The 48,517-nt window shown below is 58.8% G+C and carries 39 protein-coding genes and 1 tRNA gene; 14 read left to right on the top strand and 26 right to left on the bottom strand.

What is annotated here, in order from left to right; translation table 11 throughout:
- Nucleotides 1-136: 136 nt before the first annotated feature.
- The 7 genes from E1K68_RS10810 to E1K68_RS10780 all read right to left on the bottom strand — a co-directional run bounded on the left by E1K68_RS10810 (nt 137) and on the right by E1K68_RS10780 (nt 9,802).
- The gene (locus E1K68_RS10810) at nt 137-2,479 is read right to left on the bottom strand and encodes a transporter substrate-binding domain-containing protein (protein WP_212614067.1); all 2,343 of its coding nucleotides are present in this window, start codon (nt 2,477-2,479) and stop codon (nt 137-139) included.
- Nucleotides 2,476-4,836, bottom strand: coding sequence for an ATP-binding protein (locus E1K68_RS10805; RefSeq protein ID WP_212614066.1), 2,361 nt, complete (start codon nt 4,834-4,836; stop codon nt 2,476-2,478). The genes E1K68_RS10810 and E1K68_RS10805 overlap by 4 nt, the downstream gene beginning before the upstream one ends.
- A 29-nt stretch (nt 4,837-4,865) precedes the next feature.
- The gene (locus E1K68_RS10800) at nt 4,866-5,531 is read right to left on the bottom strand and encodes a response regulator transcription factor (protein WP_003190442.1); all 666 of its coding nucleotides are present in this window, start codon (nt 5,529-5,531) and stop codon (nt 4,866-4,868) included.
- 151 nt (nt 5,532-5,682) lie between these two features.
- A complete protein-coding gene (locus tag E1K68_RS10795) occupies nt 5,683-6,348 on the bottom strand; it encodes a response regulator transcription factor (RefSeq protein ID WP_003190440.1) in 666 nt (221 codons plus the stop codon).
- Between the two features lie 324 nt (nt 6,349-6,672).
- Nucleotides 6,673-8,007, bottom strand: a complete 1,335-nt coding sequence (locus E1K68_RS10790; RefSeq protein WP_212614065.1) for an EAL domain-containing protein — start codon at nt 8,005-8,007, stop codon at nt 6,673-6,675.
- Between the two features lie 137 nt (nt 8,008-8,144).
- Nucleotides 8,145-8,567: a hypothetical protein gene (locus E1K68_RS10785; RefSeq protein ID WP_032892354.1), complete on the bottom strand. Its 423-nt coding sequence runs from the start codon at nt 8,565-8,567 to the stop codon at nt 8,145-8,147.
- A 20-nt stretch (nt 8,568-8,587) separates the two neighbouring features.
- Nucleotides 8,588-9,802, bottom strand: coding sequence for an EAL domain-containing response regulator (locus E1K68_RS10780; protein ID WP_078467742.1), 1,215 nt, complete (start codon nt 9,800-9,802; stop codon nt 8,588-8,590).
- A gap of 236 nt (nt 9,803-10,038) precedes the next feature.
- Here E1K68_RS10780 and E1K68_RS10775 point away from each other — a divergent pair, with 236 nt between their 5' ends.
- Complete coding sequence (locus tag E1K68_RS10775; protein WP_003190434.1) at nt 10,039-10,293, top strand: hypothetical protein; 255 nt, start codon at nt 10,039-10,041, stop codon at nt 10,291-10,293.
- A 5-nt stretch (nt 10,294-10,298) separates the two neighbouring features.
- Nucleotides 10,299-10,577, top strand: coding sequence for a hypothetical protein (locus E1K68_RS10770; RefSeq protein ID WP_003190432.1), 279 nt, complete (start codon nt 10,299-10,301; stop codon nt 10,575-10,577).
- A gap of 19 nt (nt 10,578-10,596) precedes the next feature.
- Here the strand turns inward: E1K68_RS10770 and E1K68_RS10765 are convergent, their stop codons facing one another.
- The gene (locus E1K68_RS10765; RefSeq protein WP_212614886.1) at nt 10,597-11,097 is read right to left on the bottom strand and encodes a CinA family protein; all 501 of its coding nucleotides are present in this window, start codon (nt 11,095-11,097) and stop codon (nt 10,597-10,599) included.
- 123 nt (nt 11,098-11,220) lie between these two features.
- On the opposite strand from E1K68_RS10765, the gene E1K68_RS10760 reads away from it, so the two are divergent.
- From E1K68_RS10760 to E1K68_RS10735, 6 genes are all read left to right on the top strand, one after another.
- Entirely contained in the window at nt 11,221-11,628 is a 408-nt protein-coding gene (locus E1K68_RS10760; RefSeq protein ID WP_003190428.1) for a low affinity iron permease family protein, read from the top strand.
- A 613-nt stretch (nt 11,629-12,241) separates the two neighbouring features.
- Nucleotides 12,242-12,994 carry an OBAP family protein gene (locus tag E1K68_RS10755; protein ID WP_034135307.1) on the top strand — a complete coding sequence of 251 codons (753 nt, stop codon included), beginning with the start codon at nt 12,242-12,244 and terminating at the stop codon, nt 12,992-12,994.
- An 80-nt stretch (nt 12,995-13,074) separates the two neighbouring features.
- Entirely contained in the window at nt 13,075-14,364 is a 1,290-nt protein-coding gene (locus E1K68_RS10750) for an SDR family oxidoreductase (protein ID WP_057710185.1), read from the top strand.
- A 169-nt stretch (nt 14,365-14,533) separates the two neighbouring features.
- Nucleotides 14,534-14,815, top strand: coding sequence for a hypothetical protein (locus tag E1K68_RS10745; RefSeq protein WP_032900539.1), 282 nt, complete (start codon nt 14,534-14,536; stop codon nt 14,813-14,815).
- Between the two features lie 102 nt (nt 14,816-14,917).
- On the top strand, nt 14,918-15,175 hold the full coding sequence (locus tag E1K68_RS10740) for a DUF6555 family protein (protein ID WP_003190423.1): 258 nt from the start codon (nt 14,918-14,920) through the stop codon (nt 15,173-15,175).
- Nucleotides 15,172-15,411 carry a hypothetical protein gene (locus E1K68_RS10735; RefSeq protein ID WP_032892362.1) on the top strand — a complete coding sequence of 80 codons (240 nt, stop codon included), beginning with the start codon at nt 15,172-15,174 and terminating at the stop codon, nt 15,409-15,411. Before E1K68_RS10740 ends, E1K68_RS10735 begins: the two co-directional genes overlap by 4 nt.
- Before the next feature lie 276 nt (nt 15,412-15,687).
- On the opposite strand, the gene E1K68_RS10730 is transcribed toward E1K68_RS10735, so the two are convergent.
- Entirely contained in the window at nt 15,688-16,545 is an 858-nt protein-coding gene (locus tag E1K68_RS10730; protein ID WP_034135306.1) for an SDR family oxidoreductase, read from the bottom strand.
- A 309-nt stretch (nt 16,546-16,854) separates the two neighbouring features.
- Between E1K68_RS10730 and E1K68_RS10725 the strand changes: the two genes are divergently transcribed.
- Nucleotides 16,855-21,000, top strand: coding sequence for a CheR family methyltransferase (locus tag E1K68_RS10725; protein ID WP_212614064.1), 4,146 nt, complete (start codon nt 16,855-16,857; stop codon nt 20,998-21,000).
- 15 nt (nt 21,001-21,015) lie between these two features.
- On the opposite strand, the gene E1K68_RS10720 is transcribed toward E1K68_RS10725, so the two are convergent.
- Both E1K68_RS10720 and E1K68_RS10715 read right to left on the bottom strand, forming a co-directional pair.
- Nucleotides 21,016-21,534, bottom strand: a complete 519-nt coding sequence (locus tag E1K68_RS10720) for a hypothetical protein (RefSeq protein ID WP_120248352.1) — start codon at nt 21,532-21,534, stop codon at nt 21,016-21,018.
- Between the two features lie 14 nt (nt 21,535-21,548).
- A complete protein-coding gene (locus tag E1K68_RS10715; RefSeq protein ID WP_003190416.1) occupies nt 21,549-21,770 on the bottom strand; it encodes a PLD nuclease N-terminal domain-containing protein in 222 nt (73 codons plus the stop codon).
- 289 nt (nt 21,771-22,059) lie between these two features.
- On the opposite strand from E1K68_RS10715, the gene E1K68_RS10710 reads away from it, so the two are divergent.
- A complete protein-coding gene (locus tag E1K68_RS10710; protein WP_034127090.1) occupies nt 22,060-23,334 on the top strand; it encodes a glycoside hydrolase family 68 protein in 1,275 nt (424 codons plus the stop codon).
- 229 nt (nt 23,335-23,563) lie between these two features.
- On the opposite strand, the gene E1K68_RS10705 is transcribed toward E1K68_RS10710, so the two are convergent.
- From E1K68_RS10705 to E1K68_RS10685, 5 genes are all read right to left on the bottom strand, one after another.
- Entirely contained in the window at nt 23,564-25,273 is a 1,710-nt protein-coding gene (locus E1K68_RS10705) for a polyurethanase (protein ID WP_212614063.1), read from the bottom strand.
- A 162-nt stretch (nt 25,274-25,435) separates the two neighbouring features.
- On the bottom strand, nt 25,436-25,594 hold the full coding sequence (locus E1K68_RS10700; protein WP_158497570.1) for a hypothetical protein: 159 nt from the start codon (nt 25,592-25,594) through the stop codon (nt 25,436-25,438).
- Between the two features lie 6 nt (nt 25,595-25,600).
- Nucleotides 25,601-30,790, bottom strand: a complete 5,190-nt coding sequence (locus tag E1K68_RS10695) for a DUF6543 domain-containing protein (protein WP_212614062.1) — start codon at nt 30,788-30,790, stop codon at nt 25,601-25,603.
- Nucleotides 30,791-30,875: 85 nt separating this feature from the next.
- Nucleotides 30,876-32,828, bottom strand: a complete 1,953-nt coding sequence (locus E1K68_RS10690; protein WP_212614061.1) for a M3 family metallopeptidase — start codon at nt 32,826-32,828, stop codon at nt 30,876-30,878.
- Between the two features lie 251 nt (nt 32,829-33,079).
- Nucleotides 33,080-34,330 (bottom strand): MFS transporter, encoded by a 1,251-nt coding sequence (locus tag E1K68_RS10685; protein ID WP_212614060.1) that lies wholly within the window; start codon nt 34,328-34,330, stop codon nt 33,080-33,082.
- A gap of 102 nt (nt 34,331-34,432) precedes the next feature.
- Here E1K68_RS10685 and E1K68_RS10680 point away from each other — a divergent pair, with 102 nt between their 5' ends.
- The 3 genes from E1K68_RS10680 (at nt 34,433) to E1K68_RS10670 (ending at nt 36,649) form a co-directional block, all read left to right on the top strand.
- On the top strand, nt 34,433-35,401 hold the full coding sequence (locus tag E1K68_RS10680) for an AraC family transcriptional regulator (RefSeq protein ID WP_212614059.1): 969 nt from the start codon (nt 34,433-34,435) through the stop codon (nt 35,399-35,401).
- A gap of 221 nt (nt 35,402-35,622) precedes the next feature.
- The gene (locus E1K68_RS10675) at nt 35,623-35,850 is read left to right on the top strand and encodes a hypothetical protein (protein ID WP_212614058.1); all 228 of its coding nucleotides are present in this window, start codon (nt 35,623-35,625) and stop codon (nt 35,848-35,850) included.
- Nucleotides 35,851-35,860: 10 nt separating this feature from the next.
- Entirely contained in the window at nt 35,861-36,649 is a 789-nt protein-coding gene (locus E1K68_RS10670; RefSeq protein ID WP_057710116.1) for a hypothetical protein, read from the top strand.
- Between the two features lie 8 nt (nt 36,650-36,657).
- Here the strand turns inward: E1K68_RS10670 and tssM are convergent, their stop codons facing one another.
- From tssM to E1K68_RS10630, 8 genes are all read right to left on the bottom strand, one after another.
- Nucleotides 36,658-40,296: a type VI secretion system membrane subunit TssM gene (tssM, locus tag E1K68_RS10665; RefSeq protein ID WP_212614057.1), complete on the bottom strand. Its 3,639-nt coding sequence runs from the start codon at nt 40,294-40,296 to the stop codon at nt 36,658-36,660.
- Between the two features lie 20 nt (nt 40,297-40,316).
- Entirely contained in the window at nt 40,317-41,651 is a 1,335-nt protein-coding gene (locus E1K68_RS10660; protein ID WP_244858794.1) for a T6SS immunity protein Tli4 family protein, read from the bottom strand.
- Nucleotides 41,648-42,580, bottom strand: coding sequence for a T6SS immunity protein Tli4 family protein (locus E1K68_RS10655; protein ID WP_244858793.1), 933 nt, complete (start codon nt 42,578-42,580; stop codon nt 41,648-41,650). The genes E1K68_RS10660 and E1K68_RS10655 overlap by 4 nt, the downstream gene beginning before the upstream one ends.
- 280 nt (nt 42,581-42,860) lie before the next feature.
- Nucleotides 42,861-42,936 (bottom strand) — tRNA-Gly (locus tag E1K68_RS10650).
- Nucleotides 42,937-42,996: 60 nt separating this feature from the next.
- Nucleotides 42,997-43,557 (bottom strand): CDP-diacylglycerol--glycerol-3-phosphate 3-phosphatidyltransferase, encoded by a 561-nt coding sequence (gene pgsA / locus E1K68_RS10645; RefSeq protein WP_032892416.1) that lies wholly within the window; start codon nt 43,555-43,557, stop codon nt 42,997-42,999.
- A gap of 32 nt (nt 43,558-43,589) precedes the next feature.
- Nucleotides 43,590-45,413, bottom strand: a complete 1,824-nt coding sequence (gene uvrC / locus E1K68_RS10640) for an excinuclease ABC subunit UvrC (RefSeq protein WP_003190389.1) — start codon at nt 45,411-45,413, stop codon at nt 43,590-43,592.
- A gap of 1 nt (nt 45,414) precedes the next feature.
- Nucleotides 45,415-46,056 carry a UvrY/SirA/GacA family response regulator transcription factor gene (gene uvrY / locus E1K68_RS10635; RefSeq protein ID WP_003190387.1) on the bottom strand — a complete coding sequence of 214 codons (642 nt, stop codon included), beginning with the start codon at nt 46,054-46,056 and terminating at the stop codon, nt 45,415-45,417.
- 151 nt (nt 46,057-46,207) lie between these two features.
- Nucleotides 46,208-46,573: a helix-turn-helix transcriptional regulator gene (locus tag E1K68_RS10630; RefSeq protein WP_003190384.1), complete on the bottom strand. Its 366-nt coding sequence runs from the start codon at nt 46,571-46,573 to the stop codon at nt 46,208-46,210.
- Between the two features lie 82 nt (nt 46,574-46,655).
- Between E1K68_RS10630 and E1K68_RS10625 the strand changes: the two genes are divergently transcribed.
- Complete coding sequence (locus E1K68_RS10625) at nt 46,656-46,895, top strand: DNA-binding protein (protein WP_003190382.1); 240 nt, start codon at nt 46,656-46,658, stop codon at nt 46,893-46,895.
- Nucleotides 46,896-46,930: 35 nt separating this feature from the next.
- Here E1K68_RS10625 and E1K68_RS10620 read toward each other — a convergent pair whose 3' ends face one another.
- Nucleotides 46,931-47,377, bottom strand: a complete 447-nt coding sequence (locus E1K68_RS10620; protein WP_003190380.1) for a GNAT family N-acetyltransferase — start codon at nt 47,375-47,377, stop codon at nt 46,931-46,933.
- Nucleotides 47,378-48,127 carry a carbon-nitrogen hydrolase family protein gene (locus E1K68_RS10615; RefSeq protein ID WP_034135290.1) on the bottom strand — a complete coding sequence of 250 codons (750 nt, stop codon included), beginning with the start codon at nt 48,125-48,127 and terminating at the stop codon, nt 47,378-47,380.
- Between the last annotated feature and the right edge of the window lie 390 nt (nt 48,128-48,517).

Below are 48,517 nucleotides of genomic sequence, written 5' to 3'. Positions count from 1 at the left end.
GCGTTCATTCAGGAAGCACACATTATCGTTGACGTTTTTCGCGAGCAAGCTCGCTCCTACAGAGGGCGATATACGCTTAACTGAACGGCATTAAGGCAAGCCCCACCTGTGAGAACGAGCGGGTACAGCAACGAGGCTATGCTGGCGCAGGCCTTTGACCAAGCAGCACGCTGAGACGCTCGGCTATCTGCTGCGCTGGCCAGTCACGCTCATCGCGCAATAGCCGTTCCAGGCTTTCGACAGTGCTCACCAGGTCGTCCCGCTCCAGCCCCAGCGCCGCCCCGTGCAGACGCTGAACTGCCTGCAACGCTTGGCTTCGCTCGCGCAAGGCCAGTGCCTCGATCAAGTCGTTGAAGGCCGTGCGCAGGATATGCGACTCCTCCTCTGACTCTTCCTTGGGCATTGCCGGCAGCGGACCTTGCGGCATGTCACACCAAAGCTCGATCATCTGCTGCAACTTGGCTGGTGTAACCGGCTTGACCAGCACCCCGTCGAGCCCCGCATCAAAACAACGCTCTAGGTGCTCGTTATCGCTGAAGCCCGCGACAGCTACAAGCGGACAATGGGCACGCTGCAACACCTGCTCCAACTCACGAAAGGCGCCCGCCAGCGGCTCGATTTCACTGTTTGGCAAGTCGCAATCGATCAATACCATATCGACCCGTCGCACATTGAATAGCGTCAACCCTTGGGCGCCATCAACCGCCAGCAACACCCTACAACCCAGCGCTTGCAGGTGTGCAGGCAGTGTCTGTTGGCCGGTCACAGGCGCCTGCACCACCAACACGTGTGCACCGTTACCCTCCACTTGGGCCGGCGCCGCTTCAGCCTGGGGTATATCCAGGGTCTTGGCCCACTCGACGGACAGTTTGACTTCAACCTCAGTACCCACGCCTTGGGTGCTGTTGAGGGTCAGCTCACCCGACATCAGCCTCACGAGGCGACGGCAAATCACCAGGCCAAGCCCGCTACCACCGGTACGTTTGTAAGAATGCTTGGCCCGTGCATAGGGCCGAAACAGGCTGGCCTGCGCCTGCTGTGACAAGCCAATGCCGCTGTCGATGATGCGGATCAGCACGTGCGGCACAGGAACCTCTGGCCATTCAACCACCTTGAGCTGCACCTCTACCCCGCCTACCTCGGTGAACTTGACCGCGTTGGAGATCAGGTTGCGCAGCACCTGACTCAAGCGCATGCCCTCCAGCATCAAGGGGCCGCTGGGGCGTTCACCACTCAATGTCAGCAACAGGCCTTTTTCTTCGGCGCCGGCGCGATACTCCTCCACCACCTGCTGGACTAAGGCCCAGAGGTCCACAGGCTCCAGGGTCAGGCTCAGTTGCCCGGCCTCCATCCTGGAAATGTCCAGCACGTCATCCACCAGCCGCAGCAAGGTATTGGCGCCGCTGTTGGCCAATTGAGTGAAGTGGCGCTGCTGTTCGTCCAGCGGTGTGTGCTCCAACAACTCGATAGCCGCCAGCACCGCGTTCATCGGCGAACGCACTTCATGGCTGACCACCGCCAAAAACATCGCCTTTTCCCGCTCGCTCTGCACGGCCTGGCGGCGCTGACGACGGCTTTGCCAGGCGAACGCGATCAACAGCAGCACCACCGACAGCAACAGCCACAACTCACCCTGGAAATGCTCGGCGATGTCCTTGATCGTCGGAATGTCCAGGTTCATGTCATCGAACCAGGCGTCATAGATCGCTTTGCGCTCATCGTTGCTGATGGACCCCAGCACTTTCTCCAGGATCGACAACAGGATCTCGTCGCTGTCACGCACCGCCATGCTCACGCCGGTGTGCAATTGCGGCACCACCCCGGATACTTGCAACACCCCCTGATACTGCCGGGAAAGATAGGGGATCAGTAACCATTCAGAGGCGATGGCGGCATCCGCCCGACCGTCCTTGACCATCGCCATGATGTCGACGGCGTTCTGGCCGGAGATCACCGTTATGCCGGGGACCTTCTGCTGCAAAAACGCCTGATACCCCTCGCGCCCCAACATCACCAGGCGTTTGCCGGCAAGTTGTTCCAGGTCCACGAATGGCTGTTGGCCAAAGCGGCTGACGAGGATGGTGGAACTGGTGTTGTAGGGCGTCGTATAGCGCATGCCCAGGTCCTTGACCGGATCGTCATCGCGGCGCCGGGTCGGCAAGATATCCACCTCGCCGCTGATCAGCATGTCCTTGCGGGCGCTACGATTGCCGGTGACCACCGACTGGAAATGCAGGCCGGTACGCGCCGCAATCAGCCCCAGGTACTTGGCCGATAATCCACGCAACTGGCCGTCGCTGATGTACTCGAAGGGCAGCAGGTTGTCGAACACACCGACACGCAGCACGGGGTTGGCGGCGATCCAGTCACGCTCTTGCTGGGTCAAGGTCATCGACGGCGGGTCGGCCTGCGCATCGGCCAGGCCCGCGCTTGCCAGCAGCAACCACCCCAGCAGCAGGCGCAACCGTGCAACCCTCATGGTTGCGTCATCGGCGGCGGCGCGACCATGGCCAGCATGTCCAGCGGGGTCTCCTCGCTCGCGGCACGCCAGTGCTGAACCAACGCCTGAAGCGTGTGCACGTAAACCGGGTTGCCCCAGCCCTCCTCTGCCCGCAACAGGTTCTCCATGTGCGCGGCCGCCTGGGCCAGGGCCGGCCATTCGATGATCAGTGCCGCGCCGTGTAACCGATGGGCAACATGGATGGCCGAAGGGCGATCACAGAGCGCCATCGCCCTGAGCAGGCTCCCCAGGTCAGCCGCCATCTCACGGTTGATAGCGGCCTGATCAAGTGTAGGGGCCATCAAGCTGGCACGCGGTGCCGCCAACGTGACGCCGCACCACTGCTCGATCACGTCACTCAACTGCCCCAGACGTATGGGCTTGCTCAACGCCCCATCCATGCCCGCCGCCAGGCAGCGTTGAAGGTGCTGCTCGCCGGTCAAGGCGGAAATGGCAATGATCGGGCAGCGCGCTCGCCCCCATTGCTGTTCGAGCGCCCGCAGTTCGCAGACCAGGCTGTAGCCGTCCTGATCCGGCAGGTCGCAGTCCATCAATACCAACGCGTAAGCGCTCTCAGCGAACCGCACGCGGGCCTGGGCCGCATCGGCGGCAATCACTGGCACACAACCAAACCCGCTGATTTGCGCCCGCAGCACTTCCTGGTTGGCCAGGGTGTCTTCCACCACCAGCAGCTGCAAACCATCGGTGACATGCAAAGGCATTGGGGCCGGGGCTCGCGTCGGTTCAGCGGCCTCAGGGGCAAGGGTTGCGGGCAAGTACAGGTTGATACACGTCCCCACTCCCGGCTCGCTGCGCAGGGTCAGCGAGCCTTGCATCAAATCGACCAATTGCCGACATATCATCAGCCCCAGGCCGCTGCCTCCCGCACGCTTGTAGGACTGACTCGCCTGGGCATAAGGCCGGAACAAAGAGGCCTGCACCGCTTCGCCCATACCGATGCCGGTGTCGCGGACTTCAACCTGCAACTGATGCTTACCGTCCAGCAAGTCTTCCAGGCGCAGGGTGATGTCAACAGCGCCGGTATCGGTGAACTTGATGGCGTTGGACAACAGGTTATGAAACACCTGCGTCAGCCGCGAACGGTCAAGCCACAACGACGGCAGGGGTGTCTGCACGCTCACATTCAGACTCAAGTGTTTTTCCCCCGCACGCAGGCGATGCAAGCCCACTACGCCATGCACCAGCGCGATGACATCCGTCGCCTCAAGTGTCAGGCGTAACGCCTTGGCCCCTGAATCCGGCCGGTGCAGCACATCATCGAGCAAGCGCACCAGCATATTGGCGCCGCTGTTGGCCAAGTGCGCGAAGTGGCGCTGCTGGTCATTGAGTCGGGTGTGCCACAGCAGCTCCATGGCCGCCAGCACGGCGTTCATTGGCGAGCGTATTTCGTGACCCATCACCGCCAGGAACATGGTTTTTTCCTGCTCGTTCCGCTCGGCCTGCCGCTGCTGGCGGTAACCGCGATAGACCAGCACACACAAGCCAATCAACGCCAACATGCCCAGAATCAAAAGGTGCAAGTAATGGCTGGCGATGTCCCACAGGGTCGGCGCATCTACCTCCAGGTCCCGGTACCAATGCTCGTACATCGCATTCTGCTGTGAGGGGCTGATCGAGCCTAGGGCTTTGCCAATGATCGAGGCCAGCATGGCGTTATCGGTGCGCACCGCCATGTTCACATCCAACATGCTACTGCCCACCACGCCAGAAATTTCCAGCACGCCCTGAAACTGTCGATACAAATAGGGCATCAAGAAGGCTTCGGAGGCCACGACTGCATCGGCACCACCGTCCCGGAGGGTGTTCAGCATGGCCAAGGCCTGGGGGCTTTTGATCAGAGTGGCTCGGGGTGCCCTTTTTCTGAGCAACTGCTCGTAATACTCCACATCGGGGATCACGACGGTTTTATCTTGTAGCTGGTCAAGGTCAAAAATATCGGCGTCGTCGACACGGGTCACGATGATCGGCACGGTAGTGTCGTAGACCAGCGCGGTAAGATCCTCGATAGGCGGCTCGTCACGAAAGCGAAAGTGCGAAGACAGCAGGTCTACCTGGCCATCCAACAGCATGCGCTCACGTGCAGCCCGGGTCTTGACCGGCACATAGGTGAATTCAAGCCCCGTGGCATCGCGCACATATTGCAGGTACTGCACCGGCCGCCCCTGCAGCACGCCACGACTCATGTACTCGAAGGGGACCAGGTTTTCCATCACCCCCACTCGAAGGACCGGATGCTGCGCTATCCACAGCCGCTCCTGCTCCGTCAGCTCAACCGGCGCCGCACAGGCAAGCGCGGCATCCAGCATCAGCAACATGAATAAGAGGGCACCCGGTCGCCATCGCCTCATGGTGAGCCGATGATTTTATTGAGCTTGAACAGTTCATTGTTCGAGGTGACCCCCAATTTGCGAAACGCTGAGGTTTTCTGGGTGCTGATGGTCTTGATGCTGCGATTGAATTTTTCTGCGATTTCACTCACGGTCATGCCCGCCAGATAGCAGCGGATCACCTCCTGCTCACGGCTGGTCAGCTCGGCCTGGACCAGGGCATCCGAGGCTTCGCTGGGGTCTTTGCGCGTCTCGCTGGTGACGGTTTCCGCCAGGCGATACGTCATGTCGGTGCTCAGGTACACCGCGCCGGAGACTACCTTGCGAATGGCCTTGACCACTTGCGTCATGTCCTCGCCCTTGCCAACAAAGCCACGGGCACCGACCCGCATGGCCAGGGCCACGGTAGCCGGGTCATGATGGGCGGACAACACCAGGATCTGGCAACTGGGAAACTTGACCCGCAAGGCGCGGATCAGCGATACGCCATCCATCTCGTCGGGGCTCAGGGAGAAATCCAGCAGCAGCAGGTCAGCCGGAGCGCTGACCAGGCCGGCGAGCAAGTCGCGGCTTTTTTCATAAATGCCAACCACGTCAAAGTTGGCCTCGGCCGCCAAGGTGTTGGCGAGCCCATGCCGAACAACAGCGTGGTCGTCCAATAGAGCAATGCGTACAGGTTTCATCGTATTCGAACCCACTTGGCCCCGCTTAGGTGGCGCGGTCAAACAACAGGGACAGCTATTACGGCACTTCAAGGAGTATATGCAACAACCGCCAAAGGGCACGCCCGCCTACCGCTGTTTTTGCGCGCGTCGGCGTGGCCTGCGTTTAGCGTTAAACACTCTCGATGATGTGCTTGATCCGAAACAGCTCGTTGTTGGACATCACGCCCAACTTGCGAAAAGCCGAGGCCTTTTGCGAACTGATGGTCTTGATACTGCGGCTGAATTTTTCAGCAATTTCGGTGATGGTCATGCCGGCCAGGTAACAGCGGATCACCTCTTGCTCCCGCGCAGACAGGCTGACAAAACGCATCGCGTCATCGCGTGATTGCTCCTCACCGTCATAGTTGACCGCCGTGGCTTCGGCCACCCGATAGGCCATGTCGGCACTCAGGTAGACAGCGCCCGAAGCCACCAGCCGCACTGCGCTGATCAATTGGCTCATGTCTTCACCCTTGCCGATAAACCCACGAGCACCGACGCGCAGGGCAAGAATCACCGTGGCCGCGTCATGGTGTGTGGAAAACACCAGGATTCGGCAGCCCGGGTACTTTACCCGCAGGGCACGGATCAGCAGGATGCCATCCAGCTCATGAGGGCCGAGCACAAAATCGAGCAACAACACCTCGGCCGGGTGTGTCAGCAGGCCGGCCATCAACTCACGACTGCGAGCGTAGACCCCCACCACTTCAAAATCAGGTTCCTGTACCAACCGATTGACCAAACCATGCCGCACGATTGCATGATCATCCAGCAAAGCAATTTGTAGGCGTTTCATAAATGACGGAACACTCTGTATAGCGTGCAAAAAAATGGACAACGACGCTGCCTCACTCTGAATAAGTTAAGGTCCTCTCAGACTCATCCATTTCATCAATTACATCCGTGCAACTGAACATCACACGCCACACGCTCACTCCCTATAACTTAACGCGCACAGGCTCACCATCGCAGTTAAAAAATGCGCCAATTCTTCACAATAACAACGGTATAAAACTTAATAGATCTGCGAAAAACTTAATATAAGAAAACTCCTAAAAACCAAGAGCTGACCTACACACATCAAGTTCCAATACTTACTTGCCCGCCAAACTTTACAGCCTCAGCCGTTCTTTTCCCGCTCAATCACAAAGTTCAAGAAGGCGTCTATTTCCATCGGGCGCGCCAGCGCATAGCCCTGCCCTACCCGGCAACCCAGGCGGTGCAGCAGGGGGATCGTGGACTCGTCCTCGATCCCCTCCGCCACCAGACTCAGGTTGAGCAGACGTGCCCAGTTGACGATGCCGGCGATCACCTTGCGTGACGAGGCGTGTTGCTCGACACCGCGCACAAACGAGCCGTCGATTTTCATTTCATCAAACGACAGGTTCGCCAACAGCTTGAAAGTGGCTGCGCCGCTGCCGAAGTCATCCAGCGAAACCTGAAAACCCTTGGCGCGAATAGTCGTCAATGACGCCGAAAGATGCAGCTCATCCGGCTCCTGCACATCTTCGGTCAGTTCGACTTTCAGCAAGCGGCTCGGCAGATCTGCCTGGCGCATGCGCAAGGCCAGGCGCTCGGCAAAATTGGGGGTGCACAGGGTCTTGGCCGACGCATTCACCGCGATAGGGATCGTAATGTTTTCGCGCTTTAACGCTAGCATCACGCGCAGAGTCCACATCTCCACCAGGCTGAACAGCAACAGGTCCAGGCCGAGACGGTTGACCAGCGGCATCAACACCGCAGGCGGAATTTCACCAAAGCGCGGGTGCTTCCAGCGCACCAACGCCTCAGCGCCGACGATGCGCCGGCTCAGCAACTCGAACTGTGGCTGAAAGACAAAGCGCAATCCCTCGCCGGTGGTCAGGGCGTTGATGACTTCATCCTCAGCCAGCGACTCAAACGTCATGGCCTGCAGCTTGGGGTCCGGTTGAGCGAGGGTCAGCAGCACCGTGCGCAAGGCATCGCCCAGCTCCAGCGGGCCACCGTCACGCAAGATCTGCACGCTGATTCCCGCCGACTGCGCCAGGCGCGAATGGGATTCCAGTGCGCTGATGGCTACGCCGCCCATGTGCTTGACCCACAACTGCTTAGCGGGCGCTTCGCACGCCGGTGTAACTGTTGCTTCGATCAAATTTTCCTGCACATTCAGGGTGGTTTCGCCGGTCCAGAAAATACTCGGAAACTGCATTAACGTACCCGCGTCATGCAGTGCTTTGAGCACACTTGGCAACATCAGGCCATCGCCACACTCGGAGCGGATTTCGCACACGATGATGTCCACGCGGTGCGCGCTTAACCACGCCTGCAGCGCCTCCAGCGAGGCGACCGTGGCCAGCGGCGTGACCCCCATGCCACCCAACGCAGAGGCGAGGCGCAAGACACACGCAGGGTCGGTTGCCAACGTGATCACGCGCAGGGCGCTGAACTCGTTAGGCACGGCGGCATTTAAGATCATGACAAAGAATTTCCCGAGATTGTTTCAGCGAAAAAGCTTATCAGTGCCTAAAAAGAAGCAAATAGGAATGGGACTAAAAGCATAAAACTGAGGCGGTGGCGGGTCCCGCGAAAAGCGTGCAATAGCTCACATCAGGATTAATTGGATTCCAGCAACGGTCTGCCCGAGCGCTGTTTTATTTGCACATCCACCCGATCCATGACGCGCGCCAGAATCGATCGGTCCGGAACACCGGAGGCAATAAAGCCGCAGCGTTGCGCCGTGACTGGATTATCGGGAAACGCTTGCAGGGTCACGCCCTGATAAATCAATGAGTGTCTGACACACGCGTACTCCTCAAGCATTTGCTTAAACTGTGCGCCCGCCGCGTGCACGGTTTCTTCATTGATCACCAACAGATCAAATACATCCCTTGCGTTATCCAATAACGTAATCAACACCTTGAGGGAATCGACAGGCACAACGCGGTGGTATCCCAAATGGCCAAGGTCTTTTTCAATACTCATTCGCCGGGTGGCATCGCTATCTACCAACGCGATCCGCAAACGTGGATTGGACATAAAAGCCCTCCTGATTGACATCAAATATTGCTGCGCGAGTTCAACTGGGTCGCCAGCCAGGCCAACGCGCGCGCAGCGTTCATGGGACGAGCACAGAGATAGCCCTGGGCCTCGTTGCATCCCAGCTTCAGTAATCCCAGGCGCTGGTTTTCGTTCTCGACGCCCTCCACCACCACTCGCATGCCCAGTGCCTCGCCCAGTGCCAATGTGCTACTGACCACGGCACGGTTGCGCGCACTGCTTTGAAGATCGCGGGTAAATGCGGCGTCCAGTTTGATTTCGGTAAACGGCAACTGGCACAGGCGCTCCAGCGAGGAATAGCCGGTGCCGAAGTCATCAATCGACAGGCCGGCACCCATCATGCGCAGTCGTATCAGGGTGTCGAGCACGGCGGGAGAAACTTCCAGCAGGCCGCATTCAGTGATTTCAAACGTCAGACGACACGCAGCAATGGCGTGGGATTGGAGTGAGTCGCAAAGACGCGGCAGTAATAAGCCATGACCGAGCTGGTCGGACTCCAGGTTAAACGCCAGCGATAGGAACTGCTCCTGCTCTGCCAACTGCTGCAAGAACTCAAGGCCTTGTTGCAACAGCGCGAAGAACAGTTCATCCAACGCGCCAACTTGAGCGAGCAACGGCAAAAAATCTGCCGGATACAACAGGCCGTATTGTGGATGTTGCCAACGCGCCAGCACTTCAAAACCGCGCACCTGCCCCGTGCTCAAATTGAACTTGGGCTGGAAAAACGCCTTGAACTCATGCCTTGAAAAACCCCCAGCCACGCAGGCCTTGCTCAAGAACCCAGACCGGCTGCTTCGGCGCGCCTGCTTTGTCGGCGCCCCAATCCTCTCCAGGTAGCGGCTGAGCATAGGCGCAATGGCGCTTGCTGGCACCGGGAAGTCCACATAACCCAATACACTGATGCCCAACAGGCCTGCCATGCGATCAATTGCATCGTGCAGGTCCGTGCCATGGGCGCTGAACATAATGAGCGCTTTAGCCAAGTGGCCACGGCCGAGCACTTCGATGGCCCTCAAGCCGTGTGCGCCCTCGTCCTTCAAGTTGCACAAGGCGATATCGACAGGCCCGGTACGCTCGAGCAACTCAACGGCCGCCGCGACATCGGCAACGGCGGCCACCTCTTCACACCCGACCTCTCGGAACACCTGGGTGGCAACAAGCCGCTTGAACGGGTGTTCTTCGATGACCAGAACACGAATAGGTAGGAAGGACATGGCAGAGCACACATAAGTGGGGATGTGCGAATTATCGGCAGAGCTTCAGCCGGCGTATTTAGGAACGCTCCTAGAAAGGGCCAGAAATCTGTACGGCATTATCGAAAGCTAAAGCAATGCGAGCTCATCGGGACAAGGTAAAACACCGGCCTCCAAGCAGCCATTACCTTGCCAGTATTTACGCCAACTGATTCTGAGCTAGCCTTAACGCGCTGAGTCCTTTATGCGGTGAACTCATGGATACGTTAACGAAAGCCGAAATCGAAACGGCCCTTTCCGCTCGCCTTCCCAAGTGCGCGGTCAAGTGCGCGCTCAACCCGGACGGCAGCCTTTCAGTCACTGTAACGGCGCACGGTATGGACCAATTCACCATCGCCAACATCAACCGCGCCCACTACCACGGTGTTTCCGGGATCAACCGGCTTGTGCGGGAAATACGTGAAGAAATGGTCATCGCCAGGCAGTCTTTCTGGCTGTCATCGGTGGGGTAACAGATATGCCAGACGCTACTGACGCAACGCTGCAACCGGTCAACATTGAATACCTGCAAGACACGCTGTTCGGTGTGAACACGCTCGCCAGCGAGTGCATGGCGCAGCTTGTGCGCGCTGCGCCCGGTGTGCAGTTGCGGCTTGCGCCGCCATGGCCCGCGCAATTGCTGAAGGCCCACTGGATTAGCTTTGAATGGAACGGTCAGGCCTATCGTGGTGTGGTGCAGGAGGCTAAGTCCTTAACCAATGGCGACTTGCTGCTGGACATCGAACCGCAGCCGTAAACGCGCGCACTTGGCAGCATTAGGCGCGTTCACCCACCAACGCCCGCTGGTGAAAATGCGGCAGCCATTTCAATGCATGAAGAGACGCGGCCAACTGCACCTGCTCACGAGAGCCCATAAAGTGTTCCTTGCGACTGAACACACTCAGTGCCCCGCCGTTTCGATAAGCCCAAGCAAAACAGACAGTGCCTGGAGGAATGCCGTCCATCCCATCCGGCCCCAGCAGGCCAGTGGTGGCGACCGCCACATCGGCGGGGCTGTCGCGCAGCGCGCCTTGGGCCATTTCCTGGGCGACCTCACAACTGGTGAGGTTGAACGTTTCGATGGTGTAAGGGCGTACGTTTAACAGCCGCTGTTTCGCCTCTGGCGAATACACCACGTACCCGCTTTCGATCCATGAACCGCTGCCGTCGACCTGGGAAAGCAAGGTGATGATCTTGCCTGCGGTACACGACTCCGCCGTCGTGATGACCAATTGATGGTGCTTGAGGTATTCAACGATAGAAGCAGCGACCGACATGCTGAACGCTCCTGTGCAGAGGGGTGTTGCTGATTGATTTTTGTCAAAAAAAATCGATTTGTAAAAAAGAATTTCGAAAATCTGCTGGGGTCTACAGAGGAACATCCCCCAGGAGACAGCACCATGAAGTTCGCGAAATTCTGCCAAAAACTCTCCAACCAGGCGGGCAGCTCAAAAACCTTTCTGACAGCCGTCAGCTTGATTGCTGTTTGGGCGCTCACCGGGCCTTATTTTCAATACAACGACACCTGGCAGTTAATCATCAACACCTCCACCACCATCATCACCTTCCTGATGGTGTTCCTGATCCAGAATACCCAGAACCGCGACAACGATATTCTTCATCTGAAACTGGACGAGCTGATTCGTGCCACCAAAGAAGCCCACAATGCGGCGTTGAGCCTGGATAAGCTCGGGTCGCGAGAGCTGCAGAAATTGCGCGAGCAATACAGCAAGTTGGGGCAGCCTAACGCGGTTGATGACAGCGAGCGGGAGGCGGATTCTTCCGGTTCTTCTAGCGGCCCGATCTGAGGCCTACGTAGGTCTGCGTGGGCCTGCGTGCCTTGGCACAACGCTGTAGCGTTCAAAGGTAACCACGATGCGAAGCGAGCCGCTCTTGATCTTGCTCTGCTTTTGATCTCAGGCGCCCCGTTAAACCACGCTGGCCGAACGCAGGCTTGAATTCGTGGGTAACCCGGCAGGACGCCGGGTTAGCCGCCCCGCGCCATGGATGGCGCGTGGCGGCGGCCCACGGATTCAAGCCTGCGTTCGGGCACACCGAGCCTAAGCGAGGTGCCGAGTGGTGGGGCAAGAGCGCTTTGCTTACTTTCGCGCTTTTCGAAAGTGAGCCGCCGTCAGGGCGGAACCCTAAGTGGCCGTTACCGCAGCAATGGATATGCACACAATCCAACTTTGTCGCCTGCCAGGCCGCCTTCGCGAGCAAGCCCGCTCCCACAGTTTGATCGCGGGGCATCAGATAGATAGGGGCCGGCTGGGAGGCCGTCATCGCCGGCAAGCCACATGCGTGAGTGTTCAACTCAAAGCATTTTGAACGCTCCGCACGCTCGTCTTTCCAACGAGAACAGGATTAAACCTGGCTTTGATCCTCGAGCGTGAACACACCGGCAACAGGAGGCAGCCGACCATGACTGACAACCCCACCCAACCCTTAGCCGCAGTAGCGATGCTGGCCCTGCTCAGCGCCTGCGCTGGCAACAACTCACCCTCGAATGTCGAGGCCCCCGGAAAACCCACGAAGCCCTCGACCCGAACGCTGGAAGCCGGCGCCGCCCTGCTGCAATCTCGCCCACCGATTGACGCACTGAACGCCTACCTGGACGGCTTTCACTTCTACAACGGCCATCCCGATGTACAAATGGAAGCCCATCACTACTGTGCAATCCTCAACGAGGAGGTCATCCAGTGCGTGATCTACGACGGCAACCGCAAGGATGCCAAGTTGATGGGCGTGGAGTACATCATCAGCGAGGCGCAATTCAACACGCTGCCCGCGCCTGAGAAGGCGCTGTGGCATAGCCATGTGCATGAAGTGAAGTCAGGGCAACTGGTGGCTCCGGGAATCCCCGAGGTGGCGGAGCATGCACTGATGGAGAAGCTGGTGCACACCTACGGCAAGACCTGGCACACCTGGCATACCGATCTGGATAAACGCCTGCCCCTGGGTGTCCCGCAGTTGATGATGGGGTTCACCGCTGACGGCCAGGCCGACCCGCGTATGGTCGCCGAGCGAGATAAACGCCTGGGCATCGACAGTACCGAAAAGAAAAAGGCTCGCGCCGATATCCCCGCGCCGCCCATCGCACCCGGTGCAGACGCGTGGCGCCAGGGCACGGTTATCCAGATCGCCGACCCAACCCAAAAGGCCCACCGGCACTGACGCCGCCATTCAGTCATTTGGATTGAACGATCATTTGCGGGCCCTTCTCTACCCAAGACCAGCCAAAGGAGGATGTCATGATGATTGATACCGCAACCGGAATGAGGCCTGGCGAGCGATACGCCGTGGAAAACCTGGAGCGCACCCCGAACTTCAGCGGGTTTTTCTTGGACGGAAAATATTACCTGGGCCCTGAACTGATGACGGCAGTCGGATGGCTTGAGGGCCAGACGTTTATCTACGATGAGCTCGATGCCACAGGCGAACCGGTGTTTCCCGACCGCGTCGCTGGCACCCTCGAAAACTTGACCCTGATACTGACTGACGGCGCCCGCCTACAACTGCACCCGGTGCCCGTCCACGTGCCCGAGGATTCGCCTGGCGTCATGCAGGCCAAGGGGAAACTGCACGGCAAAACCGTGGTGATCACCGGCGCCTCCAGTGGCATTGGCCGCGCGGCTGCTCACGCCTTTGCCGAGCAAAGTACCCGCTTGGTGTTGGCGGCCCGAGATGAAAAAGCCTTGGAAGAGGTCGTCGAGGAATGCGCTGCGCGTGGCGCCGAGGCCATCGCCGTTAAAACCGATGTGACCCAGGGCGACCAGATGCGCGCCCTTGCCGAACAGGCGGCGGCCTTCGGCAATGGCCGCATCGATATCTGGATCAACAACGCCGGAGTAGGTGCGGTCGGCAGTTTCGAGGACACGCCCCTGGAAGCCCACGAACAGGTGCTGCAAACCGACCTGCTCGGGTACCTGCGCGGCGCCCACGTAGTGTGGCCCTATTTCAAAGCCCAGCACCGCGGCATTCTGATCAACACCTTGTCGCTGGGCAGTTGGGTAGCCCAGCCCTATGCCGTCGCCTACTCCGCCAGTAAATACGGCCTGCGCGGCCTGACTGAGGCACTGCGTGGCGAGCTGACTGACTACCCGGATATTCATGTGTGCGACATCTATCCCGCCGTGATGGACACACCGGGCTTTCGCGATGGCGGCAATTTTACCGGCCACGAGTTGACGCCACCGCCACCGGTCTATGACCCGCATAAAGTCGCGCAAGCGATGGTGGCCTGTGCGCTGCAACCCAGAGACAGCACCACGGTAGGCAGCGCTGCCACCGTGGCCCGCGTCGCGCATTTTTTGCTGCCTGGCTTTGCCCGGTTATCCGGTTGGCTCACCCGCCTCGGCCTGGAGCGCAGCCAGCGCGCCGCGACCTCTGCGGGCAACCTCTACACCCCGGCAAGCGGCGAACGTCGTGTCGAAGGCGGCTGGCGGCAAACCCGCCGTACGCCCTATGGCATTGTTGCAATAGGCGCAGCGCTGCTAGTGGGTGGCGTTGTCGTTGCGCGCAAATATTCAGCTCGTCACAAATGAACACGGCAAATCCCGAATGCCAGCCAGTCAAGCGCAGCTCCTCTGTGTGCGGGCTTGCTCGCGAAGGCGTCGGTCCATTAAACATTGATGTGACTGATCCACCGCTTTCGCGAGCAAGCCCGCTCCCACATTTGATCTTCGTTGTCTCCCCTTTATGAGGTAACCCAGCATGTCTTACGATTACCAAGGTACTGCCAGTGTCATCACTGCCTCGCGCCATCTTGGAACACCCTCAGATGAACGCCTTAACGAATCAAAAAGCATCCAAATGGCCAGCAGCGGGAAACCGACCATCGCGCGCTTGGACTTTGACACGCCATTGGATTGGCCCGGCAATCCCAACTTTATTACCGTCAATTTGCCTGACGGCTCCTCTGTCAGCGGGGTGATCGCCGAGCTGGAACGCCCGGCCGATGGGCCTGGATGGGTCACCTTTACGGTAGATGATTAAGCCTCATCCACGCCCTGCGCCCAGTCATCGAATTGTCGGACAACTTATTTGAATTTTTTTTGACGTCAAATATCTGTAGTTCATGAGTATCAAGGAGGCCTCATGAAACACAACGACCTATTCACTATCGAGTACCAGCTGCACGGCGAGCCCAAGTCTTTCATCGTGCGCGCGCCGCGCATGGACAATGCCGAGGCTTGGCATTGGGCCAGTTGTGACGCTGGTGTGGCGGTCATCCCCAAATTTGGACAACACACGTTCAAGCGTGTGTCCAAACCGATGGCGGAGAAATACGGCATTACCCAGGTGCGCTGGAGTGGCGCGGCACAGATTCAATGGGCGGAGGGCCTCAGAGGATGAACAGCCAGACTCTTGGTTACACAACGACAAACAGGCGGGACGATGAGGTCGCGCGAAACGCCGAGATGTTTTTTGAAGCGGATCGATTGGATGCGTTGGCGTACGAGATCATTGAGTCCTACAGCGGCGATGCGCAGACGTGGGCGCGCTTTACCGAGGCGAAGAAACGTGCGGATGCGCAGCGTACAGTGGCCTATCGGGAGTGGATGCGAATTCATCGTTCCAAGCGCAAATAACGTCAGCCTGTGGGAGCTGGCTTGCCTGCGATAGCGGCCTGACAACCCATCAGGATGTCAGGCCGAGTGTATATCCCCTCGCGTTCACGCCCCTGACTCAGGGTCTGTCGAAGGCCCGCCGGGAGCAACACCGCCTTGCTCCTTTGCCTGTTGTCCGCCTGCCGGAGCCTGCGATTTATCGTTTCGCTTCGCTGCCGGCGGGCGCACCTTGCGCTCGGAATGATTCGGTTCGTGGTGCTTCGAGGCTTCGCTCATACCGCCCTCCTCAATCACTGATCAAAGTATCGGCTTGCCACCCGTCACACCGTAGCGTTCGCCGGAGATGTAACTACCCTCATCCGACGCCAGCAGCACATAGATCGGCGCCACTTCCACCGGCTGGCCGGGACGTCCCAGTGGGGTGTTGCCACCAAAGTTTTTCACCATATCCTCCGTCATTGTCGAGACGATCAACGGTGTCCAGATGGGCCCGGGTGCCACGCTGTTGACGCGAATCCCGCGCTCGCCGAGCATCTGCGCCAGGCCGGCGGTGAAGTTGGCAATCGCGCCTTTGGTGGCCGCATAGGGCAACAGGCTGGGGTTGGGCATGTCGGAGTTGACCGAGCTGGTATTGATGATCGAACTGCCCTCGGCCATGTGAGGCAGCGCGGCCTTGCAGATGCGGAACATCGCGGTGATGTTGACGTTAAAGGTTTTCACCCAGTCCTCATCGGGGATGTCTTCCAGAGACTGATAGGTCATCTGGAACGCTGCGTTGTTGACCAGCACATCGATGCGGCCGAACTTCTCCACGGTGTCGTTGACGATGGCCGTGCACTGCGCCGCATCGCCCAGGTCGCCGGGCAGTAACAGGCATTGACGACCCGCCGCCTCGACCCAGCGTGCGGTCTCCTTGGCGTCTTCATGTTCATCCAGGTACGACACTGCCACGTCCGCGCCTTCACGTGCGAAGGCAATGGCCACCGCCCGCCCGATGCCGCTGTCGGCTCCGGTGACCAAGGCGATTTTATTCGCGAGCCGGCCCGAGCCTTGGTACGACTGCTCACCGCAATCGGGCATCGGGTCCATCTTGCGCTGCTCACCGGGTACGGACTGTTGCTGGGGTTGGAACGGTGGTTTTGGATAGCTGTTCATCAGAGCTTCTCCTGGGTGGGTTTCTCTTTGCGAGGGTTTGCCAGCAAGCGAAGTTCAGACGGATTTTCAGAAAATCGGATAACCGTGCACCCACGGTGGCCACTCGTCAGTTTGATTAAACCTTCCGACGGTTGCGCGTCTCAACCGGGGCGTAGTGGTCCGTCGAATGACCGGGTGGCCTCAAGGCATTTTTTGTTGGCAGCAGGTTTTCAGCTATATTTCACTGTCGGTTCAGCCCTCGCCCTCGTTGTTCAAGTTCTTCCCTCTACACCCCGTCTTCCTGTGCGCCGTTAACCAAGGTTGGTATTTATGAAGTCTGCCCCCCCGCGGTCCCCCAACGTACCGCAACGCAAAGATCTGACCCCCAGTAACCTGAGTTTCCCGGTGGTGGGTATCGGTGCGTCAGCGGGCGGGTTGCAAGCCGTGAAAGCGCTTTTTGAGCACATGCCCAAAGACTGCGGCATGGCCTTCGTGGTGATCCTGCATCTTTCGCCCGACCATCAAAGCGTGGCAGACAAGATCATCCAGCAAACGACCCGCATGCCGGTGTCGCAGGTCAATGACGCCACGCCCATCGAAAAGAACCACGTGTACGTCATCTCACCGGCGCAGCTGTTGAAGATGAACGATGGCTACCTCGCGGTCTCGCCTGCCGTACGTGAAGACGGGACGCACATTGCCATCGACCTGTTTTTTCGCGACCTGGCAGACACCCATAAAGAACGCGCGTTTTGCCTGATCCTGTCCGGTACCGGCTCAGACGGCGCGGTGGGGCTGTCACGGATCAAAGAGCAAGGCGGCATCACCCTGGTGCAAGCCCCGGAAGACGCCGAGTACGATGGCATGCCGCTGGCGGCCATCGAAACGCAGATGGTCGACCTGGTGCTGCCTGTGGTGGAAATGCCGCAGAAGCTGCTGGAACTGTGGCGCAATGCCCAGTCGATTGTCCTGCCCACCGCCAACGACCCGGAGATCAAGACCACCCCACCCAGCTCCGAACGCGATGCCGCCGTGGCCGAGCAGCTGTTGCTGGATATTTTGATCCAGCTGCGCGCCAGTACCGGGCATGACTTCAAGCATTACAAACGCGCCACGGTGTTACGGCGTATCGAGCGGCGCTTGCAGGTCACGGCTCAACCCGACCTGGCCACCTATTACAACTTCCTCCAGGCCAACCCGGACGAAACCAAGGCGTTGCTGGGCGACATGCTGATTGGCGTGACCAACTTCTTCCGCGACCGCGAGGCCTTCGAAGCCCTTGAGCGAGACGTGATTCCCAACCTGGTGAAGTCACTGGAAGACAGCGTGCCGCACCGTGAGGAGGTGCGTATCTGGTCGGCGGGTTGCTCCACTGGTGAGGAGGCCTACAGCCTGGCGATGCTGGTGGCCGAACAACTGGCGCTGGATGCCAGCGGCGCAAAGATGCAGGTGTTTGCCACCGATATTGATGAGCGGGCCATTACCCATGGCCGCAATGGTGTGTACCCCGAAGCGATCATCACCGACGTACCGCCTCAACGGTTGCGCCAGTACTTTGCCAAGGAGAAGAATCAGCACTACCGGGTGCGCAAGGAAATTCGCGAGAAGGTGCTGTTCGCCAAACACAGCCTGCTGGCCGACCCACCGTTCTCGCAGATCGACCTGATCGTGTGCCGCAACCTGTTGATCTACCTGGACCGCGAAGTGCAGCGCGACATCCTGCAAATGTTCCACTTCGCGTTGCGCCCCGGTGGCTACCTGTTCCTCGGCTCTTCGGAGTCGGCCGACGGCTGCCTGGACCTGTTCGTACCGGTGGACAAGCGCAACCGCATTTTCAGGGTGCGTGCCGGCTCGTCCGCCGTGCGCCGCGCCCCGACCATGCCGCGAGGCGGTTATCTGCGCCCGAGCACCACGACACTGGCGATTGAAACCAAGGCGCCCAACAAGGTCTCGTTCGCGGACATCCATCTGCGCGCCCTGGAAAAAGCCGCGCCGCCCAGCGTTATCGTGAATATGCAGGCCGATATCCTGCACATGAGCGAAGGCGCAGGTCGCTTCCTGCGCTACGTGGCCGGCGAGGTGACGCACAACCTGCTGACGCTGGTGCACCCCGATTTGCGCCTGGATATTCGCACCACGCTGTTCCAGGTCCAGCAATCGAATAACCCGGTGTCTTCGCGCAAGATCCGCATCCAACGCGAGCAAGGCCCCTTCCTGGTGGACATCAGCGCCCGCCCCTACCGCGATGAAGCGACCGAAAACGACTACGTGCTGGTGATCTTCCAGGAAACCGCCGTCGACCCGTTGCTGCCCGACATCGACGCCGTCAGCCAGGCCGAAAACGCGATCATGAGCAACCTGGAGCGCGAGCTGCAACGCACCAAGTTGCACCTGCAGGACACCATCGAACAGGCGGAAGTCTCCAGCGAGGAACTCAAGGCCTCCAACGAAGAAATGCAGGCGGTCAACGAAGAACTGCGCTCGGCCACCGAGGAGCTGGAAACCAGCAAGGAAGAGTTGCAGTCGATCAACGAAGAATTGCTGACCGTCAATTTCGAGCTCAAGACCAAGGTGGAAGAGACGGACAAGGTCAACGATTACCTGACCAACCTGATCGCGTCCACCGACATTGCCACGGTCTTCGTCGACCGCAACATGCGCATTCGCTGGTTCACACCGCGGGCCACGGATATTTTTAGCATGCTGCCCGTGGACACCGGGCGTTCGCTGCTGGACATCACCCACCGCCTCGATTACCCGCAAATGACCGAAGACGCCACCACCGTGTTTGAGTCGCTGAGCATGATCGAGCGGGAAATCAGCAGCAACGACGACCGCTGGTACATTGCGCGGTTACTGCCGTACCGCTCCAGCGAAGATCACATTGACGGCACCGTGCTGACCTTCATTGATATCACCAAGCGGCGCCAGGCCGAAGAGGAACTGCGCCTGGGCGAGGAGCGCATGCGCCTGGTCGCCGAGAGCACCCATGACTTTGCCATCATCATCCTCGATGATCATGGCGCCATCACCGACTGGAACACCGGTGCCGAACTGATCTTCGGCTACACCAAGGACGAGGTGCTGGGCGCTTATTACGACCTGATTTTCTCCCTGGAAGACCGCTCCGCTGGCGTGCCGGAGAGCGAACTGCGCACCGCCCGCGAACATGGGCGTGGCGAAGATGAACGCTGGCACGTGCGCAAGGACGGCAGCCGCTTCTATTGCAGTGGCGAGGTCACCCAGCTCAAGAGCAACAGTTTGCGCGGCTACGTCAAGATTGCCCGCGACCTTACCGGCCACAAGCGCACGCAAGATGAACAGAATCAGCGCTTGAAGGAAACCCAGACCAACAGCCACCTCAAGGATGAGTTCTTCGCGGTGATGTCCCACGAACTCAAGCATCCGTTGAACCTGATCCAGCTGAACGCCGAACTGTTGCGGCGCTTGCCCGCCACCAAGGTTGCGGGCCCGGCCATCAAGGCGGTCAATACCATCTGCGAAGCGGTGTCCAGCCAGGCGCGGATCATTGACGACCTGCTGGACGTCGCCCGGGTTCGCACGGGCAAGCTGAAGCTGAAAAAGCAACCGATCGACCTGATTCGCACCCTCAAGGACATTCATAGCGTGGTGCTTGCCGACGGTCATCGTCGCCAGGTCAGCCTTCAGACACCTTCGGTGCCGGGCCCGTTGATCGTTGACGTAGACCCGACGCGCATCGAGCAAGTGATCTGGAACCTGGTCAACAACGCCCTGAAATTCACCCCCGAGGACGGCCAGGTGCAGTTGGTGGTCAGCCGAACGGACGGGCGCGCGCAACTGGACGTCATCGACAGCGGCGCAGGCCTGGCCGCAGACAGCCTGGAGAAAATCTTCGACCTGTTCGGGCAAGCGGAAAATCAGCATCAGACCCATCAGCGTGAAGGCCTGGGCATTGGCTTGTCGCTGGTACGGCAGTTGGTGGAGGCCCATGGTGGTTCGGTGAGTGTGCAGTCGCGAGGGTTGGGCTTCGGTTGCACCTTCTCGATCTGGCTGCCTCTGTGCGTACAGCAGGATCATCTGCTCGATAGCGGCGCTACCCAGAACGAAGATCAGCGCCTCAATGGCCTCAAGGTTCTACTGGTCGATGATTCAGCCGAAGTCCTTGAGGTGCTGAACATGCTGCTGGAAATGGAAGGCGCCCAAGTGAGCGCCTTCAGCGACCCTTTGAGCGCGCTTGAAACAGCCCGGGATGCCCATTACGACGTGATTATTTCGGACATCGGCATGCCGAAAATGAATGGCCATGAGCTGATGCAGAAGCTGCGTAAAGTAGGCCACCTTCGACAGGCTCCCGCCATCGCCTTAACGGGCTATGGCGCTGGCAATGACCAGAAAAAGGCGACTGAATCGGGCTTTAATGCGCATGTCAGCAAACCCGTTGGCCATGATTCGCTCATCACCTTGATCGAAAAACTGTGCCGCTCCCGCCCCTAGGCGTGGGGCAGGCGTTCAAGGGTAGATGAACTGAGAAAAGCGCACGGACGCGCCCGTTTCTGGTCGCGACACCTGGGTATCCACGCTGCCCACCGTGTCGCTGCGCAAGGTCAGGTACAACACGGCCTGGCCGGCGCTGTCACTCAGCATCCAGACGCTCACACCCTCCCCGGCCGCCCTGGCCTTGAGCGGCTGAGGCTGCAGCATCTCGATATTGAAACCGCGCAGCAGCTCACCGCTCAACTCAATCTCCAAGGGCTCTTGGGCCTTACCTAGCACATGAATCACCAGCCCATCGGAAGCGCCATTGCGTAAAAAGCGTTGGTACTCCACGCGCAACTGCCCATCGGCACTGCGCACCTCACGGGTGCTCAGTGGCCCGCTGGAAAACAGGCCCGCCAGGCTCAGCCCGATCAACACCAGCAGCGCATACCACCCCACCCGCTCAAAGCGCCAGACCTTGCGCTGCAAGGCCATGTTTTCCTGCACCGGATAATTGCGGCTGTGTAAGTCGTCAGGGTCTGGGTTGTTCATAGCCGGGCCCGGACTCAACCCTTGCTGTGCTCGGGAGAAGACGGTCCCTTGGTGACACCCCGTGGGCCGGCAATCGCCCATATCGCGGCGCCCAGGAACGGCAGTACCACGACTACCGCACTCCAGCCTGCCTTGCTTGCCGAGGCGTTATCGCTGCGCCAGATGCTGTTGATGATCCACGCATCGAGCAGTACGAGGATAACTGCCAGGCCTATCCAGAAGTAAGTGGTTTGCATGATGCACCTCCAGGTTATGTAACTTTTGGTGCGCGGGTGCGGGCAGGGTTCATTATTTTTAGGTTCTCTGCCTGGCGCTTGGTTTGCCGCCATCATGCGGGCAACTTCGCCGATCTACTTAATGATCGAACCTCTTCAAACAAGACAAGCTGAAACGTCTCAGCTCCTATAAAAAGCCAAATCATGCACAAATGCATTTTTTGCCTTGACCACGGGAATCGAGTCTTCTAAAGTCAAATCACTGTATATGAATACAGTAATTTGATTCCCTTCATGGACGAGACTTACTATGAAAAGCACCCCTTCGAAATTTGGCAAAACACCCCATCAACCCAGCCTGTGGACCCGCGCCGATGCGCTTAAAGTGCATGCGGACGACCCCACCACCACCCAGCCGCTGGTCAGCGCGAACTTCCCGGTATTGAGTGACGAGGTGTTTATCTGGGACACCATGCCGCTGCGTGATATCGACGGCAACATCACCTCCGTCGATGGCTGGTCGGTGATCTTCACCCTCACCGCGGATCGCCACCCGAACGACCCGCAATACCTCGATCAGAATGGCAACTACGACGTCATCCGCGACTGGAACGATCGCCATGGCCGGGCAAAGATGTACTACTGGTTCTCCCGCACCGGCAAAGACTGGAAGCTCGGCGGCCGAGTGATGGCTGAAGGGGTTTCGCCCACCGTGCGCGAATGGGCCGGCACGCCGATCCTGTTGAACGAGCAAGGCGAAGTAGACCTGTACTACACTGCCGTCACGCCCGGCGCGACCATCGTCAAGGTGCGTGGCCGCGTGGTGACCACCGAGCATGGCGTCAGCCTGGTGGGCTTTGAGAAGGTCAAGCCGCTGTTCGAGGCGGACGGCAAGATGTACCAGACCGAAGCGCAAAATGCGTTCTGGGGCTTTCGCGATCCATGGCCGTTCCGCGACCCGAAAGACGGCAAGCTGTACATGCTGTTCGAAGGCAACGTGGCCGGCGAACGCGGCTCGCACAAGGTCGGTAAAGCCGAAATCGGCGACGTGCCGCCAGGTTATGAAGACGTCGGTAACTCGCGCTTCCAGACTGCCTGCGTCGGTATCGCCGTGGCCCGCGACGAAGACGGCGACGACTGGGAAATGCTGCCACCTCTGCTGACCGCGGTGGGCGTCAACGACCAGACCGAACGCCCGCACTTCGTGTTCCAGGACGGCAAGTACTACCTGTTCACCATCAGCCACACCTTCACCTACGCCGACGGCGTGACCGGCCCGGACGGCGTGTACGGATTCGTCGCCGATTCGCTGTTCGGTCCGTATGTGCCGTTGAACGGCTCTGGTCTGGTACTGGGCAACCCGTCCTCCCAACCGTTCCAGACCTACTCGCACTGCGTCATGCCCAACGGCCTGGTGACCTCCTTCATCGACAGCGTACCGACCGACGACACCGGCACGCAGATCCGTATCGGCGGCACCGAAGCACCGACGGTGGGCATCAAGATCAAAGGGCAGCAAACGTTTGTGGTCGCTGAGTATGACTACGGTTACATCCCGCCGATGCTCGACGTTACGCTCAAGTAACCGGAGGCTATGAGGTAGCGGCTTTGAGCTCGATGACAAACCCGCGGTGAATATTCGCTGCACCTGTGGCGCGGGGGCTTGCACCCGTGGCGGCCGGACAGCCGCCATCGCAGGCAAGCCAGCTCCCACATTTTGGTTCCTGGGGCGTCAGGGAGGTATGTGTCGGCTGAGGGGCCGTCACGGGAGCAAGCTCCCTCGCCACAGGTTCAACAGCCCATTGGGTGGATATTCAGGAAATAGAAATGCCTGCACCATTGAGTTGAGTCATGTTCACGCCAACCAACGTCACAGAATTGTCCCCGAAGGACAGCAGCGCGTTGTCCTCGAACATCGAGACATGGGAGCGGAAATCGTATTGCTGGCCCAGGTCAGGAATCCCCATGAACACCAGTTTATCGCTGCCCTGGTACCCCTCGATCCGGTCATTGCCAAAGAGGCCGTTGAACAGGAAAGTATTGCTGCCACCACCCGACACCATCAGGTCATTGCCCTCCCCACCGACGAACACATTATTGCCCTGGCCACCGATCAAATGATCGTCACCGCCCAAACCGAATAACCATTCCCCTGCAGCATGAGCGGTGAGGATATTGTCCTGCGCATCGCCGTTGGCAGAGGCCGTGTAGGGCGTCAAGGCTGTGCCGGCCAGCAGGCCTTGGCCGGTTACGTTATAGGTGACGTCGTAGGTGCTCCAGGGGACTGAATTCCACAATATGTAGGACTTCTCTTGGCTCACCAGCGCACCAATATCCCGGGTCATACTGATGCCGCCATAGGCGTCGTTGATATAGAGCGTGCCATCGCCATCGTTGGCAAAGCCGAAGCTGGCCAGTGGTTTGTGCAGTTCGAAGACGTTATCGCCCTGCCCGCCCAGCAGGATGTTGTAGCCGCCATCATCGCGAAAACGATCATTGCCGCCGCCGCCTTCCAGGAAGTCATTGCCGGCTCCGCCCTTGAGCAGGTCGTTGCCCTCGGTGCCGAGGATAAAGGTGTTACCGGTGTGTTTTTCAGCGTAGCGGTTCAGGTCTTCTACCCAGGTGGTTTCACGCGCAGCCTCTGTGAGGCTGGAGACCACGATGGTCGAATCCTTGCTCGTCAGGTCGTAGAACTCGGAGGACGCGATACGCCCCAAGCCTTCGATATAACCGCTCAAGGAGTGAGCCTTGGCAACGCCCCAATTCAGCGTATTGGGTAAATGTGCCGAGAACGACGCGTAATTATCCGTAAAGATGACGAGGTTGTTGGCGGCCGAATCCCAGCCCCGGTCGTTACCCCAGAAGAGTGCCGAGGTATTGATGCCTTTGCCATCAATGGCTTTGAACACCGGGTCGTTCTCGTAGCCGATATTCAACACCTGGGCGTCACCCGAACGTTGAGTGGGTGAGGCAAAGGTTACGTAGTTGGCGTCCTGATAAAAACCGCCCCAGTGATCGTGGCTCAAAGTCGCCACGCTGTTGGCGCCCAGTGCGCCGAGGCTATGGCCGGTGACCAGGATGTCCTTGCCGCTCAAGCCCTGGCTCGCGGCGTAACGAGCGACGTTTTCGAGCAGGGCGCTGAAGGCGAACTTGGCGTAATTGGCGGCGTATCCAGGCAGTGCTGCGGCCGCCAGGTCGCTGGCCACATCACCCGCGCCATCCCAGGTCAAGCCAAAGGACGTGCCGCGAAAGGCGATGCCCATGGCAATCAGCCTGCCGCCCCCATCGTACTGCCCGAGAATCTCAACGTTGGCTGATGGGGCCAAGGCGGTCTCGCCCCAAAAGGTGCCTTGCGTGTCGACCTTCTGCGTCACGCCCAGTGCCTGCGCCCCAATAGGCGCCCAGCCACCCGTCGCCAGGGGTTTGCCAGTGGAGTCATACGCGTACTCGGATAAAACCAAGGCATTGTTCAGCAGCGCCTTGGCGTGCTCGCCCTTCATGCTCTTGTAATCGAAAACGCCCATATCCTTGGTCCCTTTTCAGATGACTATCAGATGGCCATCAACTCGCACAGCCGGGGACGATTGAGGGCGGGACGCAGGGGACTGTCAACGGTTATCTAAAAATTGAATAGCGCTCAGCAAGCCGGGCACCCAGCGGCTGCCCCGTGAACCGGCGTTGCAGGGCTACCGCACGCTCGCCAGCAACCCCAGAAACAGCTTGTGATCCAGGGGCGGCGTCACATCGGCATAGATCACCTTCAACACTGCACCGTCGTTGGCGGCAGCGTCTCGCACCGGGTCCTTTTGCAACGGGCTGCACTGCGAGCCTGTAGCCATGAGCATTGCAAATCAGGGCAAATCGCTGGTCAGGCCAACAGGTCTCTCTTTTCGACGTCCCAGCTGTGCAATCAGGTAGGCGACGGAGTCGGCGTTGTTAAGTACCGTCAGGATGCGTTTAAGCGGATCGGTGCGGAAAACTCGCCGGGCATCGGCGAGGGTTTGGGTGCCGGTAACGGTGAGCAGCCTGTCGAGCACATGCTGTGTCGCCGTGCCCTGTGTAGGGTCTGTTTTGAGGCCGGTTGCAATATCGACAACCTGGAACAATTCATGGGTCGGGGTATTGAGCGACAGCCTTGAAAGATGGCGGTTTTCCAGGGTTATTTTAGTGTTACGGCCCTCAGGGGTTTGTGGGTCAATCAGGTCATCAAAGGGATGGGTGGAATGCACGTAAGCCAAGTCCAACGTCTCACATACATGATGAGTGACTTCGTGAATGAGGGTAGTCGCACGGGCATGGACGCTGACATAGAACGGTTTTATCAACAAATGACCGTATTTCAGACCTGGATTGAAAAACACCTCGGTCAAGTACACCAGTTGAAGGGGGTCAGGGACAATCGTAAAGGCCATCAACGTGTGCCCGCCCTGAAGAGCCGGCAACCGCGAACGGCCAATGACAAATCGCGTTGAGTCCGAGGAGGTCAGTGAGGGCTCCATCAACGCAGTGCAGACCGTATCGACGATCTCCTGAATTTTTTCAAGGTGTTCGACCTCGAGCGTCTGCAAGCCGAAAAACGCTTTGATCTGTTTAACGAGCTCAGGTGCAGCAAGGGGGGTTTGTGCGATCAGGCGCAAATTTTCCTGGGCGTTCTTTGCATAAAACGTCGCCAAGGCAAGTGCATCGGTGATAACCCAGGATTCCCGAGCGTAAAGCGCTCGTATCTCGCGCATCCCGCTGGCCAATACATTCATACTGGAGCGCGCAAATGGCTCGGAGTAGAAGCGATTAAGTAATCGTGCAAGTGTGCGTCGCCCCGTCATCACTGGGCCGGCGCTACTGAGCATCCACTGTTGTCGAGGGTTGAGCTGTACCTCAGGACCGACTTCGCCATCACCGATGATGCGCCAACCCTGGCCATGCTTGATGACTTGGAACACTTTCCCTGCCACCGCCGCGTAGTAATGGTTGGAGGTCGATCGGTAAAGGTTGAGTGAGGTGTCTTTGATCAGGTTGGCCAAGCTCGGTTCAAGGACTTCGAAACGCTGGAGCCGGGTGCGGGAAGCAGCGGTAATGTCCAGCGCGGGCCAGGACACCACAGAGGCCGCAGGTGTGGAAGGCGGCGGGATCGGCTCGGGTGCCGGGGGCATGCCGCCCTCTGATACGGGAGGCATGGAATCGCGCAAACCGACCAGCAAGGCAACCCCTCCAATGAAATGCCCCAGTGCCTCATGCCATTGGTGGCTTTGCAGCTCTTCGGAAGATGCTTTGAACAGTTTGAAGCTCTGCCAGACCACCAAGGGGTAAGCCAGTTTTCCGGCAAAAAACACGATGGCCTGCTTCACTCCCTCAGAGAACACGGCCTTGGCCGTCTCCCAGGCGGTGCCTGCATCAGCGGTTTTTTGGCAGCCCAGCAGCGTTGTCAGCAGCTCGACATTGTCGGTATACAACTGGTTGAACAAGGGCGCGGTGATGGGGTTGGATGCCAGTTGGAGAGTGGTGTTGGCTTGGGGTTGCTCCAGTGCGCTGGTCAGTGCCGCGTGGTCAACGGCCGGGACCACCAGCCGAACCCAACGTTGTAAGGCACCAGAGGCTGTCAACTCGGCACGCAGTGCGGCCTCCACCGTGTATTCCTTAAGGGTGTAGCCTGGGCTATAGGGGGCATAAAGGACTAGAGGCCCCTCGTCACCCGAGGTGGGACCGATCAGGTAAACCCCAGGGATCTTGATCGTCTTCCTCCCTCCATCAACCAGCAGTTGCAAAGGGCGGATCATCGCGTTGGCATCCACCACTGTCGCACGAGCGATCGCATCGGGCATGTCCATGATCTGTTGAATGAGCCCGAAGGCCGCCTCTGAAAGCTGGCCTTGCAACCTCATGCCATGCGCGTATTGCATCAGTTGCCACGGCAGTTGCTTGGCGAATCGCGTAGAGCGTTGCGCAAAGTCCGAGCTGGCAGAGCCCAATGCGGATTGGATGTACGTTTGATAAGCCGCGTTGATGTTCAGCGCCTGTGTCCGCGTTTTCAGCGTCTGCCCATCCAGGGTGTCAGGCAGCGGCGTTGTCCCGGTGCTGGCGACGAGGGGCACCTCATCCTTCCAATACGATTGATGACTCAAGGCATAGTCCAGCAGCGACTGATTGCGGGCAGGTGTACTGCCCTGCCCCGGTAGCCCGACTTCGACGTCATCAGGTGCGACGCTGTCCTGAACATCAAGCGCCTTCAGTAAAGTGCGGAGTTTCTTGCGCGTGAACTGAGCCAGGGAGTCGATCCCGTGCAGGTAATCCTGATTGTCGGTGACATTGTTTCGATACTGCTCCAACAATTCGACATAGAGCTGTTGATCGACAGCACTGGCGTTGCCGAACCATTGCAAACCCTGTTGCAGGATCATGGCCCGGACCATGTCCATGGCACGCTGCACGTTGGTGGGCGCCAGGTTTTGTGTGGCTTGAACCTGCCACAGCTTACGCAACTGTTCGACCGACAGTTTCATGGACAGGATGTGCGTCAGCTCACGGTCTTTTTGTTGAGCATAGGTTCGTTGCAAGTGCTCGACGAGGTTATCCTCGATCAGTTCAAGGGAACTGAGCGCATAGCGCGGATGTGAATCCCAATCCGGTTGCGCCAGGTTCGCCAGGAAAGCCTGTCGTTCGTCCGGGATTGCCAGGCGTCGGTCCAGCTCTGCTTTGAAGTGACTCAATGAGTGGAAACTTTCCAGGCCCAACTCGGGTGTCCATAGCAGCGTGCGACCGCAATATTGAGGGTCAAGCCCACCGCGCTCGGTCAGCACGAAACAGTTATTGAGTACCAGCGGGGTACTCTGCCCAGTCGGTACGACCTGCAAAGAAAACGCATCAGGGCGGAACCCATTGACGCCAGTGCGTAAGTCTCTGGCGTAAATACCTAACACGGTCAAAAGCACTTCGTAGTCGAGAGGCAATAAAGCATTGTTCCAGAGCCTGACTTGCACTTCCCCTGTCAAGCCCATCTCCATTGCCTTTCTCAGCAAGGGTTGCATGTTGGGGGACACGCTGTGGGTTCTACACAGGTACTGTTTAAACCCACCGACTGCACTGTTGATCAACGTATTGAAGGTAGTGGCGTCCATGCCTGAGACCTTGGTGGCGGGTTTGCCAGGAGCAGTTGAATAGACGTGCGTGTTAAGCGGATCGATAAGTGGGCCCGCTTCGCCACATAAACGCGCCAGAAAATAGTCGACCATACTGCTCGATGAGAGCAGTTGAGGTTTGTCAGTGTCACTCGAAGGGTTGCTGTATTGGCGTACAGAGAGGCACGCGGCCTGCAAGTGTTGCTGCTTGATGGCGTGCAGTTTGGTATTGAGATAGGTGATAACGGAACGCTCCAGCGAGGGGTGAAACGATAGGTGTTGTTCGATTTCGGCGCTGACATTTTCGAGTAAATGCACAGTTGTGCGCATTGCAGCCAGCGTTGGTGGAATCCTGGGTTCAGTCACCGTCGCCGTCCAGGTCTCTGCCAACTGGGTACTCCAACGCCCCATGGGGTCGAAGGTCAGTAATGTGGGGTCAATCATGCCACGCACATCCAGCACATGATCAACCAGGGCGTCGAGGTCCATCGTGCCCTGGCTAAGGCGATACTGATCAAGGGCGTATTCAAGATTGCGACCTTGTTTTTCGACAATGCCCTCCATGATGCGTTGGAAAATAACCCCGGTGATGGGGGCTTTGGTGACGTCGCAAGCCAGCAGGTCTACTTCGTCATAGCGTTCCGGCCTGGATAGATGTGATCTCCAGGCATCCGCATGCTGCCGCGGGTTGAGACCATCAAGCAGGTGGGTTTTGAGTGCTCCCAACTCGGTAAACGATTGCAGGCCCTGGTGGGGGGTATAGAGCAGCCAGGGCGAGCCATCGTCGCTTTTGTTACTGCTGATGATGAGTGTGCCTGCCAGCTCGGCCGGGGCCTGTTCAGGCTCACTCAGCAGTGCCTTTTCAACATCGATCGCAGGAGCAAGCGTTGTCGCGGGCTGCGCAGCCTTGAGCGGCAAGGCCTGTAGTTGCAGACGCTGCTCAACCGTAATCGTAGTTTGCTGTTGTTGCTCCAACGCCACCGTGAAAAAGGCATTGGCCATAGCATGGGTAAAAAGTTGTAGTCGTGAGAGCCCTGCGGCGGCCGGCAGCGCCCAAAATGTCTTGGGCTGTTGCTTCATATAGGCTTTCAAGCCCCGGGCCAATCCTTGGACTGATACGTCCCAACGCAACTGAACATCAGCTTCCTGAGTAGGCTGCTGGGGGTTGTAATAGCGCCGGGTCTCCCCGGCAGGCCAGTCATTGGCGACGAAATACCTGAGCACGGTTTCGCTCAAGGAGCGGGTGGTCGTATGTCGGGGCGTTGGCGTATCAGAGTTGCCTGATTTTCGGGATGCATCGATGACATAACTCTGCACTTGGATGTGGTGCTGATCGCCCCCCGTAAAAGACTGCGTCAATTCAGTGCAAATGTATTCATCCAGCAGCGAAGTGAAACTGGGCAGTTTGAGCAGCTCCTCGCGCATCAAACGGGCATTGTCGAGCAGGTTGTTGGAGAGGGTCGTATGTTGTGCTTCGAAGACAGCGCCGGCCACGGTGTGTGCGGTAATCGTCAGGGTCGCAGTGGGGGTTAGGGTTAGTTGCTGGGAGATGGAAAGGTAATCAAGCAACGCTTGGCGCTGCGACGCGTCTTTGAGCCACGAACCCAGTTGCGTCTTGAGTGCTTCATGGCTTTCCAGCTTTTCCAGACCACGCGCTGGCGTATAGAGAATAACCCCACCTTCCGGGGCGGGGCTCATGACGAATGCACCTGCAAGTTCAATAGCCGGTTGACCGAGCACGTTCAGCTGCAGGGTCTGGACGTGCATCGGTGCTTTTTGTGCCTGGCGCAAAGCATCGGTGGCCAGGTAAACGGAATCGAACCAGTCAAGGTCCTTGAGGGTAAAGTTACGGGTGCGTTGGCGCTCGCTCAGTTGCGTGCGATCAGTTTGGGTTTCGCTGAAAAAATACGGTGGGGTGTCGGTGCTCATTGAATGCTCTCCATACCGGACTGGCTACTGAAGATCACTCTGGCGTTCCACGTTTCAGCTCAGGGGCTACATATGCACCAGCGCTTCATACCCCGGTGGAATGCCCGACACATCCCGCGCCGTCCCCCCGGAAAAGCGCAAGTGCGCTCAACAGAGTACCGGTATCGCCCTCAGTGATGAACGCGTCCCGGAAGGCTTTCCCGGTCTGCGGGTTGAACAGGCCATCACGCTCAAACCGCTCAAACGCCTGGCGGGCCAGAACGCCGGACCACGTGTAGGAATACAGTTTGGCGCCATAGCTACCCATCGGTTGTTCGAAACTGTTGATCGGACGAGCGCCATCAGGCCACTGCAAATGCCCGACTTCAACATTGGCGTCGGTGAATACTTCATGCGGTGTGCGCCCGTCGCCATAGGTGCGGTGCAACTCGAAGTCAACGAGGCCCGTGAGCAAAATACTGGCGGTTTCCTGACTGGTCTGGGTATGAGCAAATCGGCTCATTTGCGTCGCCATTTTGTCAGGCAAGGGATCTCCCGTCTGCACATGCCCGGATAGATAGATCAGGAACGACGGCGTAAGGCAGAACTGCTCCAGCACTAGGCCGAAGAACTCCGTCGTATCGTGGCTTAATTGGCCCATGCCCGAAATCGCCCGGTAGGGGGCGGCGGACAACAGATGCTGCAGGCAGTGTCCGAACTCATGCAATAGGACCCTCAATTGCAGGTGATCCAGCAAGCAAGGCTGGGCCGCCGTAGGTCGTGGCAACTGGCTGCGCAGCACGGCTATGGGCCGTCGTGGGCGCCCCTCGGCAGTCATTCGGTGATTGCGCAAGCCCATGGCGGCGCCAATTTCGCCGCCCGCCACGCGGCGATAAGGGTCAATAAACAAATGTCCAATCGGCTGCGCGTACTCCCTGAGTTCAAATACCTGCACATCCGGGTGCCAGGTATCGACCGTGGCTTGTTCAATCAGCTCAACGCCGAACAGCGTTTGGGTGAACGTGCACAAGCGTTGCAGCACTGTCTCCAACGGGAAGTAGAGGCGCACTGCGTCCTGGGAGACACCCGCCACGTCCTGGCGAATTTTTTCCGCGAAAAAGTCGTAATCCCACGGTTCTAGCGCATCGACTCCCCGTTGCGCGGCATAGCGTTGCAGTTGTTGTGCATCATGGGCAAATGTCGTGCGTGCCTGATCAATCTGTTGATGCACACAGGCAGTGACCTCATCGGTCGTCTCCGCCATTTGTTCCACCAGCGCCAGCTCGGCGAAGTTGGCATAGCCCAGCAATTGTGCTTTCTGGTGACGACTGTCGAGCAACACGGTCAGAACCGCTTCATTGTCAGTGGCAATGGCGTCAGGCCCCGTGCCCACGGCACGGCTGTAGTAAGCCAGCATCATTTCCTGGCGCAAGGCTCTATGGTCGGCGTAGCTCATCACCTCCTGAAAGGATTGCTTCGAAAGGGTTAATAACCATCCCCCCAGGCCTGCGTCCCGAGCCGCGAACTCCATGCGCGCCAGGGCTGCGTCAGGTAGTCCGCTCAGCAGCGCCTTGTCTTGAATGTGCTTACGCCATGCGTCACTGGAGTCGCTCACACGACGCAGGAACTCGTGGCTGAATTTATCGATTTGCAGGTTCAACGCTTTCAGCCGTCGCTGCTTTTCAGGAGAAAGATCAAGGCCAGCCAAGTGGTACTTGCGCAATATTTTACGCAACGCGCTGTGGCGTTGTTCATTGAAAAGGGTCGCGATCGGGCTGTCGGCAAGTTGTCGGTGCAGTTGATACAGGTCGTTGTTCCCGGCCAACTCAACCCTGTACTGCATGGCCAGCTCATAACTGCGGTGTGATGCCAGCGTCCATGCAGGCCCTTGGGGGTGGGAGTCAAGCAGCTCGATGATTTTGAGAACGCCATCCAGGCGAGCCTCCAACGCCTCCACTGCTTGCACCAGGTCGTCCCAGGTGGGGAATGGGGTCTGGCTGGCAATGATCGTGGCGGTGGTGTTACGACTTTCAGTGATGATCTGCTCAATGGCGGGCACCAAGTGCTCTGCTCGGATGGCAGAGAACGGTGGCAGGTCGTAGGGCAGTAACAGTGGATTGCTTTCATGCATGAAGTCACTCTTCAAAGGTAGCTGTCGAAGCAGCCAGCCTAGGGAGTGAATCATCGTTGGATGGGATAGATAGGTATGGGTAATAGTCTGGTCGGCAGGCTAACTCAATCAACATCAAACCTTGAGCCCCCGCCTTTGCGGGGGCTCTAGAGAAAGTCGAGGCGGTTTGAAAATCCGAATCAAAGGTGCAACGCGGGCTTGGACTCGCGAACGCCATGCACAGAAGGGACCCGAACACGCAGCGCAATCAGCAACGCAGCCAGCAGCATCAGCGCTGCCGCCGCTATGAATACGCCCGCGCTGCCACCGAGGCTGAACACTGCACCGCCAGCGGCGGCGCCCGTGGCGATGGCGGACTGCACAGAGGCCACCACCATCCCCCCGGCGCTTTCCGCCTGATCAGGTACCGCGCTGGCGACCCAGTTCGACCACGCCACCGGCACACCGCCAAAGGCCAAGCCCCAGATTGCCAGCAGTACCGCCTGCCCCGGCAACGAGGGCGGCAACAGCACCAACGCCAGTGCTGCAACCCCGACCAGCACAGGCATTAACACCAGAGTGGCCAGCGGGTGACGCTCCAGCAACTTGCCGGCCAACAGTGTGCCGACGAAGTTCGCCACCCCGAAGCCCAGCAACATCAGCGACAGCCCTTGCGGGCCGATGCCGGTAGTGCCTTCAAGGAATGGCCGAACGTAGGTGAACATCGCAAAGTGACCGCTATGCACCAGCACACAACCGAACATCCCCATGGCGATGCCCGGGCGCTGCAACACGTCCAAAACCGTGCGCAGACGTGCCGGCCGGCGCGGCGCGAGGCGCGGCAACGTCAATGACTGAAACGCCAGGGTCACCATGCCGACCGCCGCCGCTGCAAAGAACGCACTGCGCCAGCCGTACAGCCCGCCCAGATAGCTGCCCAGCGGTACTGCAACGACCGTCCCGATGGCAATACCGCTGAAAATAATCGAAAGAGCCCGAGGCAACAGCGCACTTGGCACCAAGCGCATCGCCACCGCCGCAGCCATGCTCCAGAACCCGCCAAGGGCAATCCCCAGCAAGATGCGCATCAACAGCAGCACCGCGAAGCTGGAAGAAACGGCGACCAAAAGATTGGAGGCAACCATCAACGTGGAAAACCCCAACAACACCCAACGTCGGTCGATGCTGCGGGTCAGGCCTGGCACCAACAAACCGGCGAACAGCGCTACCACTGCTGTCACCGTTACCGCCTGGCCAGCCAGTGCTTCGGACACGCCCAGATCAGTCGCCATCAGTGTTAACAAACTGGCCGGAAGGTACTCCGCGGTCAGTAATCCGAACACTCCCATTGCCAGCGAGAAGACGGCCATCCACGCGGGGACCGCAGGCTCTGCATCCGAGAAGGCGTCGGGATGGCGGTTGGATACGGCATTACACACACAGTCAGTCATTACAGGGATCTCCCAATCATCATGGCGACCCGCAGTCTAGGCGCGCGAACCTGGATGATCTATGATCCAAAATCTCTCATTTTTGACTAAAACACCTGAACAATGTCTGCAGAACAGTTTGCTCTTGCCTCGGATCTCATCAACGAGCTGTTGCGCGGCATGCGCCTGCGTGGCGTCGAATACCGGCGTATACAAACCAGTCCGAGTTTCGGTTTGGGCTTCGCTGAAAAACCTGGGCATGCCTGGTTCCACTTCATGGCCGTCGGTAATGCGCTCCTGCGAATGGAGGACGGCACCACCTACGCGCTGTCTGCCGGCAACGCCGTGTTCATCTCCCACGGCGCGGCCCATCAACTGTATTCCCATGCGGACGCACCCGTTCAGGACGTCGACCGCCTAGACAGCGTCCCCCTCGGTGACACCGTGAGCGCGGTGCACACCGCAACCGATGCCAGCCCAACGCCGAGCACCATTTTGTTCAGTGGTTGCATGGAGTTTGAACTGGGCAGCATCCATGGCCTCGGCAAACTGATGCCGGGCCTGATGTTGATTGATGCCGACGGCCAGCGCTACCCTGGACTGGTGCCTATTCTGACCACCATGGAGCGCGAAGTCAGCGCCGCACGTGTGGGCTTCGCCGGTATCCTCGCGCGGTTGGCCGACGTGGTGGCCGCCATGATCGTTCGCGGCTGGGTGGAGTGTGCCTGCGGGAATGCCTCTGGCCTGGTCGCCGCTTTACGCGATCCACGCTTGGCCGGTGCACTGCTAGCGCTCCATCAACAACCGGGCCGCGACTGGACCGTTGCGCAATTGGCAGCGCAATGCAACACCTCACGCTCGGCCTTCGCGGACCGCTTCCAGGTGACGATTGGCATGACGCCGCTGCGCTATGTCACCGAACTGCGAATGCGGCTCGCAAGCCAGTGGCTGACCCTCGAAAGGCTGCCGATCGAAGAGGTAGCACAGCGCTTGGGCTATACATCCCAAGCCGCTTTCAGTCGCGCATTCAAGCGTATTACGGGCAAGACACCGGGGTTAAGTCGCAAGGTGAGGCAGCCCGCTGTTACTTGAAGCTGAGCGCACGTAGTCGACGGTCTGTGCCTCTGAATCATTCAACGCCCGTTACGTCGAGGAATGGGTCACGGCAGTGCACAACCGACTAAAGGACTGTCAAGTATGACAGTAGACGCCTGCAACGCCTCATCTGAGAATGAACGCCACGCGGCGAGAATCCCCAGCCTCTGATACTGGGCCAGCACGTTTGCCGCCAGCACTCGATGAGGGGCTCAGTCATGGAGATCACTGAATGCCGTGCCGCAGACAACGTCATCTTGACACTAAAGCAGCCGATGAACGCGCGACGCACACGCCTGCTGTGCGGTTATCTGCGCCAGATCAATCCGCCGGCCGGGTATTTGATCCTGGTCGAGGAATGGACGGCGCAAGCCCATTACGTGCAGTTCAACCAAATTACAGGGTGCGCGCGCATCACCAAAAAACTGCGGCCACACCCGGCCTGAGCATCTCCTCATGAACTTGCGCCCACGCGCCATCAGCGTAACGCTGGCGATCGGCTTGCTCACTACCATGGGAGTGGCACAGGCAGAACGCGCCCTCATCGAGCCGTCGCAGATACAAGAAGCGATAACGATTGAAACAGCGATCGAGGCTCAAAGTGCCACAGCCGCCCCCACCGACACCGCTTGGTATGCCGTCCTCAAAGGCAGTACGCCCGTCCTCATCACCGCGCCCCACGCCACGAAGCCCTATCGAGAAGGCAGCTATCGTTTTTCCGACGGCGCAGGCACGGCGGCGCTGGCCAAACTGCTCAATACCTTAACCTGCGCAACGGTCATTTATACCCAATACCGCAGCCCATCCGACCCCAACTACTACGACGACAATGCCTTCAAGGCCGAAGTCGCCGAGCTGATCAAACAGCACAAGCCCAAGCTATTGATTGACCTCCACGGCAGCAGCACCTCGCGCCCCTACGATGTCGACTTTGGCACCATGGAAGGGGCGTCGTTGCTGGGCCGCACGGATATCGTCCCTTCCTTGCGCAAAGCGTTGCGCAAGGAAGGGCTTCGCAACTTCTCAGACGACTACTTCCCTGCCGCCAAGCATCATACGCTCACACGATTTGCCTCCTCTCTTGGCGTTCCCAGCGTTCAGCTGGAAATCAACAGCACTTGGCTGCTTCCATCGCAGGGGGATATCTATGCCCAACGTTTCTCCCAATTGCTGCAAGGCCTTACCCGGTACATTCGAAATACAAATGACACTGAAAACGGTGCGTGTCGAGCGGGTGGTGTGTGATCGCTGACTTATGGACGCTCATCGCTGATAGCGGTTGCGGCGACACTTCCAACCTTGCTTGGGTCTCTCTTCGTCTGGCGCTCTTCAAGCAGGGTCCTCGGCAACACAAACCCTTCAAAACTGCGCTGAGTAATCGGGTTATTAGCCTTCTCTGCCCCAATCCGATAACGCATCAACCCATCGGCGACAGAAAAAGTCAGGTCTACGCTGGTGTCGGTGCGGCCATTGAGGTGCCCACGGCTGAGCAGGCGGAACAGCGACCACGGCCCGCGATAGCTCAGGCTGGCGGTGTTGCCGGTGCTGTGCACCAGGGTCAGTTGGCTGCCGTTGGTGTTGCCCAGGCTGTTGGGCCAGACCAGCCCGATGCGTTGCGGGGCGCCGTGTTGGTACGGGATAAGCTGGCCGTCGACGCTGAGCATGCTGCTCAGGCGGGTGGCGCTCAGGGCCAGAGGTTCGATGGTGAGTTGCACCGCGAGGTGGCCGCGATGGTTGAAGAAGGTATCGCGGATGCGCTCGATTTTTTTCAGCTGTTCCAGCACATCGCTGCGCACCAGGTAGCCGCCAAGGCTGTCGGAGTAAAGCGCATCGAGGTTGTCTTTGAGGAACACGTTCAGGTACTGATCATGGAATTGCTGCAAGCGTCCTTGTGGACCGAAGAAGGCCTCGAAATCATCCAGCGACGCATCCTCGCCACTGGCCTTGAACGGATAGCGGCCCGCCAGACGCTCGCGGTAGAAGCTGTAGATTTCGCTGTCCCAGCGTTTCTCAAGCTCGCGCAGAGCGGCAATCACCAGTACCTGAGACGTCTGGTCGGCAAGCTTTTTGACTTGCTGGTTCAGCGGTTCGGGCAGGCCCACGGCAACACGTTGCAGGTTGGCGATGGGGTCGGCGCCGCCCAGGGAGAAGCGGTTAAGCACGGTTTTAAGGGCGGCTTTGCCGGGGTCGGGATTGTCGTGCACGGCTTTGGCGTAGTCATAGACGGCGCTGACCGAGCGCAGGGTTTCTTCGTAGTAAGACGGCTGGTCGCCTCGTGCGTTGATCAGTTCTGAAAGACTGGAGAATGCGCGCCGAATCCCGGCCGCCTGTTGTTGCCCCTCAGACACCTTGTCCAGCTTGAGCGGCGCTTGCCCTTCAGCCAAGGGCACGGTCGGGTAGATCACACTGTTGTCGCGCAGGGTTTCCAGCAAGCGTCGTAGCGGCGCGGCCGGGCCGGTGACTTGCTCCAATACCGCCACACCGTGGCTAAGGTCGTCGAAGTCGGTCACTGCAAACTGGTTCAACGCCCGCCGCCAGCTGTCCACGTAGTCGGCGCTGTACAGGGCGCGGATACGCTGGGTCAGCACGTTGCGGTCTTCGGCGGAGTAGTCCAGACGTTGTCGTTCGCCGAGTACCCACTGGTCGATCATTGCCAGTTCGATGATGCCCTCGGTGCCCGGTTCGAAATAGTCCTTGAAGCCCTTGGCGGTGAGCAGCGGCGGCAATTGCAGGCCGCTGCCCGCTTGATCGGTGTTCAGCGGACGGTAGACGATATCGAATGCCGGGCCGATCTCGTTGCGCAGGTCCAACGGGCGATGCAAACGTTCCAGAGCGTCCTGTTTGAGGCTCATATAGACCCGTTCGGCCATGGGCAACTGGCGCAGTTGCTGCTGCACTTGGGTAATGCGTTCGCGGTAGTGCGGCAGGTCGGCATCGGCGTATTTCAGCGCGTAGCCCAGGTGCCCCATCAGATCAGCCTGCAGCTGGCCCTGACCGGGATAGGCACGCTGCCATTGCTTGGCAACCCACTCTTCGACGATGGCCGCACGGCGGTTGGGGCGCTCTTCGAGCATACGGTACACGCGCAAGGCCGCCAGTTGCTTGTTGCTACCGGCGGGCGCCGCGTTGATGGCGTCGAGCACACCGCTGGCAATCGCCGGCAGGAAGCGCTTGGACAACAGATTCAGGTAGGCTTCGTCCACGGTGGGGCCAATCGCCCTGCCCTGGTACAAGCCCATGTCCGACAGCAACGGCCAGGCTTGGCGGTAGTCGCCATAGACCAGCACCGCATCACGGATCTGGTCCAGGGGCAGCAACAGGTTGCGCCCGGTGGGGTCGACCTTGGCGTCGATATCCCGCTCACTGAACTCCTGGCTCTTGGCCAATACGTTGGCCGCCTTGTCGCGGTTGATATTGAAGTAAAACTGCCAGCTGCCGATGGTCACCAAACATCCCAGGGACGCAACGCTGAACCCCGCGATCAACAGCCGACGCTTGCTGCGGGCCACCTTGATGTTGTCGCCCGCCAGCCCCGCTTCGGGGTAGATCACCCGCTGGAACAGTTGCTGGGCAAAGTAGATGGTCGTGCCACCGGCCGGTTTGACCTCCGGTGGCGGTGGCGGCAGTTGATACGCCTGCCCTGCTTCTTTGATGAAAGCATTGCTCAGAGTGCCCTGCTGCAACACCGAGGAAAAATACAGCCCGCGCACCAACGCGGGTGTGGTGAACCGATCACTGCCAAGCATTTCAGTCAGGAAACCAAACAACGCGCGGCGCAAGCCCGCCATCTGATGCATCAGCGCCTGCAAGCGATCACACTCATCCAACGTGCGCGCCTCCCGGGTGCTGTTGAAAACCTGTTCGCAGAGGCAATCAACAAAGGCTTGATACTGACGCGTCAGCTCCGCCAGCCAGGCATCAAAATCATCCACCGCGTCCAGGCTGAACGTGAAGCCCAGCAGGTCTTCGCGACCACTGCGCGATAACCTGGCGAAGAACTCTTCGAAGCCTTCCAGCAGGTCAAACTTGCTCAGCGTCACGTACACCGGCAAGCGCGTGCCCAATTGCCGCGTCAGCTCAAACAGCCGGGTGCGCAGCAGGTTAGCGTGGGCCTTGCGTTGTTCGGGACGTTGCGCCAACAAGACCTGTATATCAATTACCAGCACTACGCCGTTCAATGCCCGACGGCTGCGGTTACGCGTCAGCCAGTCGAGCAGGTGCGACCAAAGCCGCGCATGAGTGCCGGTGGGCAACACCGGCTTGAACTTGCCCTGCTGCTCGACGTTTTCAGCCGGTGAATCCGGGTGGCTGAGAAATTCACCCGGTGGGTCAATCAACACCGCCTCGTCCCCGATCCACCAATCCACCGGGTAGGCCAGTTGCTCTTCCTGAGCCCTGACCCCAGCCTTGGTCACATGAGACAACGAAAAGCTCTGGTTGGAGCGGGTGATCAGACTGGTCTTGCCGGCATTCTCCTCACCGAGCACCAGGTACCACGGCAGTTGATACAGTGAACGGCGGCGCTCCATATTATTCAGCAGGCTGCCCAGGCTGCGGTCCAACGCCCGCTCTTGAGCCTCGATATAAGGCAAGCAAGGGTCGGCTTGCACGGCAGCCTCATGCTGGCGTTCAACCTGCAAACGCTGATAACGCTCGCGCACGCGCCACGCCCAGATCAGCAGCGGCACCACGATCACCGCCACACTGGCCGAGACCCGCATCGCCCACTCGGCCAACGGTTGGCGCTCACGCCACGTCCACTGCGGGCCCAGCCACCAGATGGCGACCAGCAAGAACATCACCCCCAACAGCACCAACACCGGCCATGCCTGGTTGAATTGGCGCAGCACCGGCAGGCCCCAGCGTTTGAGGTAACTCCAGACTGTTTTCATGAATCGCTCCTAACGCTTTTTTAGAGTTCGTTGCTTACACACGGTGAACGCATCCCTGTTGCTCCCGCTGAACCACGCCCGGGGGCATGGCTTGCGTTTTCAACGCTGGCGATGAATTCATGGAGGATGCGTTTGCTTTCGACAGCCTCCTTGACACTGGGGCCGCGAATGTGGGTCTCAGGGTCCGGCTTGGGCACGACCGAGCCGTAGCGGATGCGTACTGATTTGAGGATGGCGTCCCACACGGCCATGGCTTCGTAGTCGGTGAGCGAGGGGTTGACGGGTTCTGGTGACGCGGGTTGTTGCCAGAGAGGCAGTTCGTAGCCTTTGTTGGCGAATTGGGGAAGGGTCCAGCGAACCAAATCCTCTGGTTCGTCGGGGCCGATCGGTTCGGCTTTCATACCTCCAGCCGACATGCGAAAGTTCATGCTCGGGCGACTTAGCGATGGATCCTCACGATAGTTTTCGGCCCCGAAGAGGAGTTGACGATGAGTATCGTCGCTGAAGCCAATCAGGGATTCTTCCGCCGACATTCCCGCAAGAGTGATCTTCTTCGTGCGCAGATTTTCGTAATCACCTGCGAGGAAAACCCGTGCGCCTTCCTCGGTCCGGGTCTTTATGCTCTTCGTTTGACTAGGCGATAAAGCATTGATGTAAATTTCCAGCGAAATATCAGAGGCAGGCGGACTGAACTCAAAGCTAGCAATCTCCTGATCATGGTAACTGCGAATGACTACCGGCCCGAGCGCAAATCCCGCGCCAGCATTTTCGGGGGTAACTTTGAAGATCTCTTTTGAAAGTTTTAACAGACGATCTTCAACAGGAGCGGTATTACCATTGAAGGAGACAGCGCGGAGCATGACATAGGCGTCGCCCACCAGCAGATGGAATTCGTGCACGAATGTATCTGGGACTTCGGTGCTCTCAAAATACTGCAGCCATATCTTCTGCGAGGTTTCACGCCTTGCTGAAACCAACATGGATGCGTCCTGCTGCTCATCATTTCTGACAGCCGCGATTCGACGCGCACGCTCATTCAATGCGGCATCAAACCGCTCCTGCGTCACGTTCTCTCCCAACACGCGTACCTCAACAGACGCATGATCGGCGCCCAGCCCGTAGTAGAGCTTCACGTCGCCGCCACCACTCCAATTGGCCGGCAAATCAATCAAACCTCGGCCCAACGCCCAGGTGCGCATGTTGCTGGTAAATTCGTGCACGGTTTGTTTCTCCTGTTCACTGGGTTGTTTGAAGGCGGCGCAACCCGTGAGCAACGCGACCGTCAAGCACATGAAAAGAAGCTGGGGGGCTTTAGGATGAAGGCGGCCATAAGAAAGCCGGTGGGCGCTATTCATTGATCGCTATCCCCTGGCAATGACCTTCGTTTTTCCAAGCTGGCAATGAACTCATCGAGGATGCGCTTGCTTTCGGCAGCTTCTTCGGCACTGGGCCCGCGAATGTTGGCCCACAGGTCCGGCTTGGGCACGACCGAGCCGTAGCGGATGCGTACGGATTTGAGGATCGCGTCCCACACGGCCATGGCTTCGTAGTCGGTGAGCGAGGGATTGACGGGTTCTGGTGACGCGGGTCGTTGCCAGAGAGGCAGTTCGTAACCTTTGTTGGCGAACTGGGGAAGGGTCCAGCGCACAAGATCCCTGGGTTTATCAGGATCTATGGCGGTACGCTTCTTTCCGCCTGCCGATAGGCGAATACTCATAGCTGGACGGCTTAGGGATGGGTTATCTCGATAATTCTCGCTGACGAAAAGTATTTGACGATGTGTGTCATCACTGAAGCCGATCAAGGATTCTTCGGCTTGCATTCCAGCTAATGTGATTTTGCCTATACGCAGTTGTTCATAATCGCCTGCGAGGAATATTTTCCCGTCTTTTTGGGTTCGGGCATGCAAACGTTCTCCATCATCAGGTGATAAGGCGTTGTAGTAGACGTTCAGCGATACGTCTGAAGCAGGGGGGCGAAAATAGAAACTGGCGATCTCATGGTCGTGATGACTGCGAATGACAACCGGCCCAAGCGCAAACCCCGCGCCTGCGGTTTCAGGGGTGACTTTGAAGATCTCTTTTGAGAGTTTTAACAGACGATCTTCAACAGGAGCGGTATTACCCTTGAAGGAGTCAGCTCGGAGCATGACGTAGACGTCATCGACCAGCAGGTGGAGTTCGTGAACGAAAGTCTGACGCGGTGTTGGACGCCGATAGTATTGCAACATGACACTTTGCGGTGTCTGCGCTTTGGCTGACACCAGCATTGATACGTCATCCATCTCATAGTTCTTGACCGCGGCGATCCGGCCTGGAAACCACCGTGACTCAGGATTATCGGTGCCAGAATTGACGTTCTCCCAAGGCGTCGAGGCGCGTCGGGAAGTTGAGCGAACAGTAGTTGGCCTGGTGACAGGCGAACTGAGCGGATCTGGTAACAATACGGAATTGAGTGCGTCCCCTACGGTTTTGCGCACAAACAAAAAAAGACGCCTAAGCGTCTATTTCGTAAATCACAGGCAAAAAAAAGCCACTCGTTAGAGTGGCTTTTTCATTAATGCTTGGAGCGGGAAACGAGACTCGAACTCGCGACCCCGACCTTGGCAAGGTCGTGCTCTACCAACTGAGCTATTCCCGCTTGGTGATGCGCATTCTATAGAATCCTCAGCACCCGTCAACCCCTTGATTCAAAAAAGTTTTATTTCTTTTCAACGGTGGTTCGCAGATGAGGCCAGGCGGCGCGCAGGTATTGCAGCATGGACCACAGGGTCAGGCCGGCGGCGATGAGCAGCAAGGCGTAGCCGGTGAGTACCCAGAATGTGAAGTCCGACGGGTTGGCCAGCAGGATGACCAGCGCGAGCATTTGCGCGGCGGTTTTCCATTTGCCCATGTTGGAGACGGCGACGTGGGCGCGGGCGCCGATTTCGGCCATCCATTCGCGCAGGGCCGAGACGACGATCTCGCGGCCGATGATGACGGCGGCCGGCAGGGTCAGCCACAGGTTGCCGTGTTCCTGCACCAGCAGCACCAGGGCGACGGCCACCATGAGTTTGTCGGCCACGGGGTCGAGGAACGCGCCGAAGGGCGTGCTCTGTTCCAGACGGCGTGCCAGGTAGCCGTCGAGCCAGTCGGTGGCGGCTGCGAAGGCAAATACCGAACTGGACGCGATGTAGCTCCATTCATACGGCAAATAGAACAACAAAATGAAAATCGGGATAAGCAGGACGCGTAGAACGGTAATCAGATTAGGGATATTCATCGGCACAACTGGCTACGAGGTGAGAAGGCATTCTATTCGCTGTGCAGGTTTGCATAAATCAGCTCAGCGAGCTTTTTACTGATACCGGGTGCTTTGGCTATCTCGTCAATGCTGGCACGGGACAGCTCCTGCAAGCCACCAAAATGTTTAAGCAAGTCGCGACGGCGCGTCGGGCCGACCCCTGCCACCCCTTCCAGGGTTGAGGTTCGCCGGGTTTTGCCACGGCGGGCACGGTGGCCGGTAATGGCGAAACGGTGAGCTTCGTCGCGGATTTGTTGAATCAGGTGCAGTGCGGGTGAGTCGCCCTTCAAAGTGAACTCATGGGCGGCATCATTCAAGTACAACGTTTCAAAACCGGCCTTACGCGTGGTGCCCTTGGCGACGCCGAGCAGGATCAGGTCGGGCACCGCCAGTTCGTTGAGCACGTCACGGGCCATGGACAACTGGCCCTTGCCACCGTCTACCAGCAGGATATCGGGCAACTTGCCCTCCCCGTCCTTCAACTTGCTGAAACGCCGCGTGAGCGCCTGGTGCATGGCGGCGTAGTCATCGCCTGCGGTAACGCCTTCGATGTTGTAGCGCCGATAGTCGGCCTTGATCGGCCCTTCCGGCCCGAATACCACGCAGGAGGCCACCGTGGCCTCACCGCTGGAGTGGCTGATGTCGTAGCACTCCAGGCGCTGGGGCGGCTCGTCCAAATTGAGGACCTCGGCCAGGGCGTCGAAGCGTGCAGCGACGTGCTGTCGGTTCGCCAGCCGCGCGCCCAGGGCCTGTTCGGCGTTGGTCACGGCCAGTTGCTGCCAGCGGGCACGGGTGCCGCGTACGCGGTGGCTGATGTCCAGCTCGCGGCCGCGCAGCTCGTGGATCGCTTCGATCAAGGTGGGAAAGTCTTCGTGCACCACATTGACGATCAGCTCCGACGGCAGGTCGCGCTCAGGGCTGCTGACGTAATAGTGGCCAAGGAACGCAGCCATGACTTCTGCCACGTCTTCGTCGATACCGGTCTGCGGGAAAAAGTTCTTGCTCCCCAACACTCGCCCGCCACGCACGCTGATCAGGTGCACACAAGCGCCGCCCGGGTTGACGAACGCGGCGATCACGTCAACGTCACCGGTGCCGCCTTCCATGCTTTGCTGGTCCTGGACACGGCGCAGCAGGGAGATCTGGTCGCGCAGTTCGGCGGCCTTTTCGAAATCCAGGGTACTGGCGGCCTGCTCCATGGCCCCGGACAACTCATCGGTGAGTGCGTTGCTGCGCCCTTCGAGGAACATCACCGAATGGCGCACATCCTCGGCGTACTCCGAAGGTTCCACCAGGCCCACGCAGGGCGCCTTGCAGCGCTTGATCTGGTATTGCAGGCACGGCCGGGTGCGGTTCTTGTAGAAGCTGTCTTCGCACTGACGCACAAAAAAGGTTTTTTGCAGCAGGCTCAGGCTTTCACGAATCGCCCCGGCGCTGGGGTAAGGCCCGAAGTACTTGCCCTTTTGCTTCTTTGCCCCGCGGTGAATGCTCAGGCGGGGAAAGTTGCCGTCGGATAAAAACACGTAAGGGTAGGATTTATCATCACGCAACAGGATGTTGTAAGGCGGCCGCCATTCCTTGATCAGCGTCTGCTCAAGCAGCAGCGCCTCGGTTTCATTGGCGGTGATGGTGGTTTCGACCTGGGCGATACGCGCCACCAGGGCGGCGGTTTTCGGCGCAAGGCCGGTCTTGCGAAAGTAGCTCGCCAGACGGTTCTTCAGGTTCTTGGCTTTGCCCACGTAAAGCAGGCGCGCCTCGCTGTCGAACATGCGGTACACGCCGGGGCGGCCACTGCAGGTGGAGAGAAAGGCACTGGGATCAAACGGTGTGGTCATGTCAGGCGCTGGCGTCCACCATGCCGTGGCGCACTGCGAGCAGGGTCAATTCAACATCACTGCTGATGGCAAGCTTCTCGAAGATACGATAACGGTAGGTATTGACGGTCTTGGGCGACAGGCACAGCTTGTCAGAGATGGTCTGCACCTTCTGGCAACCGACGATCATCAGGGCGATCTGGATTTCCCGCTCCGACAGCGCATCAAATGGCGAATCGCTGGTGGGCTGGAACGACTTGATCGCCAATTGCTGGGCAATTTGCGGGCTGATGTAACGCTGGCCGGCAAATACCAGGCGAATGGCTTGCACCATCTCGGCCAGGCCCGCGCCCTTGGTGAGGTAGCCGGCGGCACCGGCTTGCAGTAAACGGGTGGGAAACGGGTCTTCCTCGCACACCGTGACCACCACGACCTTGATGTCCGGATGGCTGCGCAATAACTTGGTCGTGGCACCAAGACCGCCAATCCCAGGCATCTTGACGTCCATCAGTACCACATCGGGCTTCAACTCCCGGGCCTTGATCAGGGATTCCTCCCCCGACTCCGCCTGGCCGACTACTTGCAGGCCGTCGATGTCAGCCAGCATTCGTGTAATGCCTGTACGAACGAGATCATGGTCATCGACTACTAGCACCCTAATCAAGCAGACACCTCGCGATATGGTCTTATAGGTTGCTGAACACCTTAGCAAAAAACCAAGGCGCAGACCTAGTTGCAAGTGTCATATATATAGAGATTAAACGTGCTGCGGCTGTTCGCCGGCTGGCGAACAGCCCTGTTTCCTGGGCTAAAGGTCAGGATTCCTGGGGGGGCGACTTGGCTTTTCCGTTCACTACGGATGAATGCTCAGCCAAGGTACTGGTCAAGCGACGGATTGCGTCCTGGTCTTCCTTGAACATCGCTCGGTAATTGCCCAGCACTTTCTCTTCGATCTTGCTCAGGTTATCCAGCTGGATCGGCGTTGGGCTGCCGGTCAACACGTACAGGATATCCACACCTTTTTCGGCGACGCGAGACAAATAGTCGGCCTTGGGTGCACGACCACCGCTTTCATATTTGCCTTGGGCGTTCGCTTCAACGCCTCCAATTTCTCCAAAAACTTTCTGCGACAGGCCAAGTCGCTCTCTTTCTTGCCTTAAGCGCGAACCGATTCCACTCATTTGGATGTATGATCCTAAATTGGCACACCCCAAGAGGTGTCACACCATCACTTCGTTAAACAAACTTGAACGGTTTTGAACTATGCCCGGAATCCGTACTGCTGCACAAGCCAAGGCCTGGCTGGAACATCAAGGAAAGTCAGTTCAAGCGTTCGCCCGGGAGCATGGCGTAGACCCGGCAACCACGTATCAAGTGCTCTCCGGGCGCAAAAAGGGACGGCGTGGAGAAGCCCATAAAGTGGCGGTACTTCTGGGCATGAAAGAGGGCGTTATCGTGGATGAGCCAAGAGCTCAATCCCACGACGAACAAAGCACTAACTGACAGCAGTATGCGCTTATTTGTAGGACGTGCCTGTTTTAGTCCGATGTGAGTGCGCGACACTCACGCTCCATCCGCCAGAAGCCATCCTCTTCACCGACAATGCTCAACCCCAAGCGCTGATACAGCCTTCTTGCCGGGTTGGTCTTGAACACCGTCAAACGTAGAAAGCCCAGGCCCTCGACGCGTGCCTTGAACGCCATTTGCTCCAGCACCCATGTGCCCGCGCCCTGCTTGCGGCAGCATTCCAGCAGGTGCAGCTCGCGGATATACAGGGCCTTGCCATCGCGGCTCAGGCTGATAAAGCCCATGACGACGTCATCGTTGCAGATCAGCCAGTTCTCGCGGCCCGCCCAGGCCACGTCGAAGCCGTCGCTGGACCACAACAAGCCGTTCTGACGGTAGTAATGGCTCATGGCCTGCTGGGTCAGGGTGCGGGCAAACGGCAGGTCCTGCTCGATGGCCCGGCGCAAATGAAACCTCATTCAGAGGGCGACCACTTGGCCGGTCCACTGCCCGCCGTCGCGACGGGCGATCACCAACGCGTCGCCGACACCGGGGGCGGCAACAAGCAAGTTGCCATCGGCGGTCCAGATCGCACTGCGACCGGCACAAGCCCAGCCTCCAGATGGGCCACCGTGGTTAGCCATCAGTACCAACAGGCCATGCTCGGCCGCATAGCCTTCAAGCAAAGCACTGTCCGCCGCGTAGCCTGCCTCGCTGATCAGTACGCTTGCGGCATACACTGTGGCGCCCGCTGCCGCCGCTTGGCGTGGATGGCTGGCCTGGGAAAAGTCCGCACACACCGCCAATGCTATGCGGTCATCTCCGAATGCCAAGACCTCACCGCCCTGCCCCGCAGCAAATGCCAGCTCCTCACCGGGGTGCAAGTGCTGCTTGGTGTAGACGCCGACTGAGCCGTCCGCCCCCAGCACCAACGCGCCGATCAGCACGCCTGCTTGTGGCGCCAACCGCACCGGCATGCCCACCACGGCCGTCAACCGCAGCTCCCGCGCCAGCTCACGCAACGGCGCCAATACGGCGTCTTGCGGGGCGATGGCCAAGTCGGCCGCCAGGAACGGCTCGTAGCCGGTCAGTGACAGTTCTGGAAACACCAGGCATTGCACGCCCTGTTCAGCCGCGGCCCACATCAACGCCAGGTGCCGCTGGATATTGGCAGCGACATCGCCCGGGATGGAAACGGTTTGCGCCGCAGCAAGGGTCAAGGCAGTCATGGTCGCGTCCTGGCAATCATTGTTTGAGAGCCGTCAGCATATCCACACTTGCCCATAACGGCATAGGTATCTACACAACTGAGTGGACTGTAGCAGCGGACGGTAACCACGATGCGAAGCGAGTCGCTCTTGATCTGCTTTTGATCTGCTTTTGATCTGCTTTTGATCTGCTTTTGATCTGCTTTTGATCTGCTTTTGATCTGCTTTTGATCTGCTTTTGATCTGCTTTTGATCTTGATCTTAAGCGCCCCGTCAAACCACGCTGGCCGGAATTCGACAGGGATTTGGGGGGTAAACCGGCAGGGATGCCGGTTTAGCCGCCCCGCGCCATGGATGGCGCGTGGCGGCGGCCCCCCAAATCACTGGCGGATTACGGGCACACCGAGCCTA

It is taken from the genome of Pseudomonas sp. B2021 (genome assembly GCF_018135665.1).
Classification (GTDB): Bacteria; Pseudomonadota; Gammaproteobacteria; order Pseudomonadales; family Pseudomonadaceae; genus Aquipseudomonas; species Aquipseudomonas lactis.
This window is presented reverse-complemented; position numbering and strand designations above follow the sequence as displayed.

Bases quoted from the DNA above. Each gene is read 5' to 3' on its own strand.
- E1K68_RS10810 (WP_212614067.1), bottom strand. From the start codon at position 2,479: ATGAGGGTTGCACGGTTGCGCCTGCTGCTGGGGTGGTTGCTGCTGGCA.
- E1K68_RS10805 (WP_212614066.1), bottom strand. From the start codon at position 4,836: ATGTTGCTGATGCTGGATGCCGCGCTTGCCTGTGCGGCGCCGGTTGAG.
- E1K68_RS10800 (WP_003190442.1), bottom strand. From the start codon at position 5,531: ATGAAACCTGTACGCATTGCTCTATTGGACGACCACGCTGTTGTTCGG.
- E1K68_RS10795 (WP_003190440.1), bottom strand. From the start codon at position 6,348: ATGAAACGCCTACAAATTGCTTTGCTGGATGATCATGCAATCGTGCGG.
- E1K68_RS10790 (WP_212614065.1), bottom strand. From the start codon at position 8,007: ATGATCTTAAATGCCGCCGTGCCTAACGAGTTCAGCGCCCTGCGCGTG.
- E1K68_RS10785 (WP_032892354.1), bottom strand. From the start codon at position 8,567: ATGTCCAATCCACGTTTGCGGATCGCGTTGGTAGATAGCGATGCCACC.
- E1K68_RS10780 (WP_078467742.1), bottom strand. From the start codon at position 9,802: ATGTCCTTCCTACCTATTCGTGTTCTGGTCATCGAAGAACACCCGTTC.
- E1K68_RS10775 (WP_003190434.1), top strand. From the start codon at position 10,039: ATGGATACGTTAACGAAAGCCGAAATCGAAACGGCCCTTTCCGCTCGC.
- E1K68_RS10770 (WP_003190432.1), top strand. From the start codon at position 10,299: ATGCCAGACGCTACTGACGCAACGCTGCAACCGGTCAACATTGAATAC.
- E1K68_RS10765 (WP_212614886.1), bottom strand. From the start codon at position 11,097: ATGTCGGTCGCTGCTTCTATCGTTGAATACCTCAAGCACCATCAATTG.
- E1K68_RS10760 (WP_003190428.1), top strand. From the start codon at position 11,221: ATGAAGTTCGCGAAATTCTGCCAAAAACTCTCCAACCAGGCGGGCAGC.
- E1K68_RS10755 (WP_034135307.1), top strand. From the start codon at position 12,242: ATGACTGACAACCCCACCCAACCCTTAGCCGCAGTAGCGATGCTGGCC.
- E1K68_RS10750 (WP_057710185.1), top strand. From the start codon at position 13,075: ATGATTGATACCGCAACCGGAATGAGGCCTGGCGAGCGATACGCCGTG.
- E1K68_RS10745 (WP_032900539.1), top strand. From the start codon at position 14,534: ATGTCTTACGATTACCAAGGTACTGCCAGTGTCATCACTGCCTCGCGC.
- E1K68_RS10740 (WP_003190423.1), top strand. From the start codon at position 14,918: ATGAAACACAACGACCTATTCACTATCGAGTACCAGCTGCACGGCGAG.
- E1K68_RS10735 (WP_032892362.1), top strand. From the start codon at position 15,172: ATGAACAGCCAGACTCTTGGTTACACAACGACAAACAGGCGGGACGAT.
- E1K68_RS10730 (WP_034135306.1), bottom strand. From the start codon at position 16,545: ATGAACAGCTATCCAAAACCACCGTTCCAACCCCAGCAACAGTCCGTA.
- E1K68_RS10725 (WP_212614064.1), top strand. From the start codon at position 16,855: ATGAAGTCTGCCCCCCCGCGGTCCCCCAACGTACCGCAACGCAAAGAT.
- E1K68_RS10720 (WP_120248352.1), bottom strand. From the start codon at position 21,534: ATGAACAACCCAGACCCTGACGACTTACACAGCCGCAATTATCCGGTG.
- E1K68_RS10715 (WP_003190416.1), bottom strand. From the start codon at position 21,770: ATGCAAACCACTTACTTCTGGATAGGCCTGGCAGTTATCCTCGTACTG.
- E1K68_RS10710 (WP_034127090.1), top strand. From the start codon at position 22,060: ATGAAAAGCACCCCTTCGAAATTTGGCAAAACACCCCATCAACCCAGC.
- E1K68_RS10705 (WP_212614063.1), bottom strand. From the start codon at position 25,273: ATGGGCGTTTTCGATTACAAGAGCATGAAGGGCGAGCACGCCAAGGCG.
- E1K68_RS10700 (WP_158497570.1), bottom strand. From the start codon at position 25,594: ATGCTCATGGCTACAGGCTCGCAGTGCAGCCCGTTGCAAAAGGACCCG.
- E1K68_RS10695 (WP_212614062.1), bottom strand. From the start codon at position 30,790: ATGAGCACCGACACCCCACCGTATTTTTTCAGCGAAACCCAAACTGAT.
- E1K68_RS10685 (WP_212614060.1), bottom strand. From the start codon at position 34,330: ATGACTGACTGTGTGTGTAATGCCGTATCCAACCGCCATCCCGACGCC.
- E1K68_RS10680 (WP_212614059.1), top strand. From the start codon at position 34,433: ATGTCTGCAGAACAGTTTGCTCTTGCCTCGGATCTCATCAACGAGCTG.
- E1K68_RS10675 (WP_212614058.1), top strand. From the start codon at position 35,623: ATGGAGATCACTGAATGCCGTGCCGCAGACAACGTCATCTTGACACTA.
- E1K68_RS10670 (WP_057710116.1), top strand. From the start codon at position 35,861: ATGAACTTGCGCCCACGCGCCATCAGCGTAACGCTGGCGATCGGCTTG.
- tssM (WP_212614057.1), bottom strand. From the start codon at position 40,296: ATGAAAACAGTCTGGAGTTACCTCAAACGCTGGGGCCTGCCGGTGCTG.
- E1K68_RS10660 (WP_244858794.1), bottom strand. From the start codon at position 41,651: ATGAATAGCGCCCACCGGCTTTCTTATGGCCGCCTTCATCCTAAAGCC.
- E1K68_RS10655 (WP_244858793.1), bottom strand. From the start codon at position 42,580: ATGGATGACGTATCAATGCTGGTGTCAGCCAAAGCGCAGACACCGCAA.
- pgsA (WP_032892416.1), bottom strand. From the start codon at position 43,557: ATGAATATCCCTAATCTGATTACCGTTCTACGCGTCCTGCTTATCCCG.
- uvrC (WP_003190389.1), bottom strand. From the start codon at position 45,413: ATGACCACACCGTTTGATCCCAGTGCCTTTCTCTCCACCTGCAGTGGC.
- E1K68_RS10630 (WP_003190384.1), bottom strand. From the start codon at position 46,573: ATGAGTGGAATCGGTTCGCGCTTAAGGCAAGAAAGAGAGCGACTTGGC.
- E1K68_RS10625 (WP_003190382.1), top strand. From the start codon at position 46,656: ATGCCCGGAATCCGTACTGCTGCACAAGCCAAGGCCTGGCTGGAACAT.
- E1K68_RS10620 (WP_003190380.1), bottom strand. From the start codon at position 47,377: ATGAGGTTTCATTTGCGCCGGGCCATCGAGCAGGACCTGCCGTTTGCC.
- E1K68_RS10615 (WP_034135290.1), bottom strand. From the start codon at position 48,127: ATGACTGCCTTGACCCTTGCTGCGGCGCAAACCGTTTCCATCCCGGGC.